Source organism: Mycobacterium sp. E3198 (assembly GCF_001667015.1).
Lineage (GTDB): Bacteria > Actinomycetota > Actinomycetes > Mycobacteriales > Mycobacteriaceae > Mycobacterium.
In genome coordinates this window covers 1-57,671 of sequence record NZ_LZIS01000226.1, presented here as the reverse complement: position 1 = coordinate 57,671, position 57,671 = coordinate 1, and the positions used below count along the sequence as shown (strand labels likewise).

The window sequence follows — 57,671 nt, the reverse complement described above, 5'->3', positions numbered from 1 at the left end:
GTGACGTCAAGCCGGCGAACATCATGATCAGCACCACCAACGCGGTCAAGGTGATGGACTTCGGCATCGCCCGCGCCATCGCCGACAGCGGCAACAGCGTCACCCAGACCGCCGCGGTGATCGGGACCGCTCAGTATCTGTCACCCGAACAGGCGCGCGGTGACTCCGTCGACGCCCGCTCCGATGTGTATTCGCTCGGCTGCGTCCTCTACGAAATCCTCACGGGCGAAGCGCCTTTCACCGGCGACTCGCCCGTCGCGGTGGCCTACCAGCACGTCCGCGAGGACCCCGTGCCGCCGTCGAAGCGGCACGAGGGCATCTCCGCGGACCTGGATGCCGTCGTGCTCAAGGCGCTGGCCAAGAATCCGGAGAACCGCTACCAGACCGCGGCGGAGATGCGCGCGGACCTGGTGCGGGTGCACAACGGGGAGCCGCCCGAGGCGCCCAAGGTGCTGACCGACGCCGAGCGCAGTTCGTATCTGTCATCCGCGGCAGGCCACGGCCCGCGCACCGACCCGCTGCCGCGCCAGGCCCTCGACGACACCGACCGCGACGGTGCCCCCGGCGGTTCCATCGGCCGGTGGGTTGTCGCGGTCGCCGCGCTGGCGGTGCTGACGATCGTGGTCGTCATCGCGTTCAACACGTTCGGTGGCAGCACCCGCGACGTCACCGTGCCCGACATGCGCGGGCAGGTATCCGCCGATGCCATTGCGGCGCTGCAGAACCGGGGCTTCAAGACCCGGACGCTGCAGAAGCCGGACTCCACGGTTCCGCCGGATCACGTCATCAGCACCGACCCGGGCGCCAATGCGTCGGTGAGCGCCGGCGACGAGATCACCATCAACGTCTCCACCGGACCGGAGCAACGTGAACTGCCCGACGTGTCCTCCCTGAGCTACGCCGATGCGGTCAGCAAGCTCAAAGCGGCCGGATTCAGCAAGTTCAAGCAGGCGAACTCACCGTCGAGCCCCGAGCTGCTGGGCAAGGTCATCGGGACCAACCCGCCGGCCAACCAGACGTCGGCGATCACGAACGTGATCACGGTCATCGTCGGCTCCGGACCGGAAACTAAGCAGGTTCCCGACGTCGCGGGCCAGACCGTCGACGTCGCGCAGAAGAACCTGACCGTCTATGGGTTCACCAAGTTCAGCCAGACCTCGGTGGACAGCCCCCGACCCGCCGGTGAGGTGATCGGCACGAATCCGCCCAAGGGCCAGATGGTTCCGGTGGACTCGGTGATCGAGATCCAGGTGTCCAAGGGCAACCAATTCCTGATGCCGGACCTGACCGGCATGTTCTGGACCGACGCCGAACCGCGGTTGCGCGCCTTGGGCTGGACCGGGGTGCTGGACAAGGGACCCGACGTCGACGCGGGCGGCGCCCAGTCGCACCGGGTCGTCTATCAGAACCCGCCGGCCGGGGCCGGTTGCAACCGGGACGGGATCATCACGCTGAAGTTCGGCCAGTAGCCGCGGCGTCGTCCGGGAAGTACGGCCGGACCGCGGCGCGCACCTCGTTCTCCAGCCGGCGCACCAGCGTGTCGTCGCGCGTCCAGCCGCAATAGGCGAGCCAGTTCGCCAGCATTCGGTGCCCGCCCTCGGTGAGGATCGACTCCGGGTGGAACTGGACACCGTGAATCGGCAATTCGGTGTGCCGCACGCCCATGATCACGCCGCTGCGGGTGCGGGCCGTGACTTCCAACACCGACGGCAACGACTCCGGCAGGATCGTCAGCGAGTGGTACCGCGTCGCCGTAAAGGGATCCGGAAGTCCTTGCAGCACACCGACATTGGTGTGAAACACGCTGCTGGTCTTGCCGTGCAGCAGCTCCGGCGCGCGGTCCACGGTGGCGCCGAACGCCACGCCGATGGCCTGGTGGCCGAGGCACACTCCCAGCAGTGGGGTGCGCCGCTCGGCGCAGGCTCGGACCAGGGCGATCGACGCGCCCGCGCGTTCCGGGGTGCCCGGGCCGGGGCTCAGCAGGACGCCATCGAACTGCGCGGCGAGGGCGTTCTCGTCGGCGAGCCGGGCGTCGTCGTTGCGCCACACGTCGGCCTCGACGCCGAGCTGGCCCAGGTACTGGACCAGGTTGAACACGAAGCTGTCGTAGTTGTCGACAACCAGGATCCGCATCGTGTCAGGGTACCGTCCGGCTCAGTAGCCCACCGGGCCCGCCGGCTGCGCGAAGTGCATGCGCACCGGTTCGGAATGGCCGGCGACCTGGACGTCGGGCTTGACCTCTTCCTGGTAGCCCAGCCCGAAACGGACCACGTACTGCTTGTAGAGGATGACAAGGGGAGCGGCGGCCAGGGCGGCCTGCATGGCCGCCGCGTTGCCGATCGCGGTGATCGTGTAGGGCGGGCTGTAGGTGCGCCCGTTGAGCAACAGCGTGTTGCCGACGCAACGGGGCACCGAGGTCGCGATGATCCGCTGGTCCTGCATCTGGATCGCTTCCGCGCCGGCGCTCCACAGCGCGTTGAGGACGGCCTGGATGTCCTGCTGGTGCACCACCAGGTCGTCCGGCGATGCGTCGCGGGGGAAGCGGCCGTTGGCGTCGCGCTGCGCGTCCTGGAGGGTCACCACCAGGCCCGGCCCGTGGACCGGGTTCATGTCGGCCTCGGCCGCCAGCTCCGCGGCGCGACGCAGCATCGCCGCGAGCGCGGCGTCCGACGAGCGGCCGTGCGCCGAATCGAGCTTGTCGGTCAGCTCGCCGCGCTCGGCGCTGAGGCGGGCCACCGACGACTGCGCCTCGCGGACCAGATCGACCAGGCGCGGCGCGTCGCTGCGGCGGATTTCGGCGCCGCCCGACACCCCGTGGGTGGCGGCGAGCAGCAACCCCGCCAGCAGGCACACCAGCGGGACGCCGAAGCGCCATGGTGAGCGGCGCCTGTCAATCATCGGCTCTCCATTTCCTGGTCACGGGGCCAGGTGAGTTAGTCTCGTAGCCGAGCCATCCGTGCAGCTGCCATCGTTATCGTCGCACCCCGTCCCGTTCAACATGTTGTTCAGGTAATGCCGAGGTACTGAAATGCCCAAATCGAAGGTCCGCAAGAAGAACGATTTCACCGTCAGCGCGGTCAGCCGCACGCCGGTGAAGGTGAAGGTCGGACCCTCCAGCGTGTGGTTCGTCTGCCTGTTTGTCGGCCTCATGTTGATCGGGCTCGTCTGGCTGATGGTATTCCAGCTGGCCGCGGTCGGAAGCCAGGCGCCGGCGGCCCTGAACTGGATGGCGCAACTCGGCCCGTGGAACTACGCCATCGCGTTCGCTTTCATGATCACCGGCTTGTTGCTCACGATGCGCTGGCACTGATCGGGGCCGCGCCGCTGATGAATTCATCTTGGGGTCCGCCTGTAACTGGCTCAGCAACGTTGTGACCACCCAATCACACGCGTGTGATTTATCCCCACTGTTGATAGCGCTTGTGGATAACCGCATAGCCAATGGTGGGAGGGGTTAGTCGGCCCGTGCAGCAAACAGAATGGGCGCCCGGTGCGGCCGGAATCGCTGGTTGCGGGGCCGTGGGCGTTTTGATGGCTATCGCGAGTGTGACCATAGTCACAGACCCGCCCGGCCGCATTTTGACGGGGATTGCCGCAGCCGGTCTGATCGTGTTTGCGGGCTTGACGTGGCGCGCCCGCCCGAAGCTGGCAATCACTCCCGACGGGTTGGCGCTGCGGGGGTGGTTTCGGACGCAGCTATTACGGCGCTCCGACATCAAGATCATCCGGATCACCGAGTTCCGCCGGCATGGGCGCACGGTGCGATTGCTCGAGGTCGAGACGGCCGACGGGGGGCTGGTGATCTTCTCCCGGTGGGACCTCGGGACCAACCCGCTGGAGGTGCTCGACGCGCTGACCGACGCCGGGTACGCCGGTGGCAACCGGCGCTGAGCGACGGCGCCGGTTCAGGAGATCGTGATCGACTCGATGACGACCGGCTCGGTCGGACGGTCGTTGCCGTCGGTGGCCGTTGTGGCGATCGCGTCGACGACCTTTTGCGAGTCGGCGTCGGTCACTTCGCCGAAGATCGTGTGCCGCCGGTTCAGGTGCGGCGTCTGGGCCACGGTGATGAAGAACTGGGAGCCATTGGTGCCCGGGCCGGCGTTGGCCATCGCGAGCAAGTAGGGCTTGTCGAACTGCAACTCGGGGTGGAACTCGTCGGCGAACTTGTAGCCCGGACCGCCGCGGCCGGTGCCGGTCGGGTCGCCGCCCTGGATCATGAAGCCCTTGATCACCCGGTGGAAGACCGCGCCGTCGTAGAACGGCCCCGACGGGCCGCCCGATGCATTCTGCGTCGAGTACTCCTTGGTGCCCTGGGCCAGGCCGACGAAGTTCGCGACGGTCTTGGGCGCGTGGTTCCCGAAGAGGGCGACCTTGATGTCTCCACGGTTGGTGTGCAGCGTTGCGGTGGCGGTCTGAATGGGGCTGTTAGTCACGGGGTTAGAGTCTGCCATTGCGGGCGGGCAAGCCCGCAGCCGGTACCGGGCGTGCCCGATTGATGGCAGGCTGATGAGGCACCGGGGGAGCGGCACAGAAGGGCGGCAGATGAGCGCGAAGGCGGAAACCCGGCTGACCCCGCGGGAGCGACTGGCCCGGGGCCTGACCTACACGGCGGTGGGACCGGTCGACGTCACCCGGGGCGTCGTCGGACTCAGCGTCAACGGCGCGCAGTCGACCGCGTCGGAGCTCCGCCGCCGCTACCGGGAGGGCCGGCTCGCCCGCGAGATCGCCGCGGCCCAAGAGACCCTCGCGCAGGAGCTGGCCGCCGCCCAAGAAGTGGTCGCCGGGCTGCCCCAGGCGCTGCAGGATGCACGCCGGGCCCAGCGGCGAAGGCCGCGTCCCTGGGTGATCGCGGGGGCGGCCGTCGTGGTCCTGGCGGGCGGTGCCGTCGCGTTCAGCATCGTGCGGCGATCGATGCGCGCAGGCCGCGAGGAGCCCTCACCCCTGCCGCCCAGCGTCGACGTGCAGCCGCGGCCGTAACGGGTTATCGCACCGCCAGCCGCAGCGATTTCCGGCGCCGGACCAGGATGCTCGGCAGCCATTCGCCGACGTCGAGCGCCTCGATCCAGGTGGTGCGCTCCAGCAGCTTGCCCAACACGATATGCGCTTCGAGGCGCGCCAGCGCCGCGCCCACGCAGAAGTGCAGGCCCTTGCCGAACGCCAGGTGGCCTTTGGCGCCGGGGCGGTCGAGGCGGAATTCGTTCGGGGCCTCGAAATGCGTCGGGTCGCGGTTGGCCGCGCCCCACATCAGCAGCAGATGGGAGTCGGCGGGTAAATCGACTCCGGCCAAGGTGGTGTCGCGCCACACGTGCCGGTAGTGCCCGCGGAACGGCGACTCGAGCCGCAACGTCTCCTCGATGAAAGCCGTTAGCAGTTGCGGGTTTTCGCGCAGCTGTTGTTGGATCGCGGGACGGTCGGCCAGGATCCACGCCGCGCTGCCCAGCAGCGACGCCGTCGACTCGCCCGCGGCGCTGAACAGGGTGAGCATGATGCCCAGCGCCGGCAGCTGTTCCAGCTCACCGGAAGCGCAGCGGGCCGCGAGGTCGGCCATGAGGCCGTATTCGTTGGTGGCGCTTGCCTTTTCGAAGTGCTCCGTGACGTAGCCGGACAGTTCCAGGGCGGCCGCGAAGGCCGCTTCGAGCTGCTCGGGCGTGACAACCCCGTCGAGCAGTGTGGTGGTGGCGTAGCCCAGCCGGATGAGCCGGTCGACGTCGTCGTCGGGCAGGCCAAGCAGCCGCGCGACCACCATCATCGGTAACCGGTTGGCGACGGCGCTCATCCATTCGATCTGGCCGCCGCGCAAATTCTCCGCCCAGAGGCGGTCGGCGGTCTCGGTCGCGAACTCCTCGATGATCCGCACGCGTTTGGCCGACAGGTGCGGCAGCAGGATCTTGCGGTGCAGCGCATGGGCCGGGTCGTCCGCAGTGGCCAGCGCGTGCGCTGCCCCGCCCGCCGGCCCCATGTCGAACGGGGTGAGGGTGCCGTCGTCGCGGAAGACCAGGGTCGCCGTGAGGTTTGAGGAAAAGTCCCCGACCCGCTCGACGGCCTCCTGCATCGCGTCCCAGCCGCACACGGCGTAGAACACGGACTCGCCGATGCGCTGCACCGGCGCCTCGGCGCGCATGCGGTCATACAGCGGATAGGGATCTTGGAGCGCCTCGGCGCCCAGCAACTGGATCGGTTGGTCCAAGACCGGCATGCGTTCAGGTTGGGTTCGCGGCGCGGCGGCGTCAATGGGTCGGGGACAAGTTGAGGGGCCGGGGCGGCCCTGGTCACCGCCGGTCGGCGGCGGCGGTCCGGGGCCAGCAGGGCGTTGTCGTGAGAAATCATGCTTGAAAATTCTCAGGATGAGAGAAGTATTTCTCTCGACCGCGACACCGAGGAGCCCGGATGGCACGCGACGACTGGTTGGTGGGCCGCGATCGCCGCGGCGAAGCCACCGAACGGATTTACACCGCGGCCGCGGACCTCATCTCGCGCAAGGGCTACGAGGGGTTCACGATCGAGGCCCTGGCGGCCAGGGTGCACTGCTCGCCCGCGACGATCTACCGCCATGCCGGCGGCAAGGCGGCGATCCGGGACGCCGTCGTCGCCATCCAGGCGGCGCGCATCGTCGACGCCACGCGGGAAGCCATCAAGGACCTGCGCGGCCCGGATCGGGTCGTGACCGCCACGATCATCGCGCTGCAACGCATGCGATCGGATCCGCTTGTCCAACTGATGCAGTCCATCCACGCGACCCCGGTCAGCGAATGGGTCATCAGCTCGCCCACCGTTACCGGCTTGGCCGCCGAAATGCTCGGACCCGACAATGACGACCCGCTCGCCGCGCAGGGGCTGATCCGCGTCTTCCTGGCGCTGTGGTGCTGGCCGCTCAAGGATCCGGCGGCCGAACGCGCCTTGGTGCAACGCTTGCTCGGTTCCGGAGAGGATGTAGGGCGTGACGTGGACGCGGTATGAGGGCAGGGCGCTCGCGGATGCCGCCCTCACCGGCGACGCGCTGGAGGCGGCGCTCGAAGACCAGGTTCGCGTCCAGCATCCGCATCTGACGGATGTGCGGCTGGAGTCGGTGCTTGCGACCGATAGCTACGACACCCGGGTGGGACCGCCTCGGCGTTGGTACCGAGTCACGTACCTGGCCGAGGGCGAGGACCTCTAGCGCTGTGGAGCCTAGGGGAATCGAACCCCTGACACCCGCCTTGCAAAGGCGGTGCTCTACCAACTGAGCTAAGGCCCCTCGTCGTGGCTCGGCGGGTGATCGGGTGGGTCAGCCACCGCCACGTGCCAGACCTCGACCCCGCGTCGTGACCGCACCACCGCCGCCGCTACAGCGACCAGCGCCAGTGGCAATGCAAGTCTCACGCAACGTCTGGACGGGCACATGGTTGTGGGCCTGGGAGGACTCGAACCTCCGACCTCTTCGTTATCAGCGAAGCGCTCTAACCGCCTGAGCTACAGGCCCTTAATCGCGTAGGGCCGAGCGACGAGATTACCGCAATCGCCGCCCCAGCCACAAAATCGCATGCCGCTAGTCGCGATCCGCCAGCGTGACCTCGATGCCGCCGATCAGATCGGTGGCGAGGTTGTACACGAACGCGGCGATGGTGGCCATCGCGGTGAGCAGGACGATGTTCACGAGGCCGATCAGCACGGCGCCGCCGAAGATGGTGCCGCTGGAAACCAGTTCCCCGCTGCTGCCGCTGGTGTTGTTCAGCAGGTCGCCGACGTTGCTGTTCAGCTTGGCCCACACGCCCATGCCGCCCAACACGAGGTAGAGGAACGCCACGGCGATCATCCACACGAAAAACAACGCCACCGACAGCAGCAGCGACACCTTCAACGTGCTCCACGGGTCGATCCTGCGGATCTGCATGCTGGCCCGTACGGGGCCGCGGGTGCGCCGCGACACCTGGACGCGGTTTTCGCGGCCCTCGCGGCTCTCCCGGCTTTCGGCGGTCGCCGTCCGGGCCGACGGCGCGGAGGCGGCCGACGTCTCGGCGCTGCGTTCCGGCGTGGGTTTGCGCTGCGGGTGCCGCGGCAGCGGCCCGGATAGGTCCGGCAGCTCGCTGGCGTAGGCCTCGGCGGGTGGGCCGTCGCCGCGCCCCGGCCCGGCCTCGAACTCGTACGGGGGGTGCTTCGGGCGCGCGGCCGCGCCCCCGCCGGGTGCGGCGGTGCCGAAAATGACGCGGTTAGGGCGTGCATCGGCGCCGGTGGGCGAGCTCGCCGGTCGCGGCGCGCCCTGCGATTCTGACTCGCGGGGCGCCGAGCGGGCCGGCCGAGCGGCGCCCTGGACTCCGCTCGCCTGCGCGGGCGCCGCGCGGTGTGCGCCGGGACGCTCCACCGCACCGTCGCCATTGAGGCCGTCGCCCTTGTTTGGGGCGCCCGGCTCGTTCGGTGAGGTCACCCCGACTCCTTAGATCTTTTGCGATGGCCGCCTGCGCGGTGGCTGTTGGATTATGTCTGGTCGGACCGAGTTTAAGCCTTACGACTCGTCAGCGCCCTCGGCCTCCTCGACGGCTTCGTCCGCGGCCTCCTCGGCGTTTCGCGCGATGGCCAACAGCGTGTTGTCCTCGCCGAGGTTCATCAACCGCACGCCCTTGGTTTGCCGGCCCGCTTTGCGGACCTGGCGTGCCGCGGTGCGGATGACGCCGCCGCCGGAGGTGATCGCGTACAGCTCGCTGTCGTCGTCGACGATCAACGCGCCCACCAGCCTGCCGCGGCGACGGTCGTACTGAACGGTCAGCACTCCCTTGCCGCCGCGTCCCTGCACCGGGTACTCCTCGATCGCGGTGCGCTTGGCGTAGCCGCCGGACGTGGCGACCAGCAGGTAAGTGCCCTCGCGGATCACGTTCAGCGACAACAGGTAATCGTCGGCGTTGAATCGCATGCCCTGCACACCGGAGGTGGCCCGTCCCATCGGGCGCAGCGCCTCGTCGGTCGCCGAGAACCGGATCGACTGCCCGTTGGCCGAGACCAGCAGCAGGTCCTCCTCCGAGGAGCACAGCACCGCACCGACCAACTCGTCGGTGTCACGCAGGTTGATCGCCACGATCCCGCCGGAGCGGTTGGAGTCGAAGTCGGTCAGCTTGGTCTTTTTGACCAGGCCGTTGCGCGTCGCCAACACCAGGTAGGGGGCGTCCTCGTAGCTGCGGATCTGGATGACCTGCGCGATGCGCTCCTCGGGCTGGAAGGCCAGCAGGTTGGCCACGTGCTGACCGCGCGCGGTGCGGGACGCCTCCGGCAGCTCGTAGGCCTTGGCGCGGTACACCCGGCCCTGCGTGGTGAAGAACAGGATCCAGTCGTGCGTGGACGACACGAAGAAGTGCGCGACGATGTCGTCCTGCTTGAGGCCCGCACCCTGCACGCCCTTGCCGCCGCGTTTCTGGCTGCGATACAGGTCGGTCTTGGTGCGCTTGGCGTAGCCGGTCTCGGTGATGGTGACGACGACGTCCTCGCGGGCGATGAGGTCCTCGTCGCTGACCTCGCCGTCGGCGGCCACAATCCGGGTGCGCCGGTCGTCGCCGTGCTTGTCGACGATCTCGGCGAGTTCGTCGCGCACGATCGCGCGCTGGCGCTCCGGCTTGGCCAGGATGTCTTCCAGGTCGGCGATCTCGGCCTCGATCTTGGCCAGGTCGTCGATGATGCGCTGGCGCTCCAGGGCCGCCAGCCGCCGCAGCTGCATGTCCAGGATCGCCTGGGCCTGGATCTCGTCGATGTCGAGGAGCTCGATCAGGCCGGCGCGGGCGATATCGACGGTCTCCGACGCCCGGATCAACGCGATCACTTCGTCGAGTGCGTCAAGGGCTTTCACCAAACCCCGCAGGATGTGGGCCCGTTCGTTGGCCTTGCGCAGCCGATAGGTGGTGCGGCGCACGATGACGTCGAGCTGGTGCGCGACGTAGTGGCGGATCATCTGGTCGAGCCGCAGGGTACGCGGCACGCCGTCGACGATGGCCAGCATGTTGGCGCCGAAGCTGGTCTGCAGCTGGGTGTGCTTGTAGAGGTTGTTCAGCACGACCTTGGCCACCGCGTCACGCTTGAGCTCGACGACGATGCGCAGGCCCACCCGGTCGCTGGACTGGTCTTCGATGTTGGCGATCCCGGCGAGCCTGCCGTCACGGACCTGCTCGGCGATCGAGGTGATGAAGTTGTCGTGGTTGACCTGATACGGCAATTCAGTGATCACCAAAGACGTTCGGCCCCTGGCCTCTTCGACCTCCACCACACCGCGCATCCGAATGGACCCGCGGCCGGTCTTGTAGGCGTCGTTGATGCCCTGAGATCCGACGATCAGCCCCGAGGTCGGGAAGTCGGGGCCCTTGACCCGTTCCATCACGGCGGCCAGCGTCGCTTCCTCGTCGGCCTCGTGGTTTTCCAGGCACCAGAACACCGCCTCGGCGAGCTCGCGCAGGTTGTGCGGCGGGATGTTGGTCGCCATGCCGACCGCGATGCCGCCCGAACCGTTGGCCAGCAGGTTGGGGAACCGGCTGGGCAGCACCGTCGGTTCCTGCACACGCCCGTCGTAGTTCGGGATGAAATCGACTGTCTCCTCGTCGATTTCGCGCAGCATCTCCATCGCGAGCGGGGTCAGCCGCGCCTCTGTGTTGTGGCTGACGAACCCGTTCGTCAGGAACGCGTGGTCCTCGGTGTCGACGCGGAGGCTGTAGACGGGTTGGACACCGGCTTCGGCGACGGACGCCACACGCGCGTAGTAGAACCGTCCGTCGGTCAGGTCGGTCGCGATGGCTGCGGCATCCGCATCATCTCCGTAGGCGCTGAGGAATTGGGCAAGCCCCGGCACCTCGTCGACCGTGGGGGCTATGCACGCCGTTGACGGCATGCCGCTTGCATATGCCACACGCTCGGCGTTCATGACAACGCAATCGCCCGCTCGGATCTCTTCGATCAGCTTCCATAGGAGCGTCGGAACGCCGGCGACGTTGACAAGACACAGCAGCGGATGGTTCGCCGTGCCGGTGACCTCGAAACCCTCGACCGTCCGCACGGTGTAGGTGTCATGCTCGCCCGAATGGAACAACCGATCGGCCCGCACGGGATTGCCATGCCGGTCAACGACTTTCATGTCGATGACGTTGTCGGTGTTTGGTAGCGCGCCGGGCGCGATGTCGGCGATCCGAATCGAACCGCCGGAAGCCAGCGCCACCAACGTATCTCCGGAGCAGCAGTACCTCATCGCCGCCGGCGGGTCATTGCCCGGTGAACCGAAGTTGCCCTGGCCGTCGACGAGCGGATACCGCAGCGACCACGGCTGGGCCATACGCACCAACGTGTCGTAGATCGACGCGTCGCCGTGCGGGTGGTAGTTACCCATCGTCTCGGCCACCGAACGCGCCGACTTGGCGTGGCTGCGGTCCGGGCGGAAACCGGAGTCGTACATCGCGTACAGCACCCGGCGGTGCACCGGCTTGAGGCCGTCGCGCACCTCCGGCAGGGCGCGGCCCACGATCACGCTCATCGCGTAGTCGATGTAGCTGCGCTGCATCTCCTGCTGAATGTCAACCGGTTCGATGCGGTCGCCGGCCTCGTCGCCAGGTGGCAGCGTGGTGTCAGTCATCTATTCCTCGTTTGTTTCGGAGTGCCTGATTCATCACACATCCAGGAAGCGAACGTCCTTGGCGTTGCGGGTGATAAAGCTGCGGCGCGCGTCGACATCCTCGCCCATCAAAATGGAGAACAGCTCGTCGGCGGCCGCCGCGTCGTCCAGGGTGACTTGGCGCAACACCCGCACGGACGGGTCCATCGTGGTCTCCCACAATTCCTTGGCGTCCATCTCGCCCAGACCCTTGTAGCGCTGGATGCCGTCTTCCTTGTTGATCTTCTTCCCGGCCTTCAGCCCGGCCTCCAGCAGTCCGTCGCGCTCGCGGTCGGAGTAGGCGAACTCAGGATCGGTGCGCTGCCACTTCAACTTGTACAGCGGCGGCTGCGCCAAGAACACGTGCCCGTTCTCGATCAGCGGCCGCATGAAGCGGAACAACAACGTCAACAGCAACGTCGAAATGTGTTGGCCGTCAACGTCGGCGTCGGCCATCAGCACGATCTTGTGGTAGCGCAGCTTGCTGAGGTCGAACTCGTCGTGGATCCCGGTGCCGAGCGCGGTGATGATCGCCTGGACTTCGGTGTTCTTCAGCACCCGGTCGATGCGCGCCTTTTCGACGTTGATGATCTTGCCGCGCAACGGGAGGATGGCCTGGAACATCGAATCGCGGCCGCTCTTGGCCGAGCCGCCGGCCGAATCACCCTCGACCACATACAGTTCGGACTTTCGCGGGTCGGTGGAGCGGCAGTCGGCGAGCTTGCCCGGCAACCCGCCCAGGTCGGTCGCGCTCTTGCGGCGCACCAGCTCCCGCGCCTTGCGCGCCGCGATTCGCGCCTGCGCCGACGAGACCGCCTTGTTGACAACGGTTTTCGCCTCCGAGGGGTTGGCCTCGAACCAGTGCGTCAGCTGTTCGTTGCACACCTTCTGCACGAACGACTTGACCTCGGTGTTGCCCAGCTTGGTCTTGGTCTGCCCCTCGAACTGCGGCTCGCTCACCTTGACGGAGATGACGGCGGCCAGGCCCTCCCGGATGTCGTCACCGGTGAGGTTGGGGTCTTTGTCCTTGAGCAGTTTCTTGTCTTTGGCGTACTTGTTCACCACCGAGGTCAGCGCGCTGCGGAAGCCCTCCTCGTGCGTGCCGCCCTCGTGGGTGTTGATTGTGTTGGCGAAGGTGTGCACCGATTCCGAATAGCCGCCGTTCCACTGCATGGCGATTTCGACCTCGTGGCCGGTGCCTTTTCCGTCGAAGTCGATGACGCTCTGTTGGATCGGGCTCTTGGTGCGGTTGATGTGCTTGACGAAGTCCACCAGGCCGCCGGGGTAGTGGAAGGTGCGGCGCTTGACCTTGTGCGGCGCGGTCGATTCGGCCGCCTTTTCTTCGGCACTCTTGGGTGCCTCGGCGGTGTCGCTGACGACCTCTTCGACGACCTCGTCCTGCTCCACCCGCTCGTCGGTGAGGTTGATGGTCAGACCCTTGTTCAGGAACGCCATTTCCTGCAGCCGGCGGGCCACCGTCTCGAAGTCGTAGTGGGTGGTTTCGAAGATGTCGGGGTCCGCCCAGAATCGGATGGTGGTTCCGGTCTTCTTGGTGGCCTCGCCCTCCTTGAGGGTTCCGGGAACGGCGTGGTCATAGAACTGCGACCACTCGTGGCCGTCGCGCTTGATGTCGACCTCGAGCCGGGTGGACAGCGCGTTGACCACCGATACGCCGACGCCGTGCAAGCCACCGCTGACGTTGTAGCCGCTGTTCTCGCCGCCGAACTTCCCGCCGGCGTGCAGCTGGGTCATCACGACGTCGACGGTCGGGGCGCCGGTCGCGTGCATCGCCACGGGAATGCCGCGCCCGTTGTCCGCGACTTCCACGCTGCCGTCGTCGAGCAGCCGGACGTCGACCTGCGTCGCGTAACCTGCCATCGCCTCGTCCACCGAGTTGTCGACCACCTCCCAGATGAGGTGGTGTAAGCCACGCTCACCGGTGGAGCCGATATACATGCCCGGGCGTTTGCGAACGGCCTCCAGCCCTTCGAGCACGGTGATGGACGAAGCGCCGTATCCTTCTTGGGGCTTCTTCTTCTGGGCAGCCACGGTCGGAATGCTCTCCTCGGGGTTTCATGCGGGCGGTTCGGTCACCGCGACAGTCGCATCCCACCACTCTACCGTGAAGGACCCCCCGTACCGATTCTCTGGGCGCGTTTCTACCCAGCTAACCGCGCCGTGCGCACGATTTCCGAGTTCCGGGCGCGTCCCGACGTGCGTTATGTAAGTCCGTTCCGTTCTGGCGGCTCTCAGGCGCCTGTTGATAGACGCGCGGCTGGGGATGTTTTGGGCATCGGATCGCCTCAGCCGTAGGTGTCGCGCGGCCCCCGCCCGGCGATGTGACGTGGGCCCTTACGCCAGGACGGTGCGGCCGGCCCGGTGATTTTCAGCGAGGTCACGACGCCGTTGCCCACCGCCGCGGCGATCTTGGCCAAGAGCTGCGCCTGAATCATCCGCAGCTGGGTCGCCCAGGCGGTCGATTCCGCCGTCACGCTGAGCACACCGTCGCTGAGCGCAGTCGGGGTCGCGTGGTCGGCGATCTGGTGGCCCACCACCGAGGTCCAGTGGCCCAGCACCGTGCCCTCGGCAACGTGCGTCGACCAACCGCGCTTTTTCGCCAGGTCACGCGCCAGCCGGCCCAGCGGTTGCGGATCCCGTCCGTCGGGCCCCGGACCCGACCAGCTGCGTCGCTGCCCCGCCAGGCGCCGCGGCACCGCCGGGGCCGACCGGCCGCGACCGGCGTCCTTACCCTGGGCCCGCGCGGCGGCGCGCGCCTCCTCGAGCGTGCGCCGCACCAGATCAATCCCGGTCAACCCTCCCATCCGGTCGAGCTCTTCCCCGCCTCCTGCGCCGGTCATAAACTCACCTCCGACATCCGGCCCGAGTCGTCGTCGCGCATATCGATGTGCACCCGCCTAGCGTCCCAGTCCGCCGGAATGTCTTCCGGCACCGCCGCGGTCACCAACACCTGCTCGGCCGACTCGGCCACCGACGCCAACGCGCGACGGCGCGTGGCGTCGAGTTCGGCGAACACGTCATCGAGCAACAACACGGGTTCGGTGCCGTCGGCCCGCAACAGTTCGTACGCCGCCAACCGCAGGGACACCGCGAACGACCACGATTCCCCGTGGCTGGCAAAGCCTTTCGCGGGTTGGTCGCCCAGCCGCAACTCCAGGTCGTCGCGGTGCGGACCCACCAGACACATCCCGCGTTCCAGTTCGGCGTCACGGCGCGCCGACAGGGCTGCCAACAGGGCGGCTTCCAGGAATTCGCGGTCGGTGCCGTCGAAGTCTTTTGAGTTGTGTTCCCCGAGGCTTGCGCGATACGCGACGGAGGCGGGCCGCGATCCGGGCGCCACCAGCTGGTAAGCCTTCTCCACCTCGGGCGCCACCTCGTTCACCAGATCGATCCGCGCGGCCATCAGGGCCGCGCCGTGCTCGGCCAGCCGGCTGTCCCACACGTCGAGGGTGTCCAGGGCGCTTCGGTCCCCCCGGTAACGGGCGCCGGACAGGGACTTCAACAGCGCCGTCCGCTGCCGCAGCACCTTGTCGTAGTCGGCGCGCACCCCGGCGATCGCGGGCCGGCGCACGGTCGCCAGATCATCGAGGTAGCGGCGCCGATCCGACGGGTCGCCGCGCACCAAAGCCAGGTCCTCGGGCGCAAACAGCACCGCGCGCAGCACCCCCACCACCTCGCGCGTGCTACGCACCGGCGACCGATTCAGCCGCGCCTTGTTGGCGCGGCCCGCCGCGATCTCCAAGTCGACCGCGCATTCCCTACCCTCGTTGACGACGATCGTCGAGACCACCGCGCGCTCGGCGCCGGCCCGGATCAGCGGCGCGTCCGTCCCGACCCGATGTGAAGCCAAGGTGGTCGAAAACCACAGCGCCTCAATGAGATTCGTCTTTCCAAAGCCGTTGGGCCCGACGAATACCGTCCGGCCCGGCTGCAACTCGAGGTCGGCGACCGCCCAGGACCGGAAATCACGCAGTCCCAAATGCCGGACGTACACCTACCCGGGCAACCGAACTGGCATCAACAGGTACACGTAATCCGTTGGCAACGCGCCGAACGGCCCGTTGCCGCTGGGGGAGGCGTCGTCGCCCGAGGCCGGGCGCAGCAACGCGGGCTTGCCCGGCGTCGTGAAACCGAACGACACGCGGTCCGAGTGCACCGACGCGAGCCCGTCGGTCAGGTACGTCGGATTGAAGGCGATCGTCAGCGGTTCGCCGACGAAATCCACCTGCAGGTCTTCTTCGGCCCGACCCACGTCATCGGCCCCCGCGGAAAGCCGCAGCGATCCCTCGGAGAATTCCATCCGCACCTGCGCACCCCGGTCGGCGACCAGGGCGACGAGCTTGATCGCCTCGGTCAGCTCGGCGACGTCGATGGTGGCGACGGCGGTGTGCTCGGCCGGCAACAGCTGCCGAAACTTGGGGAACTCCGCGTCCAGCAGCCGCGTGGTGCTTCGCTTGCCGTTGCCGCTGATGCCCAGCAACCCGTCCTTGCCGACTCCCGCGCCGGCGCCCAGCGACAGTTGAACCTCAGACCCGTCCGCCCCGGCTTTGGCCGCTTCGGCCAGCGTCTTGGCCGGCACCAGCACCGCGGCTTCGATGTCGGGCGACAACGCCGACCACGTCAGCTCACGAACCGCCAACCTGAACCTATCGGTCGCTGCCAAAACCACCTTGTCGCCCGAAATCTCAACCCGGATCCCGGTCAACATGGGCAACGTGTCGTCCCGGCCGGCGGCGACGGCGACCTGACCGATCGCCTCGGCGAACAGTTCCGCCGGCAGGGTCCCGGTGCCTTCCGGCAGCGCGGGCAGCGTCGGATAGTCCTCGACCGGCATCGTCGGCAGCGAGAAGCGGGCGCTTCCGCACGTCAGCGCAACCCGGTTGCCGTCCACATAGAAATCCACCGGCTTGTTCGGCAACGCCCGGGTGATGTCCGACAACAACCTTCCGGATACCAAAACGCTTCCCGGAGAAGCTATTTCAGCCGCAACCTGGGCTTCGGCGGAGACCTCGTAGTCAAACCCGGAAATCATCAGTCCCTCATCGGAACCGGACAACAGCACCCCGGACAGCACCGGCACCGCCGGCCTGGTCGGCAGATTCTTCGCCACCCACGACACCGCGTCGGCGAAAGACTCTCGCACCAGACGAAACTTCAAGTCGGTGAGGCCAGCTGTTGTCGTCGCCGCGTCCATAGCGTCCCTTTACGTGCCGAGTGTTCCGAAAAATCCAAGTGGCTAGCCGCCCGTCGCTAGCGGTCGCTGAACAACCGTAGATCGTCGGCGGCCATCTTGAAAGCTAATCGCACCGCCCGACAAAAGGCGTCATCGACGCGTCACGTGGCACCGCGGCGACGCGCGTCCCCAGCGCTGTTCTTCAAAGAACAATCTACGGAGAGATCTCAGTACTAGTAATAAGGACTGTGCAATCTGGGGACAGCCGGGCCTTGCCGCAGCTAGGCGAGCGGTGCGGTTGTGGATGACGCGGTTGATAACTCTGTGTGCGGCCGCGGGGCGCTGGGGATGGCGGCGGGATGTGGACGTAGACGTCATTGCTGCACCAGTGTTTGGACGGTTTGTGCACAGCGCTACCCACACTGCGATGGTGTGACGGCTGTGACAGGGGAGTGAGAAGTTTTTTGAAAAAAGTTGGCGGGGACGGCCGAAATCAGCGCTTGGAGCGCTGCCGGATGCGGGTGGTGAGTTCCTTGACGTGATCGAAGACCTCACGGCGCTCGGCCATCTCGGACAAGATCTTTCGTTGCGCGTACATGACCGTGGTGTGGTCGCGGCCGAACGCCTGGCCGATCTTGGGCAGCGACAAGTCGGTCAGCTCACGGCATAGGTACATCGCAATTTGGCGCGACTGGGCCAGCGCCCGTGTCTTGCCGGGTCCGCGCAACTCCTCGACGGTGGTGTCGAAGTACTCGGCGGTGGCGGCCATGATGGTGGCCGCGCTGATCTGCATGGTGCTGGCGTCGGCGATCAGGTCGCGAAGGACAATTTCCGCCAAAGCCTTATCGATCGGGGTCTTGTTCAGCGACGCGAACGCGGTCACCCGGATCAGCGCGCCTTCGAGCTCGCGGATGTTGCGTTCGATGCTGCTGGCGATGAGCTCGAGGACGTCGTCGGGCACGGCCAGCCGTTCCATCTGTGCCTTCTTGCGCAGAATGGCGATGCGGGTCTCCAGTTCCGGAGGCTGCACGTCGGTGATCAGGCCCCACTCGAACCGGGTCCTCAGTCGGTCTTCGAGGGTGGCCAGCTGCTTGGGCGGCCGGTCAGACGAGATGACGATCTGTTTGTTGGCGTTGTGCAGCGTGTTGAAGGTGTGGAAGAACTCCTCCTGGATACCTTCTTTGCCCTCGATGAACTGGATGTCGTCGACCAGCAACACATCGACATCGCGGTAACTGCGCTTGAACGCGACCTTGCGGTCGTCGCGCAGTGAGTTGATGAAGTCGTTGGTGAATTCCTCGGTCGAGACGTACTTGACGCGCATGCCGGGGAACAACCGCTGCGCGTAGTTGCCGGCGGCGTGCAGCAGATGAGTCTTGCCGAGGCCGGATTCTCCCCAGATGAACAGAGGATTGTAGGCGCGGGCCGGGGCTTCGGCGATGGCCAGAGCGGCCGCGTGCGCGAACCGGTTGGAGGCGCCGATGACGAAGGTGTCGAAGGTGTATCGGCGGTTGAGGCTGGTTCCGCCGGCGATCGCCGGGTCGGCAGCGTGGGGCCGTTCGGTGAAGTAGTTCGGCCAGCTCTGCTCGGCGGTGACGATCTCACCGTTTTCGTCACCCTCGTCGATGTCGACGGGCATGTCGATGACGGGATCGTCTGCCGGGGATTGCTCGTCCAGGCCGGTCGGGAAGGGCTCCGCTGCGGCGAAGGCAGCGTCGTCGGCGTCGTCTGCGGGTGGGGCGATGCGCACCCCGAGTTGGATCTGCTGTCCGAGCCGGCGGCTCAGGGCGTCGGTGATCGGGGCGCGCAAGTGGCGTTCGATCTCGTTCTGCACGAAGCTGCTCGGTACCGACAGCAGAGCGAATCCCTCAACGATGGTGAGTGGCTGAACGAGGTTCAGCCATGCCCTTTGCTGAGGCGTGAGTGGGGTGGCGAGGGCGGTGCGATTGGCGGCCATCCCCTCCGAGGCCGACTCGCCGTTGAGCTCGGAGACGACCGCGTTCCAAACTGTTGTGAATCCTGAACCGGGGTCATCGGTCAACGACGTAATCTCCCTGGTTCTCGCAGATCCCGGGTCGAGGGGCAGCCACGCTTGGTGACGAAACAACTGTCCACATAGTTATACACAGGTGTGGACAGGATGATGGTAAACGAGCCGCAGCCTACCGGCGACGGCCCGTGATCTCCGCGCTGAGGACAACCCGGGTGGGTCGTCTAGACAGCTAGTCGATCCGCCATCCTCGCTTCGTCGTCGAGCGCCGCTCCACTCTGAAACGGCATTGCCCGAAGCTAACAGTTTTCCGTTCGGCTGCCAACAGTTCTGCTGCATTCCAATCGGCCTCTTTAGGGTCATCTGGGCCCTGTTTATCGCTTGCCGTCCTATGGTGCCGCAAGGGCCTCTTCGAGAACTTGCGTTTTCGCGGATATGTGAGTTGGGTCCGTTGCGGGAGACCAAGTTTGACCCAGCGAACCCGCGTCAGTACCCTCAAACAGTCGCCCGAAAGTCGGCGATACGGCTGCGACCCGGACAACGCTCGGGGACCGCGCCGGCCAGCAGCAAGACCCACCTCCGGCCGCCTCGCGGACGAATGCGGCCGGATGGTTCGAAGACGAGGAGAACGCCGTGGCCAAGGGCAAGCGGACCTTCCAGCCGAATAACCGGCGCCGAGCCCGCGTGCATGGCTTCCGCTTGCGGATGCGCACCCGCGCCGGGCGATCGATCGTCTCCAGCCGGCGCCGCAAAGGCCGCCGCGCGTTGACTGCCTGATCGCAACGTCGGGTTTTTCAGCGGTGCTTCCCGCACGCAACCGCATGAGGCGGTCAACGGAGTTTGACGCCGCGGTGAAGAACGGGGTGCGTGCGGCGCAGCCGGACGTCGTCGTGCATATGCGACGCGATCCGGGAGACGACAACGGTCCTCGAGTCGGCCTCATCATTGCCAAGACCGTCGGGTCGGCGGTGGAGCGCCATCGCGTGGCCCGCCGGCTGCGTCACGTCGCGCGAACGATGTTGGGGGATCTCCAGCCATCCGACCGGGTGGTGATCCGGGCGTTGCCGAGCAGTCGCCAGGTGTCATCCGCGCGACTGGAGCAACAGTTGCGGCGCGGGTTGCGGCGCGCCTTCGAGTCGGCGGGAACCGACCGATGAACCGGGTGGCGCGGGGATTGATCTTTTTGATCCAGCTGTACCGGCACATGGTCTCACCGCTGCGCCCGGCGACATGTCGCTTCATGCCGACCTGTAGCCAGTACGCCGTCGATGCTCTCACGGAATACGGCTTGATCCGGGGCAGCTGGTTGGCCGCGGCCAGGCTCGCCAAGTGCGGTCCGTGGCATCGGGGAGGATGGGATCCGATACCGGATCGACACGCATGCCGGGCGAGTTTCGAAGGCGCCGGCGCCGCGGGAGACCCCGCGCCGGAGCAACGGGAGAGTGAATCTTTTGTTTGATTTCTTCAGCCTCGACATCATCTACTACCCGGTGTCGTGGATCATGTGGGCTTGGTACAAGTTGTTCGCGGCGTTGCTCGGACCGTCGAACTTCTTCGCCTGGGCCCTGTCGGTGATGTTCCTGGTGTTCAGCTTGCGGGCCCTGCTGTACAAGCCGTTCGTGCGCCAGATCCGCACCACCCGGCAGATGCAGGAGTTGCAGCCGCAGATCAAGGCGCTGCAGAAGAAATACTCCAAGGACCGCCAGCGGATGGCGCTCGAAATGCAGAAGCTGCAGCGCGAGCACGGCTTCAATCCGGTCCTCGGCTGCCTGCCGATGCTCGCCCAGGTCCCGGTGTTCCTCGGCCTGTATCACGTCTTGCGGTCGTTCAACCGCACCACCGGAGGCTTCGGCCAGCCGCATCTGTCGGTGGCCCAGAACCGGGCGACGGGCAACTATGTCTTCAGCCCGGCCGACGTGGCGCACTTCCTGGACGCCAACCTGTTCGGTGCGCCGATCGGCGCGTTCATGACGCAACACGCCGGGTTGGACGCCTTCACCCACTTCAGCCGTCCCGCGGTGATCGCGGTGGGCGCTCCGGTGATGATCCTGGCGGGCATCGCGACCTACTTCAACAGCCGCGCCTCGGTGGCGCGCCAGAGTCCCGAGGCCGCCGCCAACCCGCAGACCGCGATGATGAACAAGTTGGCGCTGTACGTCTTTCCGCTGGGTGTGATCGTCAGCGGGCCGTTCCTGCCGCTCGCGATCATCATGTACTGGGTCTCGAACAACATCTGGACGTTCGGTCAGCAGCACTACGTGTTCGGCATGATCGAAAAAGAGGACGAGGCCAAGAGGCAGGAAGTCGTCCAGCGGCGGGCGGCCAACGCGCCCGCGCCGGGGGCGAAACCGAAGCGCAACCCCAAGGCCTCAGCCGGCGGTAACGGCTCCGCGGCGCGGAACGACGACGGCGCGGATGCCGACTCCGACGGATCCACCGAAGCGGCAGCGGACACGGTGGAACCGGACAAGCCGGGCACGGCGGCACGCAACGACGGGCCAACCAATCGGACCCCGAGACCCGGGGCGCGACCGAAGAAGCGGAAACGCTGACGCGACGCCACAGCTTAAGGGGACCCCGGGCGAGCGACCCGACTGGACGGGAACCCCTGGATGAGGGAGAGAAAACGAGATGACAGACGCCGAAACGACCGAACGCGACGTTGACGCAGAGCTCGACACGCAAGCGCCGGCCCCGGAGGGCGAGGCGGCAGCCGAAGGTGATGCCGACCAAGGCGACGACCTGGAGGACCGACTGGTTGCCGAGGGGGAGATCGCCGGTGACTATCTCGAGGAGCTGCTGGACCTCCTGGACTTCGACGGCGACATCGATCTGGACGTGGAGGGTGACCGCGCCGTCGTCAGCATCGACGGCAGCAGCGACCTGAACAAGTTGGTCGGCCGCGGTGGAGAGGTGCTGGACGCGCTGCAGGAGCTGACCCGGTTGGCGGTGCACCAGAAGACGGGTGTGCGGAGCCGGTTGATGCTCGACATCGCGAGCTGGCGGCGCCGGCGCCGCGAGGAGCTTGCGGCGTTGGGCGACAAGGTGGCGCGGCGGGTGCTCGACAGCGGCGAGCGCGAGGAGCTGTCTCCGATGACGCCGTTCGAACGCAAGATCGTTCACGACGCGGTCGCTGCGGTGCCCGGGGTGCACAGCGAGAGCGAGGGCCAGGAGCCTTCGCGCCGTGTTGTCGTTCTGGTCGACTAAGGCGCCAAGTAACAGCCGTGTAATTCAGAGACGACCCGGACGGCCCAGGGGATCGAGGATGTTTCACGTGAAACAAGGAGACGACATGTTTCACGTGAAACATGACGAGGGGGTGGCCGGGGGAGCGTACGCGGCAGATCCCGGATCGCTGGGCGGGGCCGCCACGGCGGTCTTCGGTCCGCGCGCCGATATCGCGCGAGGGTACGCCGAACTGCTCGCAGGCCCGGCGGTGGAGCGCGGGCTCCTCGGGCCGCGGGAGGTCGGCCGCCTGTGGGAGCGCCACCTATTGAATAGTGCGGTGGTCGGCGAGCTCATCGAGTCGGGCGAACGGGTGATCGACATCGGCAGCGGCGCCGGCCTGCCTGGGATACCGCTCGCGATCGCGAGGCCCGATCTCGAGGTCGTGCTCCTGGAGCCGATGCTGCGGCGGAGCGAGTTTCTCATCGAGGCGGTGACCGAACTAGGGTTGGCGGCCGAGGTGGTCCGCGGCCGCGCGGAGGAGCCTTGGGTGCGCGAGCAGTTCGGGGCCCGGGACGTCGCGGTGTCGCGAGCGGTGGCACCGCTGGACAAGTTGACGAAGTGGAGCATGCCGTTGCTACGGCTCGACGGGCGGATGGTCGCCATCAAGGGGGAGCGCGCTCCCGAGGAAGTGGAAGCCCACCGGCGTGTGATGGCGGCGGCGGGCGCCCTTGATGTCAGGGTGGTCACATGTGGCGGGAACTATTTGCATCCGCCGTCAACCGTGGTGTTAGCGCGACACGGAAAGCCGTCGCGCAAAAAGCCGGGACGTATGGGAGACAGGGGGACACCGTGAGTTCTCCGACCGGTTGGTCCGGCGGGCCGCCGCCGGCTCCGAGTGTGGCTGAACCCGCGCCGGAGGCGGGAGATGTTTCACGTGAAACATCGGCCGAGTACGACACCCCGATCGGCGCCGCCGCCGAGCGCGCGATGCGGGTCCTCCACACGGCCTACCCGCCGCTGCGCCGCCCGGCCCACCGGCGGCTGTTCACCGTCGCCAACCAGAAGGGCGGCGTCGGCAAGACGACGACCGCCGTCAACCTCGCCGCCGCGCTGGCCGTGCAGGGGCTCAAGACACTCGTGATCGACCTCGATCCCCAGGGCAACGCGAGCACGGCCCTGGGCATCCACGACCGGCAGGCAGGCACGCCGTCGTCGTACGAAGTGCTGATCGGCGAGGTCTCGCTGCGGGAGGCGTTACGGCCGAGCCCCCACAGCTCGCGGCTGTTCTGCGTACCGGCGACCATCGACCTGGCCGGCGCCGAGATCGAGTTGGTCAGCATGGTCGCGCGTGAGAACCGCTTGCGCACCGCCCTGGCCGAGCTCGACGAGTTTGACTTCGATTACGTCTTCATCGACTGCCCGCCGTCGCTCGGGCTGCTGACGATCAACGCGCTGGTGGCCGCGCCCGAGGTGATGATCCCGATCCAGTGCGAGTACTACGCGCTGGAGGGCGTGTCACAGCTGATGCGCAATATCGAGATGGTGAAGGCGCACCTCAATCCCCAGCTGGACGTGACGACCGTCATTCTGACGATGTACGACGGACGGACCAAGCTGGCCGACCAGGTGGCCGAAGAGGTACGCCGATACTTCGGAACCAAGGTGCTGCGCACGGTGATTCCGCGCAGCGTCAAGGTTTCGGAGGCACCCGGCTACAGCATGACGATCATCGATTACGACCCCGGCTCCCGGGGAGCGATGAGCTACCTCGACGCGAGTCGCGAACTCGCCGAACGTGACTGAACAAGATGCCTGCACCATCCGTGAAGGGACGACCATGACGCAGCCATTACGCAAAAAGGGCGGCCTCGGCCGGGGCCTGGCTTCGCTGATCCCCACCGGTCCGGCGGAGGGCGACTCCGGGCCGGCCACGCTGGGTCCCCGGATGGGCGACGCGGCCGCCGACGTGCTGATCGGCGGACCGGCTCAGGACGCCGCGTCCGTGGGTGCGGTCTACCGCGAGATCGCGCCGGCCGATATCGAGCGCAACCCGCGCCAGCCGCGCCAGGTGTTCGACGAGGAGGCGCTGTCCGAGCTGGTGCACTCCATTCGCGAGTTCGGGCTGCTGCAGCCGATCGTCGTGCGGGCGGTAAGCGGAACCCCGGGCGGCGCGCGGTACCAAATCGTCATGGGGGAGCGGCGGTGGCGCGCCGCCCAGGAAGCGGGCCTGGCCACCATCCCGGCCATCGTGCGCGAAACCGGCGACGACGACCTGCTGCGCGACGCCTTGCTCGAAAACATCCATCGGGTCCAGCTGAACCCCCTGGAGGAGGCGGCGGCCTACCAGCAGCTGCTCGACGAATTCGGCGTCACCCACGACGAGCTGGCGTCGCGCATCGGGCGGTCGCGGCCGCTGATCACCAATATGATCCGATTGCTCAAGCTCCCGATCCCGGTGCAGCGGCGGGTCGCCGCGGGCGTCCTGTCCGCGGGCCACGCCCGCGCGTTGCTGTCCCTCGAGGGCGGCCCGGAGGCGCAGGAGGAGTTGGCCAGCCGGATCGTCGCGGAGGGCCTGTCGGTGCGGGCCACCGAGGAGGCCGTCACCCTGGCCAACCGCGGCGACGCGACCACCCCGGCGCCCCAACGCCGCAAGCCGATTCAGATGCCCGGCCTGCAGGACGTTGCTGATCGGCTGTCCAACACCTTCGACACCCGGGTGACGGTCAGCCTGGGTAAACGGAAGGGGCGGATTGTGGTCGAGTTCGGCTCGGTGGAGGATCTCCAGCGGATCGTCGACGTGATGACCCCGCCCAAGGCGTGACCGCCCACCCGGTGTAATTACGTCACTGTGACGCCCAGCGGGTTTCGATGCCCAAAAGAGACCCAAATGAGCCGTCCCCGACACCGCCGACAAGCAGAGTTCCGATGCGCCCCAACGCCTTTCGCCATTCCGCCGGCCGTACCGTACTGCGTGGCAACGTTCGCCCGCCCGCCTCAAGTGGCGCAGCAAACACTGGTCCGATGACGACAAACTCTCCTATCCTGGAGAGGTTGCTGGCGACCCCAAAATATGGCGGCCGCAGTACCGGACGGAAGCCAGGAGGCTAGTGCCTGCTCGAATCACGCCACTGCGGCTCGAGGCTTTCGAGCAGCTTCCCAAGCACGCGCGCCGCTGCGTGTTCTGGGAGGTCGATCCCGCCACCCTGGGTAACCAGGACCACCTCGCCGACCCCGAATTCGAAAAAGAGGCCTGGCTGTCGATGGTGATGCTGGAATGGGGCTCGTGCGGTCAGGTCGCGACGGCGATTCCCGACGAGCGCAGCCACGCCGAACCGCCGTGCCTGGGGTACGTTCTCTACGCGCCGCCCCGCGCGGTGCCGCGGGCGCAGCGCTTCCCCACCGCGCCGGTCTCCGCCGACGCCGTGCTGCTGACGTCGATGAACATCGAGCCGGGGCAGGCCGCGGACGATCTGCCGCACGGGCTCATCGCCCGCGTCATCGATGAGCTGGTGCGGCGCGGCGTGCGAGCGCTGGAGGCGTTCGGCCGCACCCCGGCGGCCTCCGAGTTGCAGGATCCGCGAACCGTGGACCCCGATGTGCGGCCGGTTCTCGAGGCCCTGGGCGACTGCTCGGTGGAGCACTGCATCATCGACGCGGAGTTCCTGAAGGACGTGGGATTCGTTGTGGTAGCGCCGCATCCGTATTTCCCGCGGCTGCGGCTGGAGTTGGACAAGGGCCTGGGCTGGAAGGCCGAAGTCGAGGCGGCGCTGGAGCGCCTGCTGTCGAGTGCGCAGCTACAGGAACCCGTCGGGGCGGGCTCGGCCAGCGCGTCAAATACGTTGCAGACCAACGGGAGCGGTTAAGAACCGCCCAGCCGGGAAGCCCGCTCCACCGACAACTCGTGAGCCAGCAGCTCGGCGAAGGTGAAGGTGCCGGTGGGCCGGTCGTTCTTGCCGAGCAGGTAGAGCCGCTTGACCGCGGCGAGGATGCCCTCGGCGATCGCGTCTCGGGTCTGCGTCGAGATCAGCATCGCCTGGTCACGCGGGTTGGTGATGTAGCCGACGTCGACCTGAACGGTGGGCATCCGGGTCAGTCGCAGCAGGTCCCACGTCCGGCCATGCGTGCGGCAATCCCGTAACCCGGTGCGAGCCACCACTTCTCGCTGGATGAAGTCGGCGAGATTGCGGCCGATGGTCGAGACCGAACCGTGCGCGTTGCCGAAGTGAAAGGAGGCCACGCCGTTGGCCGACGGGCTGCGCTGGGATTCGCAACGCAGGCTGATCATCAGGTCCGCGCCGACGTTGTTCGCCGTGGCGGCCCGTTCGGGGTCCGAAGGGCTGCGATTGGTCGGCCGGGACAAGAAGGTCTCCATGCCGATGGCGGTCATCCGGCCCTCAAGTCGGCTCGCCAAGTCCCACAACACATCTGCTTCGCTGACGGGTCCGGTCGGCCCCTGCATGATCATGCCGTGGTCGGCGCCGCCGCGGCCCGGATCGATGATGATCCGCTTGCCCGAAAGTTTGGGTCCGGACCGGCGGACCAGCTCTTCCTCCCGGATGGCGTGCGGTGAGCCGCCGGTGACGCGCGAGCTCAGAAAGTACAAGGAGCGCAAGGTTTCTGGGCCGCAGATGCCGTCGGCGGCGAGCCCGTACTCACGCTGATACGACATCAACGCGTTGTGCGTCTGCAGGCCGAAGTGGCCGTCGACCAGGCCGGTGTAGAAACCGAGGTCCTGCAGCCGCGCCTGCAGCGTGGCGACGTCGTCGCCATAGAGGGGTGCGCCGAACTGGTGATACAGCGTGCGCGCGCCGAGCCGGTACGAGGCCTCTTTCAACGCGCGGTAGGTGGCCTCGCCGACGATGCCATCCACGAGCAGCCCGCGATTCTGCTGGAAAGCGCGCACCGCCTGGTCGAGTTCGGCGTCAAAGACCTCGAGAGCCACATGCCGGCCGGTCGTCATGTCTTCGTCGGGATTGTCCAGCATTCCCAGCGCGGCCAGCGTAGCCCGGATCTCGGTCACGGCTGCGCCGCGGTCACCACAGCGCAGCGCCTCGCCGTCTTCGCGGCGCGGACTCGACATACCAAGGGCCCTCCGGGACAAGGCTGAACATGGGCAGACAGCTAGCCGTTATTGTCGCAGACGCTTCTCAATTTTCGGAAAACCCCAGGCTGAGCGCGGGGCGCGGCGTGGCGGGGCGGATAACGCCTCAGGTGAGGTTCGGAACCGCGTCGGCGAGCTCGCGCAGCAGTGCCGCCTTGCCCTTGGCGCCGACGATTCGCTTCACCGGTTGGCCGTCCTTGAACAGGATCATCGTGGGTATCGAAACCACCTGGAAGTCGCGGGCGGTCTCGGGGTTGGCGTCCACGTCGAGCTTTGCGACGGTGAGCTGGCCGGCTCGCTCGCTGGCGATTTCCTCGAGAACCGGCGCGACCATCTTGCACGGTCCGCACCACGTCGCCCAGAAGTCAACCAGCACAGGCTTATTGCTCGACAGCACCTCGGTGGAAAAAGATGCGTCGGAGACTTCTATTGTGGCGTGGGCTTTTTCGGCGTCGGTCATCGTGGTGCTCCAATCAATGTGTCGGTTCCCTCGGCGTTTGTCTCGTGCTCGGCCAGCCAACGCTCGGCGTCGATGGCCGCCGCGCAGCCGCTACCGGCCGCGGTGATGGCCTGCCGGTAGGTGCGGTCCACCAGGTCGCCGGCGGCGAACACGCCCTCCAGCGAGGTGCTCGTGGTGCGTCCCTGCACCAGTACGTACCCGTCGGGATCGACCTCGAGGACGTCACGCACCAGGCCCGAACGCGGCTCGTGACCGATGGCCACGAAGACGCCGGTGACGGGGAGCGTGGACTCGGCGCCGGTTACGTTGTCGCGCAAGCGGAGTCCGGTCACCGTCGCGTCGCCTTCGACGGATAGCACGGCGGCGTTGGTGACGAACTTGATCTTTTCGTTGTTGCGGGCGCGGTCGAGCATGATCTTGGACGCCCGGAACTCGTCGCGCCGGTGCACCAGCGTCACGCTGCTGGCGAACCGGGTCAGGAAGAGGGCTTCTTCCATCGCCGAGTCGCCGCCACCGATGACCGCGATGTGCTGGTCGCGGAAGAAGAAGCCGTCGCAGGTGGCGCACGAACTCACCCCACGGCCGAGCAATTCCTGTTCGCCGGGCACTTGCAGGTAGCGCGCCGCGGCGCCCATGGCCAGGATGACGGCCCGGGCCTGATACGTTTCGCCGTCGGCGGTGACAACGGACTTGACCGGCCCCGTCAACGAGACCGACTCGACGTCTTCCATCCGCAGGTCCGCCCCGAAGCGCAGCGCCTGCTCGCGCATCTCGTCCATCAGCTCCGGGCCGGTGATGCCGTCGCGAAAGCCCGGGTAGTTCTCCACCTCGGTGGTGGTCATCAGCGCGCCGCCGAACGAGGTGCCCTCGAAAACGAGGGGCTTCAGCTGCGCGCGGGCGGTGTAGAGGGCCGCGGTGTACCCGGCGGGACCGGAACCGATGACGATGACGTCGTGGATGGTGTCGTGAGCAGGGGTAGCGGCAGTCATTCGAGCCTTTCAGGTACGGAAGCTACGTCTACGAACGCCAGCGTAGGCGCGGGTGTTCCCGGGTCGCTGGGCACCAGACTAAGTGTGATGGCGGCGACGCTAAGACCGTGGGACCTGCGTGTTGGCCAGCAACCCGGTGTCGGCGGCGCTGCAATTGAGCGCCACCGCGAAGACCGCGAGGTCGTCGGGCGTGTCGCCGGGCAACACCAGCAGCACGCCCGGGCGGGCGTTGATGTCGACCGGGCGCGCGCCGAGCACCCGGGTGGACGCCGGGTAGCCGAGCCCGCTCAGGCACGACGCACGCAGCGAGGGGTCGCCGAGCGGGCCGTAGTCGGGAGATTTCGAGAGCAGACCCAGGATTTCGGCCTGCGACAGCGGGATGGCCGCCGGCGGCGTCGACACCGTGATGTGCTGCGCGGTCGCCGGGGTGCTGGGCGCGGGCTCGGGCGCGTTGAGCAGCGCCGCGGTGCCGACCCCGATGGCCGCGAGCGCCGCCCCCACGCCGGCCACGCCGGCGGCGAGCCGGGCGGGGCGAATGTGCGGCCGCGACGAGTGGGCGACACCGACGCGGTCATGGCTTCCGTTCGGCGTCAGCGCCGCCGAGATCCGGGCGGTGACTTCCGGCGGCACGTCGGGCGCCGATGCCGCGTCGGCACCGAGCGCGGCCACGTCGCAGCGCACCTGATTCAGGGCGTGCAGGATGCTCTGAGCCGCCGGGTCTTCGCGCACCCTTTTGCGCACGCGGGCCGCGGCATCGTCGTCGAGCAGACCGGCCTGCAGGTCGGCCAGCAGCTCGACCGTCAGGGGCGGCTCGGCGGCATCGTCGTCGGCTTCACCCATCCGCCCCAGTGTCCGTCATGCGCTGCCTCACGACCATGGGAGGGGCCAGGTCGGGACCGGCGTTCAGGTAGCCGAGCAACTCGGCGAGCCGGACCCGGGCGCGGGAGCACCGGCTCTTGACGGTGCCCTCCGCGACGCCCAAGAGGGCGGCGGTATCGGCGACCGAGTATCCCTGCATGTCGACGGCCACCACCGCCGCCCGTTGCTCGACCGGCAGCCGCATCAGGGCCCGGTGCACCACGATGGCCGTCTCGACCTGGGCCGTGCGATCGGCGACGGGATAGACGTCGTCCAGCGGCGCGGTCGGGTGCGCCTTGGTGCGGCGCAGCCGGTCCAGGCAGGCGTTGACGACGATGCGGTGCAGCCAGCTGCCGACCGCCGCATCGTGCCGGAACGAACCCGCGCCGCGGTGCGCCGAGAGCATCGCGTCCTGCAGCGCGTCTTCGGCGTCCTCGCGCGTGCGGGTGGTCAGCCGCGCCAGGCGGTGCAGTTGGCGTTGGTGGCGGTGGAATAACTCGCTGAAGGCGCCGCGGTCGCCGGCGACGTGGGCGGCCAGCAGCTCGGCGTCCGTGCGTTCGCTGCGGCTCTCACCCCTTGATTCCCCGTCCCCGAGACCCACGGCCGGACAGTAACCAATCGGGGGTCGCGCGGCACTTCACCAAAGCGAGATCTTGTGAGCGTCGTCAGGAGGCGGCCTGAACCGTGATTTCCGAAAAGCCGGCCTGGCTCTTGCCGTCGGTGGTTCCCAGCGTGGAGATCCATATCAGCAGGTTCGAGGTCGCCGCGCCGGCCCGGACCGGGATGACGTTATGACCGGGCTTGAGCATGAAGGCCGGAGCCAGCACGGTGGTGGCGTCGAGCTTCGATGGCGACGCCGTGGATGACGCGCGGATCTCGACCTTGGTGCCGGTGCTGGGCGTGTCGATGGTGACCTGGCCGACCACGGTGGGCTTCGGCAACTGCAGTATCAGCCCTTCGCCCTGCTTGAAGCTGGGGAACGGGACGGCGTCGGTATAGACCTCTGTCGCCCACGCGGTGGTGGGGTCGCCATCGATCGCCTGCCCGGCCGTGCCGGGATTGTCGGCGTCGCCGTCGGGGGAGAAGACGGTCGCCTTCGTGGGTTTGACGACGCTGCCCGCGGCGGCCGAACTGGGGGCCGAGGACGACACCGACGACGACGGGCCGTTCAAACCCAGCTCGTCTTTGTTGAGGCCCCCGACGTTGCCGAAGATCTTGCTGACCACCGAGGCCAGGACCAGCAGGGCGACCACGATGACGGCGAGGGCGGCGCCGACGCCGATCAGCACGTTGCGGCGCCGGCGTACGAAAGTCGCATACTCGCTGCCGGTGGACGTCCGGGTGATCGGCGGTGGCGGCGAATCGTCGATCGGTCCGAGCACTTCGGTGCGGTCGGCCACCGCGGTGGCCTGCTGGAGCAGGTTCAAAAGTGTTGAAGCGCTGCGTATTCCGCCGTCCTCCTGAACCGCGCGGACGGCAACCGCGGAAATCTGGAAGGGGATGTCACGGTCGATGACCATGGGTTCGACGGGATTGCCCGCCGAGTCCCGCTCCGCCGGCGCCAGCCCGCTTCGCACCCCGGACTCCGGCAGGGGCCACCGGTTGACCAGAAGGGCATAGAGTGCGGCGCCGATGCCGCGGATGTCGCCTTGCGGGTTGGCGTCGGGCATGGTCGCGGGGTAGGCCAGCACGACGTCGCCGTCGATGCTGACGCGCACCCGGTTGGGGTGGTCGATGGACAGGGCGACGCCGGCGCGGTGGGCCGCGTCGGCGGCGGCGGCCAGCGACTGCATGGCCCGGACGGCGCCGATGGGCGATGGCGAGGTGTCGGCCACCTCCTGCAGCGAACCGCCGCGGATCCACTCGGACACGACCAGGCCGCCGGCCCCGCTGTGCACCACGTCCAGCACCCGGGCGATGCCGGGCTTGTCGATCCGGCTCAGCCGCAGGGTGCGCGACAGGATGTCTTGCAGCACCTCGTCGGGCAGCGCGCCGTCCGGATCGACGAAGGTCAGCGCCACCTGCCTGTCCAGTGCGGTGTCCAGCGCCTGCCAGAACTGCAGGGGCGGCGCGCCGCCGTGGAAGACCAGCAGCCGGTACCGGCCGTTAGAGATGCGGGCGCCGGGAACCAGGTGGACATCCTCCGGCCCGGATTCGCCGACCCGGTCGCGGGGCGGGTCGAACGGTGCTGCGGCACGGTGCTTTTCGGTCGAGAGATCGCCGTTCAGCCGGTCGGCGGGGCGCGGGGCGGACCGCGGCTCGGGCTCGCGCGGAATGTCGGGCTGAAAATCGTCGGCGGCCGGCCTTGCTCGGTCCGGGGGCTTGTCGGCACCCGACCCCAAGCCGGATCCAGCGCTGGATGCGCTCTCCACTGGGCGGTCGGTCACCTCCGGTCCTTTCGCTCCACGGGTGTTGGCGACCCGCTCCGGAGGCCTGCGCCGGATCGGCTCCTGGACCGCTTTGACCCCCGGCGGGGACGAATTCCTCTGCTCAGGGTACGTGACCGGACCCTGCCGAGACGATCCCTCTGGTGCAGCCGGTTTGCGGGCCGGCGGCTGCGCGATCCGGTTGCCGCCGAGGCCCGGAATTCGGCGCCGGACGACGGCCAGCGCGGCGTCGGCCTCGGGCACGTGGGCGCGGACCAGGACGGTCGCCAGGATTGGCAGCATGATGATCGCCAGCACCAGCAACCGCAGCAGCGAACCGGCGCCGCCGTGCGCGGTGAGCCGGGCCAACCCCAGCAGCCGATCGGCCACGTGCGCGACCAAACCGCCCAGCATCGACGCGACGATCGTCACCAGGATCGTGCGCACCTCACGCACGGCGATCAGGTGCCCGCCGCCCGGCAGCAGCGCGCGGCGCAACAGGTAGTAACCGACGATGGCGCCGGCCAGGAAGCCGACGCCGTTGGCCAGGCCGAGGAACCCGGCCACCAGCTTCGGGTCGCCGGTGAGGTGGGGGGCCAGCACCGAGCCGGCGATCTTGACCGCGGTGATGACGAGGATGATCACGATCGGCATCCAGGGCTGTTCGCGGGCGTAGAAGACGCGCAGCTGCAGCAGCACCAGCCCGTACGGGATCAGGGTGAACGCCGACAACGCGATCGCCGCACCCAGGTAGCCGGCGTCGACCCCGCCGAAGTGCCCGTAGGCGAACAGCGCGCTGCCGATCGCGGGCCCGCCGACGGTCATGAACGCCACGATCGGGATCAGGGTGATCAGCGTCAGCCGGGTGGCCAGCGACAGGTCGGCGAGCACGGCCTTGGTGTCGTCGGCCGCGGCGTTGCGGCTCAGCCGCGGCATCACCACGGTCAGCACCGTCACGCCGATCATGCCGAACGGCAGCTGCAGCACCAGCCAGGTGTAGTTGTAGATCGCCGGACCCGAGGCCGCCGCGGTGCTGGCGATCTGGTTGCCGATCACCAGACCGAGCTGGCTGATCAGCACGTAGAGCACCATCGCCGCGGCCATCGTGCCGAATCGCTTGAGGCGCTCGTCGATGCCCCACAGCGGGCGCAGGCTCACCCGCTGGCGCTTCAGCGCCACCAGCAGCACGCCGGTCTGCGCGAACACGCCCAGGGTGGTGCCGGTGCCGAGCACCAGCAGCTTGGCGTTGCCCATCCGGACGGGGTCGACGGAGAGCTCGCCGGGCACGGCCAGATATACGCCCAGGGTGGCCAGCGCGACGACGTTGTTGACGACCGGCGCCCACGCCGTCGGGCCGAACACGTTGCGGGTGTTCAGGATCGCCATGAACACCGAGGTCAGCCCGTACGCCAGCACCTGCGGCAGCAGCAGGTAGGCGAACGCGGTGGTCAGCGGCTCGTTGACCTGCGGGGAGCGGCCCAGCATCAGCCGCACCAGCAGCGGGGCGGCCAGCACCGACAGCGCCGTGGCGAGCACCAGCAGCGCGGTCGTCAGCGTGACCAGGCGCCGCACGAACGCCGCGCCGCCGTCGGGGTCGCTTTGCTCGGCGCGGGCCAGCACCGGCACGAAGATCGCGGTGAACGTCGCCTCCAGCACGAGCGCCGCGACCAGGTTCGGCAGCTGGTTGGCCACCGAGAAGGCGCTGGACAGCGCGGCGCCCAGGATGGCGGCCAGCACGACGATCCGCGCGAACCCGGTGAGACGGCTGATCAGCGTGGCGAACGCCATCGCCCACGACCGCGAGACCAGGGCGGCGTCGGACAGTTCGGGGCGGCGCCGCGACAGCTCCGGCACCGGCGGCAGCGGACCCGTCGGCGGGCCCGGGCGGATCCGGCGCGCCGAGGGCGGCACGCGGTGCGGCTGCCGCGGTGCCTGGGACTGCGCGTGTCGAGGGGCGGGGCTCATACTCTGTGCTGCTGATCGACGCGATCGTCGATCTCGTCGCGCAGGTCGGCGGGGCCAGCGTGGGGTGGATCCGGACGGTCGAGGTCGGCGCGGTCGGGTTGGCCGCGGAACCGGTGCCACAGCCGGCGTCCGGCCAGCAGCACCAGCACCGCCGCGGCGGACAGCGTGATGGCGAACAGCACCTTGCCGTAGGCGTTGGAGTGGACCGACAACCGCACCGGGTCGCCCAGCCGCATGCCGTCCGGGGTGCGCAGCGTCACGTCGACCGCGACGCGCTGGGTGAAGTTCACTTCGATCGGCACCCGCAGCGGCAGGTATCCGGGCGGCAGTTCGATCTGTCCGACGTCGCTCACCCGCATCCCGGGCGGGGCGTCGACCTGCAGCCGCACCCGGATCGGAACGGCCAGGCCGTTGTGCAGCGCCAGCGGCAGCGGGCTGTGCTCGGTGGCCAGGGTGTAGGAGCCGCCGGGGTTCACGATCGTCACGGCGCCGAACAGGTCGTTGATCGTCTTGCCGACCACCGCCAGGCGCTCCTGGGCCAGCCCGTTGCGGGTGTCCGGCGGTTCGGCCTGGCTCAGCGCGCGCAGCATGTCCTCGCGCAGCGGCGCGGTGTACTGGACGCCGGTCAGCCCGGTGCGCTCGTCGGTGGTCAGCGCGGAGGTCAGGCCCCACAGCCGGCCGACCTGGCCCGCGATAATGCCGGTCACGTCGTCGCTGATGCGGCCGCGACCGGGCCCGTCGAGGCCCGCCTGCGGCGCCGGCTCGGTGCGGGCCTTTCCGGGCTGGTTGGCCTCCGCGATGACCGCCGGCAGCGGTCGGGGCACCGCCAGACCGGACCGGATGGTGGTGGCCAGCGCGGTGAGGATGACCTGCGCGTCGTCGGCCTGCAGGCTCCACATCGCCGGCGGCACCAGGAGCTGGGTGCGCGGCGCGGCGTCATGCTGCAGGGCGTGCCAGAAGATGGAGCCCAGCGCGTCCTGGCGCCGGGCGGTGTCCGAGTCGTGCGACAGCCGCACGGCCAGCGAGGAGTCCAGGTAGGTGGGGACGACGGGGCTGTTGCCGGCGCCGGCCAGCGCGGCCCCCACGGCCGGGTCGAACGGCGCGACCACCACCTGCGGCGAGAGCCGCCTGGGCGCGGTGTCGACGGCGTCGCTGGTCTGTTCCTGGGCGGAGAGGTCGCCGGCGGCGATCGCGACCGTGCTGTCGTTGGCGCTGAGCAGGCTGACCGCGCGGCTCGTCAGCGGGCCGTCGGGCAGCAGCGTGGCCCCGCGGGTCGACGGCACGTCGAGGATGCGGTCGACGATGCCCCCGACGTCGGTGGTGGCGGTCGCGCTCAGCCCGGGGTCGTTGACGCGCTGCAGGGCGTCCAGGTCGGCTTGCGCGTAGGGCAGCGGCGCCACGCAGGTGTGGTGGGCCAGCGTGCGCAGCCGGTTCAACCACTCGGTCGCGGCGGCCTGCCCGGTGCCGGGATGCGTCGGGGTGCCCGGTAGCTGAGCGGGGCCGTCGGGCGAATTGGACACCACATAGCCGCCGGTCATCGCGTTGACGGTGACGAGCAGGTCGGGGTCCACGGCCAGGCACAGCGCATGGCTGACGGCGCCGTCGGGGTCGACGTCGTGGCTGGTGGCGACCTCGGCCGCGGAGAGCAGGATGTCGAGCCGGCCGCCGGTGGCCAGCGAGGTGGCCAGGTCGTCGTCCACCAACCGGACCGGGATGGTGCCGCCCGGGACGCCGGGGGACAGGCGCGGCTTGTCGGCCAGCGGCCACAGCATGGTGATCCACACGGGTTTGGAGGTGTCGGGCGCGACGGCGGAGCCGACGTCGTCGGCCTGATCGGGGGGCACGCCGACCACGGGCAGCAGGAACCGCGCGTTGTCGAGGCGGGCGGGGGCGCCGTAGTCGGGGGTGCCGTTGACGTTGACCAGGACGGGGTAGATCGCGGGCTTGTCCATCCCCAGCGACGGCTTGGTCGTCGAGCGCAGCGGGGCCGACAGCGTGAAGCCGGCCTGCTGCCCGCGCTGCAGTTCGGGCGCGACGGTGAGGAAGTCGGCGGCGGGCTGGTACTGGTCGGTGTTGCCGTCCAGCGAGGTGCGCAGCGCCGCCGAGTCCGCGACGGCCGGCGCGTGCTCGAGGCGGACCATGACGTCGCGGACGGGGCGGTCACCGATGTTGGTGACCATGCCGCTGACGGTGACGACGGGCGGGCTCGTCGTGGTGACGACGTCGGGCGTCACCTGGTCGATGCGGACCCGGACGAACGGCGTGTCCCCGGGCTCACCCGCGGCGGCGCGCGGGGCGGGCCCGACGAGGGCCGCGGAACCGGCCACGATGGCAACCACTGCGGCGAGGCGCAACAGGCCGGCCCAGCAGAGTCGCGGCGGCGTCACGGCCCGGGCCCGTGACCGTTCTTCCGGCCCGCGACGCGCTTGTCCGAATGCCGGGTGCGCGAATGCGTCTGCGGGCGCCGCCGGGGCGTGCTGGGCGGCAGCGACGGCAGCGCGTCGACGCCGTCGTTTTGCAGCGTGTCGATCAGCTCGTCGGCGACCTGGGCCAGCCGGCGCTCGTCGGCGTAGGCCAGCCGCGACGGCAGTTCGTGGATCGGCACCCAGGCCACCTCGGCCACCTCGAGGTCCTCGTCGGACAGCTCGCCGCCCGAGAAGCGCATCAAATAATGATGCACCGTCTTGTGCACGCGGCGGCCGTCGGTGACGAACCAGTAGTCGATGCGGCCCAGCGCGGCCAGCACGCTGCCGCGGATCCCGGTCTCCTCGGCGACCTCACGGATGGCGGTCTGTTCGGCGGTCTCACCGACCTCGATGTGTCCCTTGGGCAGCGACCACAGCATGCGTCCACGCCGGTCGACGCGACCGATCAGCGCGGCGACCTGCTCGTCGCGCGGGCCGTCGATGCCGTCGATGACCAGGCCCCCGGCGGACGTTTCGTGGACCGTCTTGAGTCGCTCCGGCCCCCGGCGGGGCGGGCGGGGTCGCCGCGGTTTGGTCGCTGGGGCGTCGCCGTTGGCGGGGGTGTCGGTGGTGGGGTTCTCGGCCGCGCCGCCGCCACGACGCCGGCGCCGCCCCCGGCGTCGACGTGGTCTGGCTTGTTCGGCGTCGGACACCCAAGCGATAGTAGCTGGCGGGGGTCGTCCTTCAGGACATACTCGCCGCTCGGCCGCCGTGCGGCGGCGGCGTCGGTGGCGGGCGCGTCACCCGACTACGCTGATCGAACGTGCCTGACGCCGATGCCGAGCTGCTGACCGCCGCCGCGGTCGCCCTGAACAAGCACGCCCCCGTGCTGCGCGAGGTCGGCTCCCTGTTCGACGCCGCCGGCCACGAGCTGTACCTCGTCGGCGGTTCGGTGCGCGACGCGCTGCTGGGCAGGCTCAGCCCCGACCTGGACTTCGCCACCGACGCCCGTCCCGAGCAGGTGCAGGAGTTGCTGCGCCGGTGGGCCGACGCGGTGTGGGAGACCGGGATCCGGTTCGGCACCGTCGGCGTCGGCAAGGGCGACTATCGGCTGGAGATCACCACCTTCCGGGCCGACGCCTACGACCAGGTGTCGCGCAAACCCGAGGTGCGGTTCGGCGAGCGCCTCGAGGACGATCTGGCGCGCCGCGATTTCACGGTCAACGCGATGGCCGTGCGCGTCACGCCAGCGGGCCCGGGCGAATTCCTCGATCCGCTGGGCGGTTTGGCGGCGCTGGCGGCACGGGTGCTCGACACCCCGGCGGCGCCGCAGGTGTCCTTCGGCGACGACCCGCTGCGCATGCTGCGCGCCGCGCGGTTCGTGTCCCAGCTCCGCTTCGCCGTCGCCCCGCGGGTGTATCAGGCGATCGAGGAGATGGCCCCGCAGCTGGAGCGGATCAGCGCCGAGCGGGTGGCCGCCGAACTGGACAAGATGCTGCTGGGCGACGACCCGGTGGCCGGCATCGACCTGCTGGTCGAGACCGGGATGGGGGAGGTGGTGCTGCCCGAGGTCGGCGGCATGCGGATGGCCATCGACGAACACCACCAGCACAAGGACGTCTACCAGCATTCGCTGACGGTGCTGCGCCAGGCGATCGCGCTGGAGGACGACGGGCCCGATCTGGTGCTGCGCTGGGCCGCCCTGCTGCACGACATCGGCAAGCCCGCGACCCGGCGGCACGAGGCCAACGGCGGGGTGAGCTTTCACCACCACGAGGTGGTCGGCGCCAAGATGGTCCGCAAGCGGCTGCGGGCGCTGAAGTACTCCAAGCAGATGGTCGACGACGTCTCGCAGCTGGTGTTCCTGCATCTGCGGTTCCACGGCTACGGCGACGGCAAATGGACCGATTCGGCGGTGCGCCGCTACGTCACCGACGCGGGGCCGCTGCTGCCCCGGTTGCACAAGCTGGTACGCGCCGACTGCACGACGCGCAACAAGCGCCGGGCCGCGCGGCTGCAGGCCAACTACGACCGGCTGGAGGAGCGCATCGCCGAACTGGCCGCGCAGGAGGACCTGGCGCGGGTGCGCCCCGATCTGGACGGCAACGCGATCATGGAGCTGCTCGGGATCCCGGCCGGCCCGCAGGTCGGGGAGGCGTGGCGGTATCTGAAGGAGCTGCGGCTGGAGCGCGGGCCGCTGACGACTGAGGAGGCCACCGCCGAGCTGCTGTCGTGGTGGCAATCGCGCGGGAACGCCTAGCATCGGTCGCGCGTCCGAGTAGGCATGGACTACTGCATCGCCAATGATGATGGCGCCGCGGCCATCTGGCACGGCCAGCCCAACCTCGACCTGGACGGGGACGGCCGGCTCGACGCCATCGGCCTGGATCTCGACGGTGATGGGATGCAGGACGACGCGCTGGCCGATTTTGATGGCGACGGCATGGCCGACCACGCCGCCCTCGATGTCGACAACGACGGCACGCCGGAGGCGTGGTTTACCGACGAGGGATCGGGGACGTGGGGAGTGGCGGTCGACCGCGGTGGGCAGCTGCGGTGGTTCGGGCTCGACGGTGTCGAGCACACCGGCGGCCCGCTCGTTGACTTCGACGGGCAGGGGCGGGCCGACGACCGGCTGCTCGACTCCGATGGCGATGGAGTGGCCGACCGGGTGCTGTGCGCCGCCGACGGCGGTGTGACGGGGTACGTCGACACCGACGGCGACGGCCACTGGAACGTCAGGCTCACCGACGCCGACGGCGACGGTTTGGCCGACGGGGCCAACAACTTGTGACCGCGCCAGGGACTGAATTGACCGGCGACCGCGGCGTCAATAGCTTTACGACGAGTCAAGAAGGGGGGTAGCGATGTTCGTCGACACGGACTTGCTGCACTCAGGGGCCGACCAGTCTCACCGCGCCGGTTGGCACGCCCAAGAGGGCGCCGACCGGCTGGCGCGGGCGCCCCTCGCGGCGGACATGTTTGGCGGCTTTGCCGCCGCCGAGGCGTTCCATGAGGCGGTGACTGCCGCGCACGGGCAGCACGTCAAAAACCTTCAGGCTCACCAGGAAACGCTGACCGGCGTCGGCCACAACGCGCACTACGCCGCCAACGGTTTTACCAACATGGACGACCGCAACGCTGCACAAGAGCGCGCGGTGCGATGGACCTCCGACACATCAGCCGTCGGGACCTGATCGCGGAAGCCGGCGGCGACCCCTGGGCGCTCAACGCGACCCTGCAGAACGGGCGGCCGGCGCCGATCGCCGCTCTAGCGCAGGCATTTCAGGACGCCGGGCGGTGCACCGCGGAATCCGTCGCGGCCTTCGAGGAAGCACGCCGCCGCTTCGAGGCGTCCTGGCATCGGGCGGACGGCGAGCACCCGATCAACGACCTCGCCGAAGTGCAGCGCACGATGCAATCTCTGGGCGCCCAGTCCCTGCAGCTGCCGAAGATCGGTGCGGACCTGGAAGGGGTCGCCGCCGCGCTGGCCGAGGCGCAGCGCGCGGCCGCGCTGGCCGTTTGGGCGTTGGAGGCGCGGCTGCGGCAGGTCGACGACCTGGTTGGACAGGCGCTGGTTCTCGAGAATGACACCAGCCTCCCGGCGGAGGATCGATCCGCGCTCGATGCACTGATCTGTGCTTTGGAGCAGGAGGCCGTCGACGACACCGCGGCGGCGGTGGGCCGACTGCGGTCCGAACGCAGCGGCTATTCGCGGACCTTGGACAGGTCCCTGACCACGTTGCGTACCGACGGCTACGAGCCGACGTCTCTCTATTCGGTGGATGCTGCGGGCGCGGGGAACCCCGATTCGCCCGTGCGGATCCCGCCGCCGCGATCGAGCGCCGAGGAGGTCGACCGATGGTGGCGCACGCTCAACCCCGACCAGCGAACTCGGTTGGTCGCCGACCATCCGGCAGAACTGGGAAACCTCAACGGAGTTCCGGTGGCGGCGCGAAGCGCTGTCAACCGAGCGGTGATGTGCGATGACCTTCGTCGGGTGGAAGACGCCGCCGCCCGGAACGGCGTGTCCGTGGATGCGGTGGTCGGCGATCCCGGCCGCGTCGGGCTGACTCCGCTCGCGATCGCCCGCTACACCAATGCGTGGCGGACTCGAGAAGGCGTGAACGCGTCGGAGGCCGCCTTGGGCCGGGGGACCCATCCGGGGCTGTTTCTGGTGAAGTATCTGCCCGAGGCGTTCGGCGGCGAAGGCACTGCGGCCATCGCCGTGGGCAATCCCGACACGGCGGCCAATACGGCCGTGCTGGTGAAGGGGGCCGGCACGGGTGTCCGCGAGGGAACGCTCGCCAAGCCCGAGGGCGTGCGGCTGTATGAGGAGTCCGTCCGCGCTGACGGCAGCAAGCCGACTGCGGTGGTGACGTGGGTCGGCTACGACGCCCCCGACAACTGGTACGACGCCGGTCTTCGGGAACCGGACATGGCTCGCACCGGGGCCCGGGCCTTCACCGCCGACATGAACGCTTTGGCCGTCACCCACTCGGGTCCGCCGACACATCTGACCGTCGTCGGCCACTCCTATGGATCCACGGTGGCTGCGGATGCGGCGACCTACGGGATGCACGCCGACGACGTGGTGCTGGTCGGCTCCCCGGGCACGGATCTTGCGCATTCGGCGGCCGACTTCCATCTGGCTCCCGGAGGCCACCTGTATGTGGGTGCGGCCTCGGGCGACGCGGTCACCTGGTTGCCCGGTCGCGTGACGGGACCCGGGCTGATCGGCCTGAGCTTCGGCGGGCTGGGCGACGATCCGGCTGAGGACGGCTACGGTTCCACCCGCTTCAAAGCCGAGGTGCCGGGCAACTCCGCGAATCCGTTCTATGACCACACGCATTACTTCGACGAGGGATCTGAATCGCTGTTCAGCATGGCCGACGTGGTTTCCGGTCACGGCGACGCGCTGCAGCACGACGGCATGACCGCGCGTCACCGCGGCGAGTACGGGGTGGGCGGATGGGCCGACCCGGAAGTAGTGCGGCCCGCGACGACTGGGCATCGCCATGAAGGTGGTCATGGCTAGGCGCCGGCCCGATCTGAAGTGACATCGTTGTGCTGGCGATTAGCCTTGATCAGGTGATGAATCCCCAGCCGCCTCCCGCGGCGCAGTGGACACAATCGGTGCAAACCCAGAGGCCGTCAGCGGGTCGGCTTACCGCTGTCGCGTTGATCGCGATAGGTCTGATTGCGACGGCCGCGCTGGTTGTTGGCATCGTCGCCCTGAGTCGGCCAACTTCGAATGCTGCTGGCAAGAGTTCGACCTCCGCCTCACCGTCCCCGACCTTCACCCCCGACCAAGTCGCGAGCGCTAAAAAGAACCTCTGCGCCGTCTATCAGGTCGCAGCGCGATCAGTAAGCGCAGATACGAATGGCACAGATGTTGCGATCGCGCGAGTCGCGCTGGCTAATGCCGCAGGCATGCTTGACACGGCAGCAGATAATCCGGCCCTAGATCAGGGAGAGCGGGACGCTGCGCGGAGACTTGCTTCTGCTTACCATACCTATGTAGCTGTCGCTAGCGTTTCTGATAAGACGTCTCCGCTTATGCAGAATGCATTAGATGAAGCAAACCACGCAGATACCGCAATGGCAATCCTGTGCCCGTAGGCACACGACTAACCACCCGTCAGATTAATTAAATCTATGACAAACGAATAGGTATATTTCGGACATCATAATTTGCACCACGCGAGAGCCGGGTTAAGGAGGGACGCTCGTGGCGGGGGACGTGCCCGCGGGCAAGTATTCGCTGCCCCTCGTTGGCGCCTGGTGGCCTCAACCTTCGGCAATCCTAAGAACTGCGGCGGCCTATTGGCGAGGACAGCTTCAGCAGCAAGAGCAATACGCGCAGGATCTGCACGGGCAGTGGATGCAACTGGCAGCCCATAACCTAGGGCATACGGTTGACGATCTCGTCTCCCGCTTTCAGCAGGGTGAGAAGTATCACCTGAACCTGGCAGAAAAATATATAGCGAAAGCAGACGCCTTTGACAAGGGCGCGGATGCAATCGATAGCTTGCGCGAGGGACTTCGAGGGATTGCGGACGATTACAATCAGCGAATCGCAAGCATCGAAAACTCAAAGGAGCCGGCGCCAATAAAAGCTGCAGAAATCGAGAAACTCATCGCTGAAGCTAATGGTTTTGCTGCTCACAAGTCTGCCGCAGCAGTCGCGTCGATTTCGGATGCTATGCAAAAGATCCTGACTGCCGAGGGACTGACGATGTCTCCGTCGGAGTTTCTTGCGGGTCAGGGCCTTAGTCCGGCGGGCGGCGGAATGGCGCCCGCGGTGGGTGGCGGGGGTGTCGAAGCGATCAACCACCACACCGGTCACGTTTCCCACGGGGTTCATGAGGGCGGAGTTGGCATGCAGCCCAACCTCGGCTCGCAGCACGGTACGGGAGTAGGAACTGGCGGCATTGGACAGCCCGGCGACGGCACCGGCGCTAGCGGACCGGTGGCGGCCCCGCCCACCGTCGGCAGTGGACATATCACCGGTGCCCCTGGCATAGGTTCGCAATTACCCGCCGGCGGCGGGCTGTCCCCAGCGGCCGGTCTTGCGGGCCTTTCACCGAACCAGCTGGGGAACTCATTCGCACAAGGGATGGTGACTGGTCAGCCGGCAGCAGCGGGTGCCCACAATTTGTCGGAGGGGATCGCCAACGCCGCTTCGTCGTCGTCGGCGCCACCCCAGGCTCCGGTCGCGCCGCCGGTGGCCGCTCCAACCATTGGTGCATCTGGCATGGAATCCGCTGCCGTCGACCACGCCGGGGCGCAGGTGTCCGCCGGCTCCGCTGTACCGCTCGCGCCGACGGGCGGGGCCATGCCGGTCGCCGCGCCCATGCCCGTGTCAGCGCCGATGGCACCGGTAACCGGCGTGGCGGCCGCCCCGGCGGGTCCCCTGCCTGCCTACGGTTCCGACCTGCGTCCCCCCGTCGTTACCCCACCGACGGTGTCGCCGCCGACCGCCCCGGTGTCTGGTGCACCGGTCGCACCGTCGCCGTCAACGTCTCCCTCGGCGGGCAGCCCGATGATGTCGGCCGTCCAACGGGGTGCAGCGGCCGGCCAGGCTGGCGCAAGCGCCGGTTCTCCCGCGGGCGCAGCGGCATTGGCGGCAACAACGGGCGCCGTGGCGGGTGATGTCTCAAGTCGTACGGCTGAACAACAGCGGCTGCAGCGCCTGGTCGACGCGGTAGCCCGGCAGGCCCCCGGCTTGTCGTGGGCCGCCGGCCTGCGGGACGACGGCACCACGCTTCTGGTCAGCAGCATCGGCTGCGGCTGGATCCCGCCGAACGTGAAGATCCCCGTCGGGGTGAATCGGCTGCTGGAACCGGCCCGTCGCCGAGCAGACGCCAGCGTCGTCGATTTGCTGGGCGTGGTCACGGCTGCAGCGGTGCACAAAGCCCACGGGTTCGTCGCGAAGCCAGGGCCCGACGACCCACTCCTTACCGGCGACCGGGTAGCTCGCACGGGCCCAGAAGTGGATGAACTGGGCCCCGCGCTCGTCGAGGCGGTGCGGCGACGCGACGGGTTACCGCGGATCGCCCAGACTCTGGCACAGGCCGCGACCCGGGGAACTGGAGTGACCGAGAACGAAATCGATGTGCTCCAGCGCGAGCAGCACCTCGCCTACCAGAAAGCGCTGGAGGATCCACACGAGTTGTCGGCGGCGGCCGACTGGATGCTGCTCGCGGCTATCGACGCCCTTATTGCAGGCCATGAATCTCTCGCGCACTACCACGTGGCCTGGTACGAAGCGATTTCGGCAAAATCGCGGTGACTACAAATCGCGCCGCCGGCGCTCTACCATTCGACAGACGAGATGGCTCGAAGGTTGAGGTGCACTCATGAGTACGGGGGGACGCCCGATATTCATCGATGGTCCGACCCTGCCCACGGCGCCTCACTTTCCACCGACGATAGGGCCGAACCCGACGCCCGGCGGCGGTGGAACAGAGGCTGATTTGGCGGCCGCGGGACTCGCTCAGCTGGGCAATCTCGGCGTGCCCGGTGATCAGGCGGCCAGCCTTGCCGGTGAGGCGGACAGGCGGGCGCATGCCCTCGACGCGGCGCAGAAGTTCCCGGCCAACGAGGCCGAATCGAGTCAGCAATTCCAGCAGCTGGCTCAAATGATTCCGCAGATGGCATCGGGCATCGCGGGTGCGATCACCGGCGCCTTGGGCGGGATCATGCAGCCGCTCACCCAGATGCCGCAGCAGGCAATGCAGGCCGCGGAGAGTGCCATTCAGCCGCTGATGGGAGCGGCGAAGGGCGGCGGAGCAGCGGAGGCCGCCCTGACCGGCATGTCGGGTGACGAGGCCGTACTAGACGGCGCCACCCAGGGCGTCGGCGGTTCCGGTGGCGGCGGCATCGGCGCCGGTGGTGGCACGACGCCGACGGGCTTTATGGGGCCGCCGCCCGTGCCTTCGTCCTCGCCTCCCACGACACCCGCGGCGGCGACGGCCAAGCCGGTGACGGTGACGCAGACCGGCGGGACGCCGACGCAGTCGGGACCAATGGGCATGACCGGCATGCCGATGATGCCCGGTGCCATGGGCGCCGGCGGTGAGGGCGGTAGCAAGGACAAACCCGCCGAAAAGCGCGTGACCGTCCCGGGTATCCCCAACGGCCAACCGGTCAAAGGCCGCCTGACCGCACCGCCCAGCGTTCCGGTCGCCAAGTCGGAGGGCAAACCGCCGGTCGTAACCAGGCCCAACCGGCGGATCGTGATTGTGCCGACGGACGAAGAGCCGCAGCAGGATTAGCCGGCCGCCCGACCGGAGCCGCTGAGAATGCCGATTTCAAAGCGCCGCTTGCCAAATTGCATTCAGGAACTAATGCGCCCAATCCGCCAGCGATGATGGCCACTAAACGTCCTTTCAAAACCGAGTGGTCGGGCGGTGCCGGACGCAGTAATGTCATTGCCGTGTGGCCATTATCGAAACGCCGCCGGTCTTGGTTCCCCGAGGCGGCCATGGGCTACGCAGCTGCCGCCGAAAACCCTTGCGGGACAGCGGACCCTAGACCCGGCCGACCGGTAGCCGGTATATGGGCCGGAAGTTATGGGAGTTGTTGCTGAGGTGTCCGATACGGATGCGGCGGGGGATAAGGCATTAGTCGATCAGGTGCTGGCCGACCTAAAGGCGAATTTCGAGAAGTGGGAGGCGGTTCTGGCCGCCCAGGAGTCCGTGACTTTTACCGCCGACGTGGGCGACGTCTATGCGGTATGCAATTCTGACGGGCGGCTTACCGGGCTGTCCTTGGCCCCGCACGTGATGACGTCCTACACGTGTCGGGAGTTGATGGATCGGCTCAATATGGTGTTCGAGGCATTGCGCGAAGAAGCGCAGGCCGATTTTGATCGGAATTACGGTGGGGGAATCGTTGAGTGATCCCGCGATGACGCAGGCGGTGGCGGCATTGTCGCGCGGTCACAGCCTTTTCGCCGGCTCCGACGCCGGCCGCGGCGTCGGTGACGTCCCTCCGCACGTGCAGACGCGCGCCCATGGGATACGACGGGCCGTCCACGCCGGCGGGTGGCCGACGCGGGCAGCGGTGCGGTCGAGACGGTCGGCGGCAACGCTGCGCCGGCTGGCCGAGGCCGACGGGCGGCTCGACGCAATCTTGGCGAGAGCACGCGCCGAACGTGCGGCCGCGCACGCCGCGACGGGGCTGAACCTGGACGCGGCGATGGCCGACGCCATGCCGGCGGCCGATACGGCGATGGGTCGGCGCGAGGCGATGGCCCGAATGGCTGCACGGCTGCGCGCCCAGCACGGCCACATCGTCCGGTCACGTGCCCGGGCGCGGCAGAGGGCGCTGCGGCTGCGGCGGCTGCGGTACCCCCGCACAAGCGCGGTAGCCGTACGCGCCGCGATCCGTAAAGCCCTGGATCTCAAAGGCATTCATGACCCCGCCGCGCGAGCCCGGTGGGAGCGCGGCATGGACCTGGTCGCCCGGCGCGAATCGAACTACGACGCATACGCCGAAAACAAATGGGATTCCAACGCCGCCAGGGCCACACCGAGCAAAGGGGCCTGGCAGTTCATCGCTCCGACGTTCGCGGCGTATCACGAGCCAGGCACATCGGCCAGCATCCATGACTTGGTAGCGCAGGCATGCGCGTTCATCAACTATGCGCGCGGCCGCTACGGCGTCGCCGCCGACGCGTCGGATCTGGCGGATCGGATCGCACAGGCCGATCCCCGCCGCGGACCGAGGGGTTACTGACCAATGCCACTGAGTCTGTCCAACCGCGACCAGAATTCGGGCCATCTGTTTTACAACCGGCGGCTCCGGGCGGCGACGACCCGCTTCTCGGTGCGAATGAAGCACGACGACCGCAAGCAGACCGCGGCCTTGGCGCTGTCGGTGGTGCTGGTGGCGATCGCCTCCGGCTGGATGGTGCTGTTGAACGTGCTCAAACCCAGTGGGGTGGTAGGGGATTCGGCGATCATCGGGGATCGCGAGTCCGGGGCGATCTATGCGCGCATCGACGGCCGCTTGTATCCGGCGCTGAATCTGACTTCCGCACGGCTGGCGACGGGCACCGCCGGGCAGCCGACGTGGGTGAAGCCGCCTGAAATCGCCAAGTATCCGACCGGACCGCTGGTCGGGATTCCGGGTGCACCCGCGGCGATGCCGGTCAACCGCGGTGCCGCGTCGGCATGGGCCGTGTGCGACACGGCGGGCAGGCCGCGCACGGCCGACAAGCCGGTGGTGACCTCCATTGCGGGCCAGCTCATGGGTGGCCGCGCGATGCCGATGGCCAAGGACGCCGGGCTCCTGGTGTCTTTCGAGGGCGCGACCTATGTGATCTGGGGTGGCAAGCGTTCGCAGGTCGATCCCACCGACCGGGCGGTGACACTCAGCCTGGGCCTCGACCCGGGAGTAACCGTGCCCGTGGAGATTTCGCGTGCGCTCTTCGACGGGCTGCCTGCCACCGAGCCGCTTCGCGTGCCCCCGGTGCCCGATGCCGGAACCCCGTCGAAACTACTGCCGGGCTCCCAGGTGGGCGCGGTGCTGCAGAATCAGACGGCCGGCGGGGGCAGCCAGTTCTATGTGCTGCTCGCCGACGGCGTGCAAAAGGTTGGCGGCTTCGTCGCCGATCTGCTGCGCAGCGCGAACTCCTACGGTTCGGCGACGCCACGGACCGTGACCCCGGACGTCCTGGTCAACATTCCCGAGGTGAATTCCTTGGCGGTGGACTACTACCCGCCCGGGCGGCTGAATTTCATTGACTCGGCGGCTAATCCGACCACGTGCGTGGGGTGGGAGAAGGCGTCGACCGATCCGCAGGCGCGCGTCGCCATCTACAACGGGCGCGGGTTGCCGGTTCCCGCGGCGATGGACAACCGAATCGTGCGCCTGGTCCGTGACGACCGCGACCCCGCGTCGGTGGTGGCCAATCAGGTGCTGGTGTTGCCGGGTGCGGCGAACTTCGTGGCGTCGACGAGCGGGGTGGTGACCAGCGACTCGCGGGAATCGCTGTTCTGGGTGGCCGACAACGGCGTGCGGTTCGGCGTCGCTTCCGACGATTCGACGCTCCGAGCGCTGGGCCTGGACCCGGCGATGGCGGTGCAGGCGCCCTGGCCGCTGCTGCGGACTTTTGCGGCGGGACCGGCGTTGTCGCAACAGGCCGCGCTGGTGGCGCGCGACACGGTGCCCGCGCTCGGACAGGCGACGGTGCTGACGACATCGGCAAGGGCGGGAGGCTAAAAGTGTCGAAGAGGGCGTTTCCGATCAATCGCGTCAAGATCAACCCGCCGAAACCCGTTCGGGTAGCGCCGAATGCGCCGATAGCTCTCCCCGAACGAGAGCCGCGCAACATCTGGGTGATGATCGGGGTGCCGGCGCTGATCGTCGCGCTGATCGGCACCATCGTCATGCTGTATGTCTCGGGGGTGCGCAGTCTGTCGACGGGGTTCTTCCCGTTGATGGGGATCGGCGCGTTCAGCATGCTGGCCTTCTCCGGCCGGCTCGGGCGGGCGCGCAAGATCACCTGGGGGGAGTTGGAAAAGGGGCGGCGCCGGTACCTGCGTGACCTCGACAGCAACCGCGACGAGATCCAGAATGCGGTGTGCGCGCAGCGCAACTGGCAGCAGGCGGTGCATTCCGATCCGCGCGGGCTGGGCGCCATCATCGGCGGCCCGCGGATGTGGGAGCGCGGGCGGGCCGACGTCGACTTCCTGGAGGTCCGGCTGGGCACGGGTGTTCAGCACGCCCCCGACTCGGTGTTGTCGGTGACTTGGCCGGACATCGCCTCGGATGAGGAGCTGGAGCCCGTCACCGGCCAGGCGTTGCGCGATTTCATCTTGGAGCAGCGCAAGATTCGCGATATCGCCAAAGTGGTGAACCTGCGCTCTGCCCCGGGGTTCAGCTTCGTCGGTGAGGACCTCAACCGGGTGCGGTCGCTGATGCGTTCGGTGCTGTGCTCGCTGGCGGTGTTCCACAACCCGCGGGACGTCAAGTTGATGGTGGTGACCCGCAACCCCGAGCTGTGGTCGTGGATGGTGTGGCTGCCGCACAACCTGCACGACGAACTGTTCGACGCGTGCGGGTGGCGGCGGCTGATCTTCGCCACACCCGAGGAGCTGGAGGGCGCGCTGGGAGCCGAGTTACACATGAAGGGCCGGCGTGGCCAGTGGACACCCCTGGCGGCGGCCAGCCCGACAACGATCGGCTCGGCCCTGGAGACCGGCCAACCGGCCGGCGCGGCCGATCTCGGGCCACATTGGGTGATCGTCGACGACAACACCGGCAGCCCCGAAGCGTGGGAGAGCGTCGTCGGCCAGGTCGGTAAGGCCGGAATCACGGTGCTGCGCATCGCGTCCCGAGCCGGCATCGGCGTCGGATTCGACCGAGACCAGCTCTACGAAATGAGCGAGCGGCACGTGGTTGCGGCCGACGGCTCAACCGACGGTTCGGCGAAGGTGGCGCTGAACGGGGAAGTGCTCGACGACGACGACGGCCGGCCCGCGCCGCTGCTGCGCGCCGGCGGCAAGTTCTTCGCCCACGCCGATCAACTTTCGATCCCACGCGCCTACCGGTATGCGCGTGCGATGGCGCGGTGGTCCCCGACCAGCAGCAGCGAAATCGCCGACTCCGCCAGCGGCGCGGCGGAGCTGTTGCGCGCGTTGGGAATCAGCGATCCTCGCGACCTGGATGTCGATCGACTGTGGGCGGAGCGCCGCGGCCGTGGTGACGAGCGGTGGTGCGAGATCCCGGTGGGCGCCAAGCCCAACGGCGAGCTACAGAACGTGATCATCCGCGCGAAGGACTTCGGCGGCTTCGGCTTTCACTCGGTGGTCATCGGCACCAGCGGCTCGGGCAAGTCGGAGTTCTTCCTGTCGCTGGTCTACGGCATCGCCCTGACGCATTCGCCGGAGACGTTCAATGTCATCTTCGTCGACATGAAGTTCGAGTCGGCGGCTCAGGACATCCTGGGGATCCCCCACGTGGTGGCTGCGCTATCGAACCTCGGCAAGGACGAACGACACCTGGCCGAGCGGATGCGCAGGGTCATCGACGGCGAAATCAAGCAGCGCTACGAGCTTTTCACGTCGGTCGGCGCCCGCGACGCCAACGACTACGAGGAGATCCGACTTGCCGGCCGCGACCTCCCGCCGGTGCCGGTGCTCCTGGTGATCGTGGACGAATACCTCGAGCTGTTCGCCAATCACGACAAGTGGATCAACCTCATCATCCACATCGGTCAGGAGGGCCGCGGTGCCAACGTGTTCTTCATGCTCGGCGGGCAACGGCTAGACCTGTCGTCGCTGCAAAAGGTCAAGTCCAACATCGCGTTTCGGATCGCGCTGCGCGCCGAGTCGGGTGACGACAGCCGAGAGGTGATCGGCACCGACGCCGCGTACCACCTGCCGTCGAAGGAAAACGGTTTCGCGCTGCTGAAGGTTGGTCCGCGCGACCTGGAGCCGTTCCGCTGCTTCTACCTGTCCGCGCCGTTCATCGTGCCCAAGAAGGCGGAGGTGGTCAGGACCGTCGACATGACCCTGACCCAACCCCGGCTCTACAACTGGCAATATCAGCCGTTGGACCAGGCGGACGCGGCCGCGTTGGAGGCCGCGTCGGCGGCCGATGAGGAGCCCGATGAATTCCTTTTGCACGAGGACGGTTTCAAGAAAAAGAAGATCGTCGACGTGCTGCGCGAGTCGCTGCACACGGTGCCGCACCGGGCACCGCGCCGGCCGTGGCTGGAGCCCCTGGAGAACCCCGAGCCCGTCGACGCCGTGGTCGCCGGTTGGCGGGGTAAGCCGTGGCACGTCGACTACGGCCGCAACCCGGGTCTGGTATTCCCGGTCGGCATCATGGACATCCCCGAGGAATCCAAGCAGGTCGTACATTCCATCGACGGGTTGCGCAGCAACATCATCGTGGTGGGGGCCAAGCAGCGTGGCAAGACGACCACGCTGATGACGCTGATGTGCTCGGCGTCGATGATGTACACCCCGTCGCGGGTGACGTTCTTCTGCGTCGGCGGAGCGACCATGGCCCAGATCGGGTCGCTGCCGCACATCGCCGACATTGTGTCGCCCAAGGACACCGAAGGCATCGAGCGGATCTTGAGCAGCATGGACGCGTTGATCGACGCGCGCGAGGACGCGTTCCGCCGCGCCAACATCGACCTCGACGGGTTCCGCGAGCGGCGGTTCGGCCCCGGCAGCGACGGGCTGGGCGGCACCGACCCGAACGACCCGTTCGGCGACGTCTTCGTCGTGGTCGACGACTACGACGATCTGTACACCAAAGACATGGTGCTGGGGGACCGGATCATCTCGCTCAGCAGCCGCGGCCCCGAATACGGGGTGCACGTGATGTGCAGCGCGGGGGGCTGGATTCACGGGCAGCGGCAGAAGCTGTTGCAGAACGCCACCGCGCGAATCCAGCTGCGGCTGGCCGAGCCGGGGGAGAGCCAGATGGGCCAGTCGGCGATCGAGTCGCGCGAGGCGGCCCGCCGAACCTTGGACCGTCCCGGTTTCGGTCTGACCGACTCGCTGCACGAGTTGTTGGTCGGCGTTCCCGCGATGGTCGATCCGGCGACCCGCGCGCTGGTGGACACCCCCAGGGTCGGCGCCCGCGTCGCCGAAGTCGCCGGAGTTACGAAACACGCCGTCCTGCAGCGTCTACCGGAGCGCGTTGAGCTCAGCGCGATCCTCGCGGCCCACGCCGCCGCGGACGATCTGTCGATCGCGTTCGCGATCGGCGAGCGTCACCAGCTCGGCCCGGTTCCCCTCCGGCTGGCGGAGAGCCCGGGCCTGATGATCCTGGGCCGGCAAGGCTGCGGCAAGAGCACGTCGCTGGTCGCCATCGGTCAAGCGGTGATGAGCCGGTTCAGCCCGGAGGAGGCCCAGCTCACGCTGATCGACCCCAAAGCCGCCCCGCACGGGTTGCGCGACCTGCACGCCCCCGGCTATGTGCGTGCGTACGCCTACGACCAAGACGAGATCGACCGCGTCATCACCGAACTGGCCCAGGAGATCCTGCTGCCGCGGCTGCCACCCAAGGGGTTGAGCCAGGAGGAGCTTCGTGCGCTCAAGCCGTGGGAAGGAACCCGGCATTTCGTGCTGATCGACGACGTTCAAGACCTACGTCCGGCGCAGGCGCAGAGCTACCCGGCGACGGCGCCGGTGGGCGCGGCGCTGTGGATGCTGATGGAACGCGCACGGCAGGTGGGTCTGCACGTGTTCACAACGCGCAACAGCACCAACTGGGCGACGCTGCAAATGGATCCATGGTGGCGCTATCAAACGTCGGCGAAGGTCGCGCAGCTTTATATGGACAACGATCCACAAAATAAGATCAACCGGCTTCTTCGCGCGCAGGCGTTGCCGCCCGGACGTGGATTGTTGGTAAGCGACGAATCCGACGTCGAGGGCATTTTGGTCGGACTCCCGTCCATGGCTGGCGGCGAATAGCGAATCAATTCTGAAAATGCCAATTTCAGGCTGAATGACCCGAAAGTGGCAGCCTGCCAGCAGTTGTCGCAGGCCATATGCATCCGACAGTGACAGCAGTTGCAGGAGTGGCGACAGCGGTACTTGTGGTAGAAGTGGCGTTAATTCTACGCAAGTATAATTGCGCCGGAACGTCGATCCTTCACGAATTTGATAGCGGGCAGTTGAGCAGATAAGAATTGTGAATACGCGATCTGCGTTTAGGCACTAGACTGACCGACATTCGCAGAGACCGGCTGCGAGACGTTCGGAGGGAATTATGTCTTTTGTCGTACCGCCCGAAGCCGTTTTGAGCTCGGCGGGGGCCGAATCGGCGGTCAGCGCAGAAGTCGAGGGGGCGGCCGCGGCGGCCGCGCCCGCATTGCTGGGCACGCTGCCGATGGGCAATGACCCCGACTCGGCGCTGTTCGCCACGGCACTGAATGCGTGCGGTGGTGCCTACCTGGGCGTGGTCCAGGAGCACGCCGTGCAGCGCGGACTGTTCGCCGGAACGCAGAGCATCTCGGCGTGCGTCTACACCGCGACCGAGGCCGCGCGCGCCTTGACGCTCGGGCTGTAAGCGGCGCTTATGCCGGACCCGGGGTGGGCGGCGCGTCCACCCGAAGCAAACGACCTTCTGCTCAAGCTCGGAACCGGGGTGGCCACGATGTTGGCCAACCAAGCGGCCTGGACCGCCTTGGGCGCCAGTCACCATGCTTCGGCCAGCGCGTCGATGATCAACACCGTCGTGACCTCCGCCAGCTGGCTGGGGCTGGGGTCGGCGGGTTCCGCCGCAAGCGCCACCGCGCTCAACGCGTCGCTGCACGGGCTCGCCGGCTGGGTGGACGTCAAGCCGGCGGTGGTCGCGGCCGCGGTCTCGGCGTACCAGATGGCCAACGCCGCCATGCGCCCGGCGCCCGAGTGCAACGCCAACCGGGACGAGGAGGCGGCCGACAACATCGCCAATCCCAGCGTGCTGTGGACGCTGACCCCGCGGATCATCTCCCTCGACACCGAGTACTTCGGGGTGATGTGGCCGAACAACTCCGCGGTCGGCGCGAGTTACGGCGCCATCCTCGCCGGGCTGGCCGAGAGCCTGGCCATTCCGCCCCCGCTGGCGGCGATGGGCGCCTCGCCGGCCGCCCCGGCCGAGGCGGCAGCGACGATCGGCCAGGCGGCGGGTGACGCGGCGGCCGGAGACGGGATGCGCGCGGCCTACCAGGGGGTCCAGTCGGGAACCCAAAGCGCCGGCCAGGCCGCGGCGGGCGGCCAGGACATCGGCGGCCAGCTCGGTACGTTCATGCAGCCGGTGCAGTCGCTGATGGGCGCGGTCCCGCAGGCGTTGCAAGCGCCCTCGCAGCTGATGCAGGCGCCGATGAGCGCGATGCAGCCGCTGCAGTCGATGATGGGCATGTTCGCCAACCCCGGCGCACTGGGTGCGGGCGCCGGCGCACCGGCCTCGGCGGTCAGTGCGGTCTCCGCGGCGCCCAGCGCCGCGGCCGGTGCCGGGGGTGGCGGAGCCTCGCTCGGCGGTGCCGGGATGCCCGCGACCACGTTCACTCGCCCCGTCAGCGCGTTCGAACCGGGCAGTGGTGGCCGCCCGGTGGGGCTGCGCCCCAGCGGCGCGCTGGGCGTCGACTCGGCGCGGTCCCCGACGACGACAACGACGGCGGGCGGCACCGGCGTCGGCGGCATGCCGGTGGGCCATGCGGCCGGCGGCCACGGCGGGTCCCACAAGAAATCCGAACAACCGGCCACGGTGCGCGTGGTCGACGAAAGAGTCTGAAACGGCCTGCTCAGCGGGTGAATCGACACATCGCAACAGCCGCCATACACTTCGACGCATCCCCCCGAGAAACCAACGGGGACAAAACAAAACAGGGAAACGCCTAACCGGATAAGGAGATATCAACCGTGTCAATTGTTGTCGACGCAAACGTGCTGCGAAGCACGAGTGATGCGATTCAAGCGCACATGGAACATGCGATTGCGATCGCCCAGGGATACCTGGCCAACCAAGAAAACGTCATGAACCCGTCGACGTGGTCGGGTGACGCGGTCGTCGCCTCGCATATGACGGCCTCCGAAGTTTCGAACGACCTCAATAAGGTCCTGACGGGCGGTACCCGGCTGGCCGAGGGCCTCAAGCAGGCCGCGGCGCTCATGGAAGCCCACGAGGCCGACTCGCAGCACGCGTTCCGCGCGCTGTTCGGCGGCAGCGCCCAAAACCTCGCGTAATCGCGACCCATTTCGCTTTAGAAAGGAAAAACCATGACAGGTCCCATCGCTTACAACCCGGGCCCCGTGGCCGATTTCGCGGCCGACGTCGGTTCCCGGGCCGGTCAGCTCGACGCCATCCACGCGGACGTGGCCAACAAGACCAACTCCCTTCAGGAGTTCTTCGCCGGGCACGGCGCGACGGGCTTCTTCGACGCCCAATACCAGATGCTGTCGGGCCTGCAGGGCCTCATCGACACGGTGCGCCAGCACGGTCAGACGACCGGCCACGTGCTCGACGCGGCGATCCAGACCGACAACAACATCAGCCACCTTTTCTGAAATCGCCTGCCCCAGTGGCACTGTCGTGCCTACGGGGAGAGGACCAAGGTGGGGCGCCGACGCCATGCATGTGCCCCACCTTCGGTGTGTCCGGCGACTTGTCTGAGGTGAAAGTGGCGTGCTGACAACAACAATCGACGGCCTGTGGGTGCTGCAGGCGGTGACGGGAGTGGAGCAGCTGTGCCCCGAGCTGGGGCTGCGGCCATTGCTGCCCCGGCTGGAAACCCCCGAGCTCGCGCTGCGCCACCCGGTGGCCGCCGAACTGAAAGCCTGCGGCGCCCTCGACGAGGCCGGCAACGCCGATCCGATGATCCGGGAATGGCTGACGGTGCTCTTGCGGCGTGACCTCGGCTTGCTGTTGAACATCAATGTGCCGGGCCGAGATCCGACGCGGGCGGCCATCTGCCGGTTCGCCACCTGGTGGGTGGTTTTGGAACGCCACGGCGACTTGGTGCGTCTCTACCCGGCCGGCACCGCCAGCGAGTCGGCCACCGCCACGGAGCTGGTGGTAGGTCAAGTCGAGCGGCTGTGCGGGGTCGCCGAGGCCGCGCCGCTCCGGCCGGTCACCGTGGACACCAAGGAGCTGCAGGAGTCGGTGCACGACGCCGGCAGCCTGAAATCGTTTCTGCTCAAGCAGCGTCTGGATGTCGACCAGCTGCACATCGTCACCATGGCCGCCGACCCCGCGCGGTCGGCGTCCGCGGCCATCGTGGCGGTGCAAGCGGGTGTCGGACCCGACAGAACGGCCCGCCTTGCGATCGGGGAGTCTGCGGTCGCCATCGTCGACACCGCAGCGGGCCGGGTGTGCGTGGAAGGCATGACTTCGGGCGGTCGCCGCTACCAAGTCCTCTCACCGGGATCGCGCAGCGACATCGCCGCGGCCGTGCAGCGGCTCATCCAAAGCCTGCCCGCCGGCGAGGACTGGTACTCCTACCGGCGCGTCGTCTGACCCATGCGGCAAAAGTGACCGTTACGCCATGGGAATGGTAAAGCCGAACCCGGTTCTAATGCACTTCGAGGTTTAGTGATTGCGGAAACGGCCTATCCCGAATCGTGTTAGCATCGACGGTCGTGACGACACCTTGGAATGACCCCAATATGTATGACGAAGAGAGGCTTGGGCGGGGGGATCCGCCAGCGGTGCGCCACCGGGATTCGGTATCGGACACCATGCGTATTACCGATTTAGCCGCACCCCGAAAAATTCCCCCGGGCTCGGGTTGGCGGAAATTCATTTATAACCTTTCGTTCCACAAAATAAACCTCGGGGAATCGCCGGGGGAACGCCATTATCGCGAATTAAAAGAGCGCATCCGGCGGCACATTCGTCGACAATTTGTGATCACGTTGGTCTCCGGCAAGGGCGGGGTCGGGGTGTCCACGATGGCCGCGTGCATCGGTGGCGTGTTCCGCGAATGCCGGCCGACCAACGTGATCGCGATCGACGCCGTCCCGGGCTTCGGCACCCTGGCGGACCGGATCGACGAGTCGCCCCCCGGCGACTACACCGCGATCATCAACGACACGGACGTGCAGGGCTACGCGGACATCCGGGAGCACCTGGGGCAAAACGTGGTCGGGCTCGATGTGCTGGCCGGCAACCGGACATCCGACCAACCCAGGCCGCTGGTGCCGGCGATGTTCGCCGGGGTGCTGGCACGGCTGCGGCGGACCCATAACGTGATGGTGGTAGACACCGCTCCGGACCTCGAACACCCGGTCATGAAAACCGTCCTGGACAACACCGACACCCTGGTTTTCGTCTCAGGAATCACCGCGGACCGTTCCCGGCCGGTGCTGCGCGCCATCGACTTCCTCAGCGCCCAGGGCTACCACGAACTGGTGTCGCACAGCACCGTGATCATCAACCACGCGGACAGCGCCGTCGACAAGGACGCCTTGGCCTACCTGACCGAGCGGTTCACCAAGGTGGGCGCGACCGTGGAGGTGATGCCGTTCGATCCGCACCTCGCCAAAGGCGGGATCATCGACACGGTCCACGAGTTGAAGAAGAAGTCGCGGCTGCGGCTGTTTGAGATCACCGCCGGGCTGGCCGACAAATACGTGCCGGAGGCCGGCGCCGAGAGGGCCCAGCAGTGACATCGCCCCACAAGGTCGCCTTCCCGGCCCGGTGCGCGGTCAACATCTCCTACGACAAGCACCTGTGCTCCCAGGTGTTCCCCGCGGGAACGCCGGTGGAAGGCTTCTTCGAGGGCATGGTCGAGCTGCTCAGCGACGACCTGAAACGCAAGGGCTTCGACGGTGTGGCGCTGCCGCCGGGCAGCTACGAGCTGCACAAGGTCAACGGGGTGCGCCTGGACATCAACAAGAGCCTCGACGAGCTCGGTGTCCAGGACGGCGACACGCTGGTCCTGGTGCCCCGAGTCGACGGCGAATCATTTGAGCCGCAATATGAATCGCTATCGACGGCGCTGGCGGCCATGGGCAAGTGGCTCGGTCGCGACGGCGGCGATCGGATGTTCGCCCCGGTGACCGCGTTGACCGCCGCGCACACCGCGATCGTGATCGCGGCCATGGCGGTCGGTGTGGTGGTTGGGCTGGCCCTGCGCGAACGCGCCTTCAGCGACAGCCTGATTCCCTCCGCCGTCGCGGGCGGGGCCGGCGTGCTGCTGGCGATCGGCGCCGCCGTCGTGTTCGCGGGGTGGCCGCAGCGCCGCGACATGTTCAGTGGATTCGCTTGGCTGACGGTGCTTTTGATCGCCGTGGCGGGGGGTTGCGCACCGCCAGGCAAGCTCGGCGCCCCCCACGCGTTGATCGGGCTCGTGGTGGTGATCCTGGGTGCCATCGCGATCAGCGCCGCGACCCGGAAACGCTGGCAGACCGCGGCGGCGACCGCCGTGGTGACCGTGTGTGGCATCGCGGCCGCGGTGGCGGCCGCCCGGATGTTCCGGCCGGTGTCTGTGCAGGTGCTGTCGATCTGCGTGCTGTTCGGCGTGCTCGTCCTCGTGCGAATGGCGCCGACGATCGCGCTGTGGGTGGCGCGGGTGCGGCCGCCGCACTTCGGATCGATCACGGGGCGCGACCTGTTCGCGCGGCG

51 protein-coding genes and 2 tRNA genes (1 of these 53 running past the window's edge) are annotated in these 57,671 nt (G+C 68.0%); 32 read left to right on the top strand and 21 right to left on the bottom strand.

Going from position 1 to position 57,671, the window contains the following annotated elements:
• Positions 1–1,469: the 3' portion of a Stk1 family PASTA domain-containing Ser/Thr kinase gene (gene pknB, locus A5673_RS23715; protein WP_068238317.1), read on the top strand. It extends 409 nt beyond the left edge of the window; only the last 1,469 of its 1,878 coding nucleotides appear in the window; the start codon falls outside the window, past its left edge; the stop codon is at positions 1,467–1,469.
• Here pknB and A5673_RS23710 read toward each other — a convergent pair.
• Entirely contained in the window at positions 1,447–2,133 is a 687-nt protein-coding gene (locus A5673_RS23710; RefSeq protein WP_068238315.1) for an aminodeoxychorismate/anthranilate synthase component II, read from the bottom strand. The genes pknB and A5673_RS23710 overlap by 23 nt on opposite strands.
• Positions 2,134–2,154: 21 nt before the next feature.
• Positions 2,155–2,898 carry a DUF881 domain-containing protein gene (locus tag A5673_RS23705; protein WP_068238314.1) on the bottom strand — a complete coding sequence of 248 codons (744 nt, stop codon included), beginning with the start codon at positions 2,896–2,898 and terminating at the stop codon, positions 2,155–2,157.
• Between the two features lie 130 nt (positions 2,899–3,028).
• Here A5673_RS23705 and crgA point away from each other — a divergent pair, with 130 nt between their 5' ends.
• Positions 3,029–3,310 carry a cell division protein CrgA gene (crgA, locus tag A5673_RS23700; protein ID WP_066917062.1) on the top strand — a complete coding sequence of 94 codons (282 nt, stop codon included), beginning with the start codon at positions 3,029–3,031 and terminating at the stop codon, positions 3,308–3,310.
• Between the two features lie 155 nt (positions 3,311–3,465).
• Complete coding sequence (locus A5673_RS23695) at positions 3,466–3,891, top strand: PH domain-containing protein (RefSeq protein ID WP_068238348.1); 426 nt, start codon at positions 3,466–3,468, stop codon at positions 3,889–3,891.
• 14 nt (positions 3,892–3,905) lie between these two features.
• Here A5673_RS23695 and A5673_RS23690 read toward each other — a convergent pair whose 3' ends face one another.
• Positions 3,906–4,454 (bottom strand): peptidylprolyl isomerase, encoded by a 549-nt coding sequence (locus A5673_RS23690; RefSeq protein ID WP_068238313.1) that lies wholly within the window; start codon positions 4,452–4,454, stop codon positions 3,906–3,908.
• Between the two features lie 91 nt (positions 4,455–4,545).
• Here A5673_RS23690 and cwsA point away from each other — a divergent pair, with 91 nt between their 5' ends.
• Complete coding sequence (cwsA, locus tag A5673_RS23685; protein ID WP_068238310.1) at positions 4,546–4,980, top strand: cell wall synthesis protein CwsA; 435 nt, start codon at positions 4,546–4,548, stop codon at positions 4,978–4,980.
• A 4-nt stretch (positions 4,981–4,984) separates the two neighbouring features.
• On the opposite strand, the gene A5673_RS23680 is transcribed toward cwsA, so the two are convergent.
• On the bottom strand, positions 4,985–6,199 hold the full coding sequence (locus tag A5673_RS23680; protein ID WP_068238307.1) for a cytochrome P450: 1,215 nt from the start codon (positions 6,197–6,199) through the stop codon (positions 4,985–4,987).
• Positions 6,200–6,390: 191 nt separating this feature from the next.
• Between A5673_RS23680 and A5673_RS23675 the strand changes: the two genes are divergently transcribed.
• Positions 6,391–6,960, top strand: a complete 570-nt coding sequence (locus A5673_RS23675; protein ID WP_068238306.1) for a TetR/AcrR family transcriptional regulator — start codon at positions 6,391–6,393, stop codon at positions 6,958–6,960.
• Positions 6,941–7,159, top strand: coding sequence for a hypothetical protein (locus A5673_RS23670; RefSeq protein WP_068238304.1), 219 nt, complete (start codon positions 6,941–6,943; stop codon positions 7,157–7,159). Before A5673_RS23675 ends, A5673_RS23670 begins: the two co-directional genes overlap by 20 nt.
• Before the next feature lie 5 nt (positions 7,160–7,164).
• Here the strand turns inward: A5673_RS23670 and A5673_RS23665 are convergent.
• The 9 genes from A5673_RS23665 to dnaA form a co-directional block, all read right to left on the bottom strand.
• Positions 7,165–7,237: transfer RNA gene (locus tag A5673_RS23665), tRNA-Ala, on the bottom strand.
• 151 nt (positions 7,238–7,388) lie between these two features.
• Positions 7,389–7,462 (bottom strand) — tRNA-Ile (locus tag A5673_RS23660).
• 66 nt (positions 7,463–7,528) lie between these two features.
• Positions 7,529–8,404, bottom strand: coding sequence for a DUF3566 domain-containing protein (locus A5673_RS23655; RefSeq protein ID WP_068238301.1), 876 nt, complete (start codon positions 8,402–8,404; stop codon positions 7,529–7,531).
• Positions 8,405–8,482: 78 nt separating this feature from the next.
• Complete coding sequence (gyrA, locus tag A5673_RS23650) at positions 8,483–11,575, bottom strand: intein-containing DNA gyrase subunit A (RefSeq protein ID WP_068238298.1); 3,093 nt, start codon at positions 11,573–11,575, stop codon at positions 8,483–8,485.
• 33 nt (positions 11,576–11,608) lie between these two features.
• Positions 11,609–13,642, bottom strand: a complete 2,034-nt coding sequence (gene gyrB / locus A5673_RS23645) for a DNA topoisomerase (ATP-hydrolyzing) subunit B (RefSeq protein ID WP_068238292.1) — start codon at positions 13,640–13,642, stop codon at positions 11,609–11,611.
• A 254-nt stretch (positions 13,643–13,896) separates the two neighbouring features.
• Complete coding sequence (locus A5673_RS23640; protein WP_068238289.1) at positions 13,897–14,451, bottom strand: DUF721 family protein; 555 nt, start codon at positions 14,449–14,451, stop codon at positions 13,897–13,899.
• Positions 14,448–15,605, bottom strand: coding sequence for a DNA replication/repair protein RecF (recF, locus tag A5673_RS23635; protein ID WP_068238285.1), 1,158 nt, complete (start codon positions 15,603–15,605; stop codon positions 14,448–14,450). Before recF ends, A5673_RS23640 begins: the two co-directional genes overlap by 4 nt.
• The gene (gene dnaN / locus A5673_RS23630; protein WP_068238281.1) at positions 15,606–16,805 is read right to left on the bottom strand and encodes a DNA polymerase III subunit beta; all 1,200 of its coding nucleotides are present in this window, start codon (positions 16,803–16,805) and stop codon (positions 15,606–15,608) included.
• A 472-nt stretch (positions 16,806–17,277) separates the two neighbouring features.
• Positions 17,278–18,825, bottom strand: a complete 1,548-nt coding sequence (gene dnaA / locus A5673_RS23625) for a chromosomal replication initiator protein DnaA (protein ID WP_068238277.1) — start codon at positions 18,823–18,825, stop codon at positions 17,278–17,280.
• A gap of 582 nt (positions 18,826–19,407) precedes the next feature.
• On the opposite strand from dnaA, the gene rpmH reads away from it, so the two are divergent.
• From rpmH to A5673_RS23590, 9 genes are all read left to right on the top strand, one after another.
• A complete protein-coding gene (gene rpmH, locus A5673_RS28690) occupies positions 19,408–19,551 on the top strand; it encodes a 50S ribosomal protein L34 (protein WP_077100535.1) in 144 nt (47 codons plus the stop codon).
• Between the two features lie 23 nt (positions 19,552–19,574).
• Entirely contained in the window at positions 19,575–19,931 is a 357-nt protein-coding gene (gene rnpA, locus A5673_RS23620; protein WP_082958919.1) for a ribonuclease P protein component, read from the top strand.
• Positions 19,928–20,233: a membrane protein insertion efficiency factor YidD gene (gene yidD / locus A5673_RS28685; protein WP_082958918.1), complete on the top strand. Its 306-nt coding sequence runs from the start codon at positions 19,928–19,930 to the stop codon at positions 20,231–20,233. Before rnpA ends, yidD begins: the two co-directional genes overlap by 4 nt.
• Positions 20,217–21,326, top strand: a complete 1,110-nt coding sequence (yidC, locus tag A5673_RS23615) for a membrane protein insertase YidC (protein ID WP_068238273.1) — start codon at positions 20,217–20,219, stop codon at positions 21,324–21,326. Before yidD ends, yidC begins: the two co-directional genes overlap by 17 nt.
• A 79-nt stretch (positions 21,327–21,405) precedes the next feature.
• The gene (locus A5673_RS23610; protein WP_068238269.1) at positions 21,406–21,981 is read left to right on the top strand and encodes a R3H domain-containing nucleic acid-binding protein; all 576 of its coding nucleotides are present in this window, start codon (positions 21,406–21,408) and stop codon (positions 21,979–21,981) included.
• An 85-nt stretch (positions 21,982–22,066) separates the two neighbouring features.
• Positions 22,067–22,795, top strand: coding sequence for a 16S rRNA (guanine(527)-N(7))-methyltransferase RsmG (gene rsmG, locus A5673_RS23605; RefSeq protein WP_068238343.1), 729 nt, complete (start codon positions 22,067–22,069; stop codon positions 22,793–22,795).
• Positions 22,690–23,745: a ParA family protein gene (locus A5673_RS23600; RefSeq protein ID WP_231971437.1), complete on the top strand. Its 1,056-nt coding sequence runs from the start codon at positions 22,690–22,692 to the stop codon at positions 23,743–23,745. The genes rsmG and A5673_RS23600 overlap by 106 nt, the downstream gene beginning before the upstream one ends.
• 34 nt (positions 23,746–23,779) lie before the next feature.
• Positions 23,780–24,763 carry a ParB/RepB/Spo0J family partition protein gene (locus A5673_RS23595; protein ID WP_068238267.1) on the top strand — a complete coding sequence of 328 codons (984 nt, stop codon included), beginning with the start codon at positions 23,780–23,782 and terminating at the stop codon, positions 24,761–24,763.
• 286 nt (positions 24,764–25,049) lie between these two features.
• Complete coding sequence (locus A5673_RS23590) at positions 25,050–25,805, top strand: acetyltransferase (RefSeq protein ID WP_068238263.1); 756 nt, start codon at positions 25,050–25,052, stop codon at positions 25,803–25,805.
• Here A5673_RS23590 and A5673_RS23585 read toward each other — a convergent pair.
• The 8 genes from A5673_RS23585 to A5673_RS23550 all read right to left on the bottom strand — a co-directional run bounded on the left by A5673_RS23585 (position 25,802) and on the right by A5673_RS23550 (position 36,799).
• Complete coding sequence (locus tag A5673_RS23585; protein WP_068238259.1) at positions 25,802–27,022, bottom strand: N-acetylmuramoyl-L-alanine amidase; 1,221 nt, start codon at positions 27,020–27,022, stop codon at positions 25,802–25,804. The two genes, A5673_RS23590 and A5673_RS23585, sit on opposite strands and share 4 nt — an antisense overlap.
• Before the next feature lie 127 nt (positions 27,023–27,149).
• Complete coding sequence (trxA, locus tag A5673_RS23580) at positions 27,150–27,503, bottom strand: thioredoxin (RefSeq protein ID WP_068238256.1); 354 nt, start codon at positions 27,501–27,503, stop codon at positions 27,150–27,152.
• Complete coding sequence (gene trxB / locus A5673_RS23575) at positions 27,500–28,492, bottom strand: thioredoxin-disulfide reductase (RefSeq protein WP_068238254.1); 993 nt, start codon at positions 28,490–28,492, stop codon at positions 27,500–27,502. Before trxB ends, trxA begins: the two co-directional genes overlap by 4 nt.
• A gap of 99 nt (positions 28,493–28,591) precedes the next feature.
• Positions 28,592–29,332: a hypothetical protein gene (locus A5673_RS23570; RefSeq protein ID WP_068238252.1), complete on the bottom strand. Its 741-nt coding sequence runs from the start codon at positions 29,330–29,332 to the stop codon at positions 28,592–28,594.
• Positions 29,325–29,951 (bottom strand): RNA polymerase sigma factor SigM, encoded by a 627-nt coding sequence (sigM, locus tag A5673_RS23565; RefSeq protein WP_068238250.1) that lies wholly within the window; start codon positions 29,949–29,951, stop codon positions 29,325–29,327. Before sigM ends, A5673_RS23570 begins: the two co-directional genes overlap by 8 nt.
• 64 nt (positions 29,952–30,015) lie before the next feature.
• Complete coding sequence (locus tag A5673_RS23560; protein WP_082958916.1) at positions 30,016–33,681, bottom strand: murein biosynthesis integral membrane protein MurJ; 3,666 nt, start codon at positions 33,679–33,681, stop codon at positions 30,016–30,018.
• Entirely contained in the window at positions 33,678–36,068 is a 2,391-nt protein-coding gene (locus A5673_RS23555) for a hypothetical protein (RefSeq protein WP_068238246.1), read from the bottom strand. Before A5673_RS23555 ends, A5673_RS23560 begins: the two co-directional genes overlap by 4 nt.
• Entirely contained in the window at positions 36,065–36,799 is a 735-nt protein-coding gene (locus tag A5673_RS23550) for an NUDIX hydrolase (protein ID WP_068238243.1), read from the bottom strand. The genes A5673_RS23555 and A5673_RS23550 overlap by 4 nt, the downstream gene beginning before the upstream one ends.
• Positions 36,800–36,909: 110 nt before the next feature.
• Here A5673_RS23550 and A5673_RS23545 point away from each other — a divergent pair, with 110 nt between their 5' ends.
• The 17 genes from A5673_RS23545 to eccD form a co-directional block, all read left to right on the top strand.
• Positions 36,910–38,346 carry a CCA tRNA nucleotidyltransferase gene (locus A5673_RS23545; RefSeq protein WP_068238240.1) on the top strand — a complete coding sequence of 479 codons (1,437 nt, stop codon included), beginning with the start codon at positions 36,910–36,912 and terminating at the stop codon, positions 38,344–38,346.
• A 24-nt stretch (positions 38,347–38,370) separates the two neighbouring features.
• Entirely contained in the window at positions 38,371–38,880 is a 510-nt protein-coding gene (locus A5673_RS23540; RefSeq protein WP_068238238.1) for a pullulanase, read from the top strand.
• A 73-nt stretch (positions 38,881–38,953) separates the two neighbouring features.
• Positions 38,954–39,283 carry a DUF2563 family protein gene (locus tag A5673_RS23535; protein WP_068238236.1) on the top strand — a complete coding sequence of 110 codons (330 nt, stop codon included), beginning with the start codon at positions 38,954–38,956 and terminating at the stop codon, positions 39,281–39,283.
• Positions 39,250–41,124: an alpha/beta hydrolase gene (locus tag A5673_RS23530; protein WP_068238234.1), complete on the top strand. Its 1,875-nt coding sequence runs from the start codon at positions 39,250–39,252 to the stop codon at positions 41,122–41,124. The genes A5673_RS23535 and A5673_RS23530 overlap by 34 nt, the downstream gene beginning before the upstream one ends.
• Positions 41,125–41,817: 693 nt before the next feature.
• The gene (locus A5673_RS29300) at positions 41,818–43,881 is read left to right on the top strand and encodes a DUF5632 domain-containing protein (protein WP_156748545.1); all 2,064 of its coding nucleotides are present in this window, start codon (positions 41,818–41,820) and stop codon (positions 43,879–43,881) included.
• A 67-nt stretch (positions 43,882–43,948) separates the two neighbouring features.
• Positions 43,949–44,866 (top strand): hypothetical protein, encoded by a 918-nt coding sequence (locus A5673_RS23520; protein ID WP_369806520.1) that lies wholly within the window; start codon positions 43,949–43,951, stop codon positions 44,864–44,866.
• A gap of 315 nt (positions 44,867–45,181) precedes the next feature.
• Positions 45,182–45,493 carry a DUF2710 family protein gene (locus A5673_RS23515; RefSeq protein ID WP_369806519.1) on the top strand — a complete coding sequence of 104 codons (312 nt, stop codon included), beginning with the start codon at positions 45,182–45,184 and terminating at the stop codon, positions 45,491–45,493.
• Positions 45,494–45,500: 7 nt separating this feature from the next.
• Positions 45,501–46,331, top strand: coding sequence for a transglycosylase (locus tag A5673_RS23510; RefSeq protein ID WP_082958912.1), 831 nt, complete (start codon positions 45,501–45,503; stop codon positions 46,329–46,331).
• A 3-nt stretch (positions 46,332–46,334) separates the two neighbouring features.
• Positions 46,335–47,819: a type VII secretion protein EccB gene (eccB, locus tag A5673_RS23505; protein ID WP_068238230.1), complete on the top strand. Its 1,485-nt coding sequence runs from the start codon at positions 46,335–46,337 to the stop codon at positions 47,817–47,819.
• A 2-nt stretch (positions 47,820–47,821) separates the two neighbouring features.
• Positions 47,822–52,036 (top strand): type VII secretion protein EccCa, encoded by a 4,215-nt coding sequence (eccCa, locus tag A5673_RS23500; protein WP_068238226.1) that lies wholly within the window; start codon positions 47,822–47,824, stop codon positions 52,034–52,036.
• Positions 52,037–52,334: 298 nt separating this feature from the next.
• The gene (locus A5673_RS23495) at positions 52,335–52,634 is read left to right on the top strand and encodes a PE domain-containing protein (RefSeq protein ID WP_066969270.1); all 300 of its coding nucleotides are present in this window, start codon (positions 52,335–52,337) and stop codon (positions 52,632–52,634) included.
• 9 nt (positions 52,635–52,643) lie between these two features.
• Entirely contained in the window at positions 52,644–53,840 is a 1,197-nt protein-coding gene (locus tag A5673_RS23490; RefSeq protein ID WP_068238223.1) for a PPE domain-containing protein, read from the top strand.
• Positions 53,841–53,968: 128 nt separating this feature from the next.
• Complete coding sequence (locus tag A5673_RS23485; protein WP_067879691.1) at positions 53,969–54,292, top strand: WXG100 family type VII secretion target; 324 nt, start codon at positions 53,969–53,971, stop codon at positions 54,290–54,292.
• 33 nt (positions 54,293–54,325) lie between these two features.
• Entirely contained in the window at positions 54,326–54,613 is a 288-nt protein-coding gene (locus A5673_RS23480) for a WXG100 family type VII secretion target (protein ID WP_068238221.1), read from the top strand.
• A 118-nt stretch (positions 54,614–54,731) separates the two neighbouring features.
• Entirely contained in the window at positions 54,732–55,562 is an 831-nt protein-coding gene (locus tag A5673_RS23475) for an ESX secretion-associated protein EspG (RefSeq protein WP_068238219.1), read from the top strand.
• A 122-nt stretch (positions 55,563–55,684) separates the two neighbouring features.
• Positions 55,685–56,713 (top strand): MinD/ParA family protein, encoded by a 1,029-nt coding sequence (locus tag A5673_RS23470; RefSeq protein WP_156748543.1) that lies wholly within the window; start codon positions 55,685–55,687, stop codon positions 56,711–56,713.
• A partial coding sequence (eccD, locus tag A5673_RS23465) for a type VII secretion integral membrane protein EccD (protein WP_082958911.1) occupies positions 56,710–57,671 on the top strand: 962 nt, incomplete at its 3' end. The genes A5673_RS23470 and eccD, both read left to right, overlap by 4 nt.

Bases quoted from the DNA above. Each gene is read 5' to 3' on its own strand.
- cwsA (WP_068238310.1), top strand. From the start codon at position 4,546: ATGAGCGCGAAGGCGGAAACCCGGCTGACCCCGCGGGAGCGACTGGCC.
- trxB (WP_068238254.1), bottom strand. From the start codon at position 28,492: ATGACTGCCGCTACCCCTGCTCACGACACCATCCACGACGTCATCGTC.
- A5673_RS23585 (WP_068238259.1), bottom strand. From the start codon at position 27,022: ATGTCGAGTCCGCGCCGCGAAGACGGCGAGGCGCTGCGCTGTGGTGAC.
- A5673_RS23710 (WP_068238315.1), bottom strand. From the start codon at position 2,133: ATGCGGATCCTGGTTGTCGACAACTACGACAGCTTCGTGTTCAACCTG.
- eccB (WP_068238230.1), top strand. From the start codon at position 46,335: ATGCCACTGAGTCTGTCCAACCGCGACCAGAATTCGGGCCATCTGTTT.
- gyrA (WP_068238298.1), bottom strand. From the start codon at position 11,575: ATGACTGACACCACGCTGCCACCTGGCGACGAGGCCGGCGACCGCATC.
- A5673_RS23690 (WP_068238313.1), bottom strand. From the start codon at position 4,454: ATGGCAGACTCTAACCCCGTGACTAACAGCCCCATTCAGACCGCCACC.
- A5673_RS23570 (WP_068238252.1), bottom strand. From the start codon at position 29,332: ATGGGTGAAGCCGACGACGATGCCGCCGAGCCGCCCCTGACGGTCGAG.
- trxA (WP_068238256.1), bottom strand. From the start codon at position 27,503: ATGACCGACGCCGAAAAAGCCCACGCCACAATAGAAGTCTCCGACGCA.
- dnaN (WP_068238281.1), bottom strand. From the start codon at position 16,805: ATGGACGCGGCGACGACAACAGCTGGCCTCACCGACTTGAAGTTTCGT.
- A5673_RS23535 (WP_068238236.1), top strand. From the start codon at position 38,954: ATGTTCGTCGACACGGACTTGCTGCACTCAGGGGCCGACCAGTCTCAC.
- A5673_RS23600 (WP_231971437.1), top strand. From the start codon at position 22,690: ATGTGGCGGGAACTATTTGCATCCGCCGTCAACCGTGGTGTTAGCGCG.
- A5673_RS23520 (WP_369806520.1), top strand. From the start codon at position 43,949: ATGAGTACGGGGGGACGCCCGATATTCATCGATGGTCCGACCCTGCCC.
- crgA (WP_066917062.1), top strand. From the start codon at position 3,029: ATGCCCAAATCGAAGGTCCGCAAGAAGAACGATTTCACCGTCAGCGCG.
- yidD (WP_082958918.1), top strand. From the start codon at position 19,928: ATGAACCGGGTGGCGCGGGGATTGATCTTTTTGATCCAGCTGTACCGG.
- A5673_RS23595 (WP_068238267.1), top strand. From the start codon at position 23,780: ATGACGCAGCCATTACGCAAAAAGGGCGGCCTCGGCCGGGGCCTGGCT.
- A5673_RS23705 (WP_068238314.1), bottom strand. From the start codon at position 2,898: ATGATTGACAGGCGCCGCTCACCATGGCGCTTCGGCGTCCCGCTGGTG.
- A5673_RS23495 (WP_066969270.1), top strand. From the start codon at position 52,335: ATGTCTTTTGTCGTACCGCCCGAAGCCGTTTTGAGCTCGGCGGGGGCC.
- A5673_RS23680 (WP_068238307.1), bottom strand. From the start codon at position 6,199: ATGCCGGTCTTGGACCAACCGATCCAGTTGCTGGGCGCCGAGGCGCTC.
- A5673_RS23640 (WP_068238289.1), bottom strand. From the start codon at position 14,451: ATGACCGGCGCAGGAGGCGGGGAAGAGCTCGACCGGATGGGAGGGTTG.
- rsmG (WP_068238343.1), top strand. From the start codon at position 22,067: ATGTTTCACGTGAAACATGACGAGGGGGTGGCCGGGGGAGCGTACGCG.
- A5673_RS23490 (WP_068238223.1), top strand. From the start codon at position 52,644: ATGCCGGACCCGGGGTGGGCGGCGCGTCCACCCGAAGCAAACGACCTT.
- A5673_RS23540 (WP_068238238.1), top strand. From the start codon at position 38,371: ATGGACTACTGCATCGCCAATGATGATGGCGCCGCGGCCATCTGGCAC.
- A5673_RS23560 (WP_082958916.1), bottom strand. From the start codon at position 33,681: ATGAGCCCCGCCCCTCGACACGCGCAGTCCCAGGCACCGCGGCAGCCG.
- A5673_RS23530 (WP_068238234.1), top strand. From the start codon at position 39,250: ATGGACCTCCGACACATCAGCCGTCGGGACCTGATCGCGGAAGCCGGC.
- A5673_RS23675 (WP_068238306.1), top strand. From the start codon at position 6,391: ATGGCACGCGACGACTGGTTGGTGGGCCGCGATCGCCGCGGCGAAGCC.
- A5673_RS23480 (WP_068238221.1), top strand. From the start codon at position 54,326: ATGACAGGTCCCATCGCTTACAACCCGGGCCCCGTGGCCGATTTCGCG.
- A5673_RS23610 (WP_068238269.1), top strand. From the start codon at position 21,406: ATGACAGACGCCGAAACGACCGAACGCGACGTTGACGCAGAGCTCGAC.
- A5673_RS23510 (WP_082958912.1), top strand. From the start codon at position 45,501: ATGACGCAGGCGGTGGCGGCATTGTCGCGCGGTCACAGCCTTTTCGCC.